Origin of the sequence: Jiella endophytica, assembly GCF_004519335.1 — a bacterium.
Lineage (GTDB): Bacteria > Pseudomonadota > Alphaproteobacteria > Rhizobiales > Rhizobiaceae > Jiella > Jiella endophytica.
Genome location: NZ_SOZD01000002.1, coordinates 850,230 through 907,569 on the forward strand (window position 1 = coordinate 850,230; position 57,340 = coordinate 907,569).

Sequence of the window (57,340 nt, forward strand, 5' to 3'; positions counted from 1 at the left end):
CTCGGCTTCTTCACCCCCACCGAGGCAGCCGCAGTCGGCGTCGTCTATGCGCTGGCCCTGACGGCGATCTTCACCCGGACGCTGACCGCCGGGCTGTTCTGGGCGGCGCTCCGCGACAGCGTGGTGACCAGCGCGATGATCCTGATGCTGATCGCCGGCGCCGGCATCTTCGGCAACACGCTTTCGCTGCTGCAGGTGCCGCAGGCGCTGGCGGGATGGCTCGACAGCCTGCAGCTCGCACCCTGGGAGTTCCTGATCGCCGTCAACCTGCTCTATCTGGTCCTCGGCATGTTCATGGACGCGTCGGCGGCGATCCTCGTCACCGTGCCGATCCTGTTGCCGGCTCTGCAGGCCCTGAATATCGACCTGATCTGGTTCGGCGTGATCCTGGTCATCAACATGGAAATCGGTGCCGTGACCCCGCCGGTCGGCATGAACCTCTTCGTCGTCCAGTCGCTGAGAGACGACTATTCGATCCGGGAGGTGCTGGCAGGGTCGCTGCCCTATGCGCTGATGGGCATACTCGGCCTCATCATCGTGATGCTGTTCCCGCAGCTGGCGCTGTTCCTGCCCAATCTCGTGAACTGAGCCGCCGGTGCAGTCGTGACGCGCGTGCGCCGGCAGGACCGCCGCGCGGTCTTCCGGCCGATGCCGAACTGCCGGGTGAAGTCGCCGAACGAAAAAGGACCGGCGTCATCACTGCCGCCGGTCCCTTTCGCCTTTTAGGCGGTCGCCCGCCTTCAGCTTTTGCCGTGGAACTTCTGGAAGTCGCGGCTCTCGTGATGGGTGCCGTACCAGATCGCGGCGGCGACGACCGCGACCGAGACGAGCAGGCAGAGCGCCGTGCCGAAGCCGGAATGGGCGAAGGTGAAATAGGCCTCCGCGCCTTCCCACGTGCTGATCGGTGATGTGTTCATCGGTGTGTTCCCTGTTCGTGAAATCCGAAGGTCTTACTCGGCCGGCACGGCGGCAGCCGTCCCCGCGCTCGGCCCGGCCGGCGAGATGATCGGCGCCGCCGGACGGACCATGCCCTCCGGATAGGCCTCGATCGGCACCTCGACGAGATCGAGACCCATGATCTCGACGTCGCGGGGGACCCGAAGATAGCCGGTCGCCTTCATCACCGCCGAAATCGCATAGCCGGGGACGAAGCCGAGCAGCCCCATGACGACGAGACCGACCAGCTGGCCCATCAGCGAGACCGGCGGCATTTCGCCCATGTTCGGATAGCCGGCGGCGAAGAGGCCGACCGCAAGGAGACCCATCGCACCGCCGGCGCCATGCACCGCGACGGCACCGACCGCATCGTCGATGCCGGCGCGCTCGACGGCCGTCGCGATCATCGGGGCGACGAAGCCGGCGACGACGGCGATGGTGAAGGCCAGCGGCGGATACCAGACATCGAGGCCGGAGGCTGCCGAGATGATGCCGACGAGGCCGCAGGACATCATCCAGAACGGATCGCGGGTCTTCACCCAGCCGCCGATGATCCCGCCAGCGAAGGCCATGACGGTGTTGAAGGCGAAGGAGGAGAGCGTCGCCGGCTGGCCGAAGATGTTGGTCCACTGGGCGCCGGCATTGTAGATGATGCAGCCGCCGAGGAAGCCGAAGAAGCCGACGATGATCAGCATCAGCCCGACGACGGTGAGCGGCACGCTGTGAGCCTTGAGGGCGTTGGGCGTGCCGTCCGGCTCGAACTTGCCGATGCGGGGCCCGAGATTGATCAGGACGCCGAGGGTGAAGGCGCCGGCGACGAGGTGGACGCAGCCCGCCGCGCCGACATCATGGAAGCCGAACTCGGTGGTCAGCCAGCCGGAGGGGTGCCATCCCCAGGCGGCGGCGAGGATCCAGACCACCGATCCGAGGATGATCGCGAGAACCAGGAAGGCGGTCAGCCGGATGCGCTCGATCACCGCGCCGGACATGATCGAGGCGGTGGTCGCCGCGAAGAGGGCGAAGGCCGCCCAGAACACGCCGGTGGCGTTGTCGGCGAGGTTCGGCCCCATGGCGCTCGACCAGGGCAGCGCCACCTCGGAGCCTTCGGCGATCGTCAGGCCGCCGGGAAAGGCGTTGTAGATCCACCAGCCGAAGAAGAAGAAGGTCGGCACCACGAAGGCGAAGGCGAGGAGATTCTTGGTGCCCGCCGCCAGGACGTTCTTGGCGCGCGAGGCGCCCATTTCATAAGCCAGGAAGCCGGCGTGGATGGTGATCATCAGGGCGGTGCACCACCAGTAGAAGATCTCCATGTTGACGGTATCGGACATCTTGGTACCGGCTTCGAGCGCCGCCACCTTCTGCCCCAGTTCGATGAGCTGCTGGTCCATGTCGTTCTCCTAGGCTCAGACCGGAAGACCGGCTTGATCACGGCACACCGTGACTACTGACAAGAAACAAATTTTATTTATGCGAGAAGCGTGCCAGATCGGCTTGCCGGCGCTTCACGGGTCGTTTTTTCTCAACCGCACCGTGCCGGAGGCGATTTGCGGAACATTCGTTCTCTTCCGGCGGCACCCGGCGAAATCTTCCCCTGCCGCTCCGCCGCCGCGCGCCGACCGGCCGGCCGGCCCGGGTCGGGCGGTGGCTGCACAGTTTTGATCCAACTGACTGCCTTCGCGGCATTCGCTCGGGCAGGCGGCAGAGGCTGAAGCGCACCATCCGTCAGCTCCGCTCGTGCAGCGGGTGGGTGCGCAGGCGCAGCGGGTCGTAGAAGGGTGTGCGCACGACATGGGCCGCGAAGGTTCCTGCGGCGGAACGGACCTCCAGCGCCGTGCCGAGGCCGGACAGCGACGGTTCGACATGGCAGAGCGCCAGCGACTTCATCAGATAACGGCTCCAGGTCGTCGAATTGACCGAGCCCACCTTGCGGCCGCCGTCGAAAATTCCGGCGCCCGGCTCGATCGCGACGGAAGCGTCGATCTCGACGCCGACCTGGGCGCAGCGGACCTCGCCCTTTCGCCGTTCGAGCGCCGCCTTGCCATGAAAGTCCGGCTTGCCGAGATCGACGGTCCAGTCGGCGCCGACTTCCCAGGGAGTCGTGTCGCCTTCCGGCATGTCGAAAGGAAAGAACAGCAGCGCCCCTTCGACCCGGACGATGTCGAGGCAAGCCCAGGAGACCGGGATGGCGCCCGCCGGCGCGCCCGCTTCGAGGATCGCGTCCCACAAAGCGACGGCGTCATTGCGGCTGCAGAACACCTCGTAGCCGAGCTCGGCGGAATAGCCGCCGCGGCCGATCGAGACCGGCGTGCCGAAGAGCTCGGTCGGCCGATGCTCGAAATAGGAGAGCGTCGCGAGATCCATCGGCGTGTGCGGATCGAGGATCGCCAGGGACAGCGGGCCCTGGAGCGAGAGGATGTGGACGTCGTCGTTCTTTGCCCAGCTGGCGTCGCGGCCGGAGAAGAATTCGTCGATGACGCTCTCGAGGTCGCCGCCGCCGTGGGAGAGGCGGAAGCTGTCGAGCCCGTCGCGATAGACGAGGACGTCATCGATCAGCGAGCCATCGGCGTCGACGATGTTGGAGATCGCCGACTGGCCGGGCGCCATGGCGCCGACATTCGAGGTGAGCATGGCATCGAGCGCCGCGGCCGCCTCCGGCCCAGACACGTCGATCATCCGCAGCGCCGAGACGTCGAACAGACCGGCCCTGGTGCGCACGGCCACCACCTCGTCGTCGGGATCGGTGGCGTAGGTCTGCGGCAGCGCCATGCCGTTCCATTCGCCGTCGAGAGACGAGCCGAGGGCGCGGTGGCGCGCTTCAAGCTCCGAATGCCGGGTGATCTCAACCATCGCCAGTGCCTCCTCGAGTTGGTCCCTGCGGACACAGCCCGGCCTGTCGCCGCGGTGCTGCGCGTCGTCGCCATTCTTCTCTGCGGAAAGCATCGCGGCCGGGCGGCGGCAGGCGCCGTCCGGCGCATCGTCAATCCGGGTAGAAACCCGGCGAAGTGGGCGCGCCGTCGTCGTGGCGCGACAGCCAGTCGACGGTCATGCCCCGATAGTTCGTCAGCCCTTTGTAGTCGGCGAGGTCGTCCGGCAGGTCGCGCAGCACGCGGTGCAGCCGCCGCGCCCATTTCGGCACCGTCGCCACCTCGCGCATCTTGATGAGGTAGCAGCGGATCGAGAACACGATGGCGTTCGAGCGTGGCAGCCGCCACAGCGCCTGCAGCTCGACCCTCAGATGCACCTTGTCGCCGACATTGTCGGGCGTCACCGTGGTGCGGTCGATGCCCCAGCGGTGATAATTCTCGGGGCTGGTGTCGAGGCGCGGATTGATCGTCATCGTCCAGTTCAGCCGGCGGATCGGCCGGCCGAGCTGCAGGTTCAGGAGAAACTTCAGCGCCCGCTCGAACACGCCCATGTCGTGGGCCCGCGGCACCGGCGCGTGCCATTCGATGAAATTCATGCCGAGGTCGAAATCGAGCGACCAGTCGGCCTGGCTGGTGACGATGCCGGAATCGAGCCAGAGATTGTCGCCGCGCTGGTCGAGCAGGCAGAAGTCGCCCTGGCACTGGCGGGTGATGTATTCCATCGGCCCGTAGGGCAGCGTCGCGACGTCGCCGAAGGTGAAATGCTCCTCGATGCCCATCGGCCGGTTGATCCAGTGCCAGCGGTCACCCTCGCGGCCGAGCGCGAACCACGCCGGATAATCCCGCGCCATCGAGGTCATCAGCAGCTCGAGGAGATCCCATTCGGCGGTGATCATGTGGGGCAGCGACTGGCATCGCAGCGGATCCTCGGCGAGCACCCTTTCGCGATCAGCCATCTCGGCGACGTAGTGCTCGTCGATGTCGATCGGGAAATGCGTCGCGTGCTTTTCCGGCCCCGGCATGTGCTGCTCGATATTGACCGCATACATGTACTGGTCGCGATCGAAGGGGAACGGGAAGCGTCGGATCGCCTCTTGCGAATTTGCGAAAGTGAAGTCGTCGCGAAACGTTTCCTGTCTGAAGAAGCCGGGGTCGAGGGCGAGTGACATCGGTTCGTCCGCCTTTGGTCAGAGATCGAGGACGAGTTCGCGGCCCTTGAGGCGCGACATGCAGATCATGATCTTCTCGCCGGCCCGCCGCTCCTCCGAAGAGAGGAAGTGGTCGCGATGGTCGATCTCGCCGTCGGCCCCGAGAACCTCGCACAGGCATTCGCCGCAGGCGCCGCCCCGGCAGAGATAAGGCGCTTCGACGCCGATCTGCTCGATCGCCTCGAGCAGGCTCTCGTGCTCGCCGACGGTGGTCGATTTCTTGGAGCGGGCGAGAAACACCTCGAACGGGTCGCCCCCGGCCGGCGCCTGGAAGCGCTCGGCATGGAGGTTTGCCTCGGGCCAGCCGGCGCTCCGGGCATCGGCGAGAACGGCTTCGATCATCCGTTCCGGGCCGCAGACGTAAAGATGCGTGCCGAGCGGCTGATGCGGGATGATCTCCTTCACCCGCAACCGCTCCTGCCTTTCGGTGGAATAAAGCCGCATGCGCGGCCCATGACGCGCGAGAAGGTCGCGGCAGAAGGCACCCTCGGTCTCGCTGCGAACCGCATAGTGCAGTTCGAAGGAGGCGCCCTGACGGGCGAGTTCCTCCGCCATCGCCGCGATCGGGGTGATGCCGATGCCGCCGGCGACGAGCACGTGATGGTGGGCGAGACGATAAAGCGGGAAGAGATTGACCGGCGCCGAGACGGTGAGTTCGTCGCCTTCCCGCAGCCGATCGTGGATGAAGGCCGAGCCGCCGCGCGACGTCGGCGAGCGCTGCACGGCGATCTCCCAGCTTTCGCCGGAAAGGCTGGGGGCCGTCAGCGAATAGGCGTTTCTGACGAGGCGGCCGCCGGTCTCGAAGCTGACCACGGTGTGGGCGCCGGCGGAAACCGGCGGCAGAAGTCCGGCATCGGCTGGCCCGAGGCGCAGGCGCCGCACCCCGGGGGTGACGGCCTCGGCCTCGACGACGCGGACTGTGTAGTGGCTGGCGCTCATCCGCTCAGAAACTCGCTGCCGCGGGGAGGTCCCCCGGTGCTTCGGCATCGACGCAGACGCCCATGAAGGCGCCGAGCCGGCGGGAATAGTGATCGCGGACCATCAGATTGACGCCGCAATGGCGGCACGCGACCGGGCTCGCCGAAACGTCGTCCATCATCCCCTTGCAGTGGACGCACTGCACCCGGCGCGCCGGATCGCCGCAAAGCTCGGTGGTCAGGCCGTCGCCGACGACGCCGCAGCCGTGGGCGAGCGCGCTCGCTTCGTTCAAGAAGGCTTCGCTGCCGGCGAGATGAAGCTGGGTTCCCATCTTCGCCCGGCCGAGATGGGCGCGAAAGGCTGTCAGCGCCGTCGCCCGGCTTGGCAGAGGGTGATAGGCGACGCCTGCAAGGCTCGCCGGTGCGCCGGCATCACCCTCGGCGACGTGGACGAGGATGGTCTTGCCGATGACCTCCGGCCGGCCCGCAAAAGCTCTCGCCACAGCATCGATCGCACCGCGCTCCGCACAGACGAGATGGGCCGAGGCCTGCTTGGCAGGATCGAGCTTGCCCCATTTCGGCCGGCTCTTGATCTCGGGCACGGATACGGTTCCTTCACCTAAAAGAATATTGCTTTCTTCAGAGTACTCAAATCGCTCTGGCTGTCAAAGCGAATCCGACAATTTCGGAGCAATTTTATCACCTGCACAAATTTTGATCGCGAGATGATGCAGGCCGCGGCATTCCCCGAACGCTCGGTCCGCTCACTCCATGGCGATCAGCTTGAGACCGACGATCCCCGCGGCGATCATCGCGATGCAGCCGAGCCGGAGCAGATTGGCTGGCTCGCCGAAGAGCGCGATGCCCATCGCGGCCGTGCCGATCGTCCCGATCCCCGCCCAGACCCCGTAAGCCGTGCCGACCGGCAGGCTCTTCAGCGACCAGTTCAGGAGAGTGAGGCTGACGATGATGAGGAGGACGGTGACGACGCTCGCCAGCGGCCGGGTGAAGCCCTCCGACCACTTCATGGCGAGCGCCCAGGCCACCTCGAGAATGCCTGCCAGAAACAGCGCCACCCAGGCCATTGCGAGAAACCCTTCCGGCGGGAGACGATGATCGACGGGTCAGATGTCGAGGGTCGTCTCGCGCTCCCACTGGGTGAAATGCCGGCAATAGCTGTTCCACTCGTCGTGTTTCAGCCTGGCATAGGCGGCGGAGAATTCCGCGCCGAGGGCGCTTGTCAGCCCCTCATCGGCCTCGAAGGCACGCAGGGCGTCGAGGAGGTTCAGCGGCAGCTTCGGCGCGTCGGTCAGCGCGTGGCCGTCCTTGTACATGTCGATGTCGCTGTGCGGCCCCGGATCGGCCGAGGTCTCGAGCCCGTCGAGGCCTGCGGCGATGATCACCGCCTGGAGGAGATAGGGGTTGGTGGCGCCGTCCGGCAGCCTGAGCTCGAAGCGGCCCGGGCCAGGCACGCGCACCATGTGGGTGCGGTTGTTGCCGGTCCAGGTGATCGAGTTCGGCGCCCAGGTCGCGCCGGAGACGGTGCGCGGCGCGTTGATCCGCTTAAAGGAATTGACCGTCGGGTTGGTGATCGCCGCAAGCGCCGGCCCGTGCTTCATGATGCCGCCGAGAAACGCCTTGCCCTGCCTGGACAGCCCGAAGGGCTGGCCCTCGTCGGCAAAGGCGTTGGTCTTGCCCTCGGCATCCCAGACCGAGACGTGGCAATGGCAGCCATTGCCGGTGAGGCCGGCGAAGGGCTTCGGCATGAAGGTCGCGCGGAGCCCGTGCTTCTCGGCGATCGAGCGGACCATGAACTTGAAGAAGGAGTGCTTGTCGGCGGTGGCGAGAGCATCGTCGAAGGCCCAGTTCATCTCGAACTGGCCATTGGCGTCCTCATGGTCGTTCTGATAGGGGCTCCAGCCGAGCGCCAGCATGTGGTCGCAGATCTCGGCGACGACGTCGTAGCGGCGCATCACCGCCTGCTGGTCGTAGCAGGGCTTTTCCGCCGTATCGAAGACGTCCGAGATCGCCTTGCCGTCCGCTTCGAGCAGGAAGAACTCGGCCTCGACGCCGGTCTTCACCCTGAGGCCCTTCTCAGCCGCCGCCTCGACGAGACTCTTCAGGACGATCCGCGGCGCCTGGGCGACGGGCGCGCCTTCCATCGCAAGATCGGCTGGAACCCAGGCGACCTCGGGCTTCCACGGCAGCTGAATGACAGAATCGGCATCCGGCATGGCGAAGAGGTCGGGATGGGCCGGAGTGAGGTCGAGCCAGGTGGCAAAGCCGGCAAAGCCGGCGCCATCCGCCTGCATCTCGCCGATCGCCTGGGCGGGGACGAGCTTTGCCCGCTGCGCCCCGAACAGGTCGGTGAACGAGATCATGAAATATTTGACGCCGTTCTTCTTGGCGAAAGCGGAAAGATCGCTGGTCATGGTCCCCCAATGGCTCCTCGATGAAAGGTCTCAAGGGCGCCGCCTCCCGGCGGCCCCGCTTATGCTGTGGGGTCCGCCTCGCTGGAACCGCCGCTACGCGGCCCCGGCCGTCTTCCGATCGTCCTGTCCTGCCGTCGTCTTCCTTGCCTGGTCCGGAAGGCGGATCACCGCCTTGCCGGAACGATCGTCAGATCCCGGTCCTGCCGGGAATCCAGCTGGTGCCGGCAAGCGGTACCTGCGCCATCGCGGCCGCCTCGATGGTCAGCGCGACGAGGTCTTCCGGCTCGAGATTGTGGAGATGGTTGTGGCCGCAGGCCCGGGCGATGGTCTGGGCCTCCAGCGTGATCACCTTCAGATAGTTGGCGAGGCGCCGGCCGGCCGCGACCGGATCGAGCCGCGAGGCCAGCGCCGGATCCTGCGTGGTGATGCCGGCCGGGTCCTTGCCCTCGTGCCAGTCGTCATAGGCCCCGGCGGTGGTGCCGAGGGCGGCATAATCCGCCTCCCATTTCGGGTCGTTGTCGCCGAGCGCGACGAGGGCGGCGGTGCCGACCGAGACCGCGTCGGCGCCGAGCGCCAGGGCCTTGGCGACGTCGGCGCCAGAGCGGATGCCGCCCGAGACGACGAGCTGTACCTTGCGATGCAGCCCCAGATCCTGCAGCGCCTGGACCGCCGGGCGGATGCAGGCGAGGATCGGCTGGCCGACATGCTCGATGAAGACGTCCTGTGTCGCCGCGGTGCCGCCCTGCATGCCGTCGATGACGACGACGTCGGCTCCGGCCTTAACCGCCAGCGCGGTGTCGTAATAGGGCCTTGCGCCGCCGACCTTGATGTAGATCGGCTTTTCCCAGTCGGTGATCTCGCGCAGTTCGAGGATCTTGATCTCGAGATCGTCCGGCCCGGTCCAGTCGGGATGCCGGCAGGCCGAACGCTGGTCTATCCCTTTGGGAAGCGTGCGCATCTCGGCGACGCGGTCGGAGATCTTCTGGCCGAGCAGCATGCCGCCGCCGCCGGGCTTGGCGCCCTGGCCGATGACGATCTCGATGGCATCGGCGCGGCGAAGGTCCACCGGGTTCATACCGTAGCGCGACGGCAGATACTGATAGACCAGGAGTTCGGAATGGCCGCGCTCCTCGTCGGTCATGCCGCCGTCGCCGGTGGTCGTCGAGGTGCCGGAAAGCGTCGCGCCGCGGCCGAGCGCCTCCTTGGCGGCGCCGGAGAGCGCGCCGAAGCTCATGCCGGCGATGGTGACGGGGATCTTCAATTCGATCGGCTTCTTCGCATAGCGCGTGCCGAGGGTGACCGAGGTGTCGCAGCGCTCGCGATAGCCTTCGAGCGGGTATCGCGACATCGAGGCGCCGAGAAACAAAAGGTCGTCGAAATGCGGCACATGGCGCTTGGTACCGCCGCCGCGGATGTCGTAGATGCCGGTCGCCGCGGCGCGGCGGATCTCGGCGAGCGAGGCGTCGTCGAAGGTCGCGGACTTTCGCGGCGGGGTCGGCGGGTTGTGATAGGTCATGGCTTGGCGCGAACTCCCGCCTCAATAGGCGTCGGCATTGTCGATGTTGAAGTTGTAGAGCCGGCGGGCCGAGCCGTAGCGGCGAAATTCCTCCGGCCTCGCGCCGCTCATGCCGGCGTCGGAGAGAAGCCGATCGAGTGTCGTCAGATGCTCCGGCCGCATCTCCTTCTCGACGCAGTCGGCACCGAGGCTCTTCACCTTGCCGCGCACGAAGAGCTTCGCCTCGTAGAGCGAATCCCCCAGCGCCTCGCCGGCATCGCCGAAGACGACGAGATGTCCCGACTGGCCCATGAAGGCCGACATGTGGCCGATATTGCCGCCGACGACGATGTCGATCCCCTTCATCGAGATGCCGCAGCGCGACGAGGCATTGCCCTTGATGACCAGGAGGCCGCCGCGACCGGTAGCGCCGGCATATTGCGAGGCGTCGCCTTCGACGATGATCCGGCCCGACATCATGTTCTCGCCGACGCCGGGACCGGCCGAGCCGTGGATGACGATCTCGGCGGCGGCGTTCATCCCGCCGCAATAGTATCCGACCGGGCCGTGCACGGTAACGGTGACCGGTGCGGCGCAGCCGACGGCCACCGCATGGCTGCCGCGAGGATTGCGCACCTCGAAGCTGCGATCGTTGGCGCCCTGCCCGATCGCATGGAGAGCCTGGTTGAGATCGCGGATCGGCGTGGTGGCAAGGTCGAATGCGGGCATCGTCGCGTCTCTTCGTTCAGGCGGCCAGGGCACTGCCTGCGGCCGCCGAGCGGTCCCAGAAATAGACCGAGGCGGGTTCCGGCTCCCATACCCTGGCGTCGTCGATGCCCGGCAGGCCGACGAGGGCGCGATATTCCGAGCCGAAGGCGACATATTGCCGGGTCTCGGCCATCACCGCCGGCTTGCAGGCGATCGGATCGCGCAAGACACCGAAGCCGGTCCTGGTACCGACGACGAAGGTGAAGAAGCCGTCGAGATCGGCGAGCCCCGCCTCCAGAGCCTCGCCGAGATTGCGCCCCTCCTTCATCCTGGCGGTGAGATAGGCGGCGGCGACCTCGGAATCGTTCTCGGTCTCGAAGCGGATGCCGGCGCGGGAAAGCTCGCGACGCAGATTGTTGTGGTTCGACAGCGAACCGTTATGGACAAGGCACTGGTCGGGGCCGGTCGAGAACGGGTGGGCGCCGAGCGTCGTCACCGCCGATTCCGTCGCCATGCGGGTGTGGCCGATGCCGTGGGTGCCGCGCATGGTCCGGATATCGAAGCGCGAGACGACCTCCTTCGGCAGACCGGTCTCCTTGTAGATCTCGATCGTCTCGCCGGTGCTCATGATCCTGAAACCCTGCGGCGCGGCCTGCAGCGCATCGCGCAGGGCGTCGACGGCGCTGGTCGCAAGCTCGACGACGGCATGGGTGTCCTTGATGCGGACGCTCGCGCTCTCGCCGGCGACCTTGCGGGCGAGCGCCTCGAGATCGGCGAATGCGGTGCTGGGTGCGTCGGCTTGGAACGTCACCTTCGAGCGCCCCGCAACGGCATCTCCATAGATCGCGATACCGGCCGAATCCGGCCCGCGGTCGGTCATGGTGACGAGCATGTCGGAGAGCAGCGCGCCGAGCCGATCCTCCAGCGCGCGATCCTTCAGAAACAATCCCACGATGCCGCACATGGCCGCCGCTCCGCCCTCGTCTTCCATCAGACGAGACTATGGCAGACGACGACCCCCGGATCAACTCTCAGGAAACATATTTTCTTGCGAAGGGTGGCGGCCGATCGGATGGGAGGTCAGCCGACCCGCCCCTGCTGTGGATAGCAGATGATCGACAGATAGCGCGCCGGCAGCTTCACCAGCTCTTCCGGCCCGTGCGGCGCGTCGGCATCGAAGAAGAAGCTGTCGCCCGGCCGCATGTGATAGCGGCTGTCGGCATGGCGATAGACCACCTCTCCCTCCAGCATGTAGAGGAACTCCATCCCGTCGTGCTGGAAGGTAGGGAAGACGTCGGAATCGGTGGTCAGAGTGATCAGATAGGGCTCGACCGTCACACCACTGGTGTTGTTGCCGATATGGCCGAGGAGATTGTACTGGTGGCCGGCGCGGGTGCCCCGCCGCTCCAGTTCGACCCCCTCGCCGGCCTTGACGAAGACTGCGTTGCGGGTCTCCTCGAAGCGCCGGAAGAAGGCCGTCAGCGGCACGCCGAGGGCGCGCGACAGCGCCTGCAGCGTCGTCAGCGACGGCGAGATGTTGCCGTTTTCGATCTTCGACAGCATGCCGAGCGAGACCCCCGTCGCCGAAGCGAGATCGCTGACGGTAATGCCGAGCTTCTTGCGGAAAGCGCGAACCTCGTGGCCGATCGCCGCCTCGAGATTGTTCTCCTTGGCTTCGCGAATGGCATGCGGGTCCTGGGTCAGGGCAGAGCTCGTCGTTGTCACCGGCGCCTCGCTCGTCCGCGATTGTCTGGCGCTCGATTCGGACATGGCTGAAACTCCGTCATTTGCTCCCTGCTGCTATCGCCGCGGTGAAGGAATTTCAACTCTGAGGAAAATCTATCCCCCGGCCCTCCGCAGGCCGGATGGCGAAAGCCCCGTCGCCGCCCGGACCGTGCGAGCGAAATGCGACGGGCTGGCAAAGCCGGTGGCGAGAGCGACCTGCGAGATGTCGAGCGGGCTCTGGCGGAGCAGCCGGATGGCGTGGCGCAGGCGGATCTCGCGATAGACGTCGGCGACGCTCCGACCGAGATGGCCGGCAAACAGCCGGTCGAGCTGGCGCGGCGAGACCCCGGCATAGCGGGCGATCTCGGCCCTCGACAGCGGCGCCTCGATGACCGCCTCCATCCGCTCCAGCGCCGCGAGGAGCGGCGGCCGGTGGACGCCATAGCGTTCCGCCAGCGCGGCGCGCTGGGGCGCTGAGGCTTCGCCGATCTCGGTGTGGAGGAACCAGTCGGACACCCGGCGGGCGAAGGCAGAGCCCATCCGCTCGGAAATCAGCGCATGCATCATGTCGAGGGGCGCGACGCCGCCGCCGCAGGTGAGCCTGTCGCGATCGAGGACGTAGCGGGCCTGTCGCGGCGAGAGTTCCGGAAAGGTCTCCTTGAGGGCGGCCGCATGCTCCCAGTGGATGGTGAAATCGCGGTCGAAGAGGACGCCGGCGGCGGCGAGGACGAAGGCGCCGCCGGAAATGCCGCCGAGCCGCGTGCCGCTGCGCGACAGCCGGCGCAGCGCCGAATGGACCTCCGGCGAAGCCCAGCCGGCCGGCCGGCCGCCAGCGCAGACGAACAGCGCCGAAAGCTCAGGCGAGGCGTCGCGGATGGGCTCTGTCTCGATCCCGATACCGGACGAGGAGGCGACGTTGCCGCCTTCCGCGCCGAAATGGCGGATGCGGTAGAGCGCGCGGCCGGCGAGGAGATTGGCCGCCCGCAGCGGCTCGGCCGCGCTCGCAAAGGACATCAGGGCGAAACCCGGCAGGAGCGCGAAGCCGAATTCCCGGGTCGCAAGGGTCGGATGGCCAGCCCGTGGCTCGGGCTCTGCGCTCGATCGCGTCAAATGTCTCTCCAGGACGAGAACACGTCCCTTACAGATTGGCCCGATCGAGCCGCAAAGCCCACCCTTCGGCGAGAAGAAATCCGCTGCGCCAGCAAAATCCTCCGGCGCCGCAGCCAGGCACACGAAACAAAGGCTTCCCCCGACATGCCAGGACCGACACCCGATCCCGTCGAGAGCGACTCCCACCTGCCGAAGGAAGTCGACGTCGTCGTCATCGGCGGCGGCATCATCGGCACATCGACCGCGCTGGAGCTTGCGGAACGCGGCCTTTCGGTGGCTCTCGTCGAAAAGGGCGTCATCGCCGGCGAACAGTCGAGCCGCAACTGGGGCTGGGTGCGCATGTCGCGGCGCGATCCCCGCGAGATCGACCTGATGGCCGCCTCGATCCGCATCTGGGAGACGCTCGGCGAGCGCGTCGGCGCCGATCTCGGCTACCGCCAGTGCGGCCTCGTGGTGCCGTTCCACACCGAAAACTTCAGGACGACCAATCTCGACTGGCTGAAGCATATCGAGGGAAAGCAGATCCGCGTCGGGCCGATCGGGTCGGACGAGGTCCGGGCGATGCTGCCCGAGATGAATCTCGACTATGACGGCGCGCTCTTCTCGCCGACCGACGGGCGCGCCGAGCCGCAGCGCGCCGCCCCCGCCATCGCCCGGGCGGCCCGCGCGAAGGGCGCGGCAGTGCTCACAAATTGCGCGGTTCGCCGGATCGACATGGCCGGCGGGCGTGTCGCCGGCGTCGTCACCGAGAAAGGCCGGATCGCCGCCGAGCGGGTGGTGGTTGCAGGTGGCGCCTGGTCGCGGCTGCTTCTGCGCGACATCGGCATCACCCTGCCGCAGCTGAAGGTCCTGAATTCCGTCTGCCGGACGGAGCCGGTGGCGGACGGCCCGGAATTCAGTGTGCGCGGGCCGAACTTTTCGGTGCGCAAGCGCGTCGATGGCGGCTACACCGTCTCGACCCTGGCTTCCAACGTCTACGACCTGACGCCGGACAGCTTCCGCTTCCTGAAGGAGTTCGGCCCGGCGCTCAAGATGGAATGGTCGTCGCTGAAGCCCCGGATCGGCCGGCGCTTCGTCCAGGAATGGCGGGACATGCGCAGGCGCGGCGGCGACGAGGTCTCGGCCTATGAGGAGACCCGCATCCTCGATCCCGAGCCGAGCCAGGCGATGACCGACGCTGCGATGGCGCGGCTTGCCGAAGCCTTTCCGGCCTTTCGCAATGCCAGGATCGCCCAGCGCTGGGCAGGGCTGATCGACGTGACGCCGGATGCCGTGCCGGTGATTTCCACCGTCGAAGAGTGCCCCGGTCTCGTCGTCGCCACCGGCTTTTCCGGCCATGGCTTCGGCCTCGGGCCTGGCGCCGGGCGGCTCGCCGCCGACATTGCGTCCGGCGCGGCGCCGTTGGTCGATCCGACCCATTTCCGCTTCTCGCGCTTTTCGGACGGCTCGAAGATCGTGCCGCTGACCGGCGTCTGAGCCGCCGGTGCGGCGCTACAGCCCGAAAATCGGTTTCGGTTTTCTCAAACGCAGCATGCGGTGGTTCGACGAGTGAGAGCGTCCTTGGCGCGTCCGAATGGACGCAGGGCGCGAAAGCCGTGACGGATCAGTCCGGGCCGTGCCGGATCAGTCGAAGATCACGCCCTTCTTGAGGATGAAGCAGCCATAGGGGCGGGATTCGCCCGTCCGCACGACGGCGAAGGCCTGTCTCGCCGCGTCATAAAAGGCGAAGCGCTCCACCGCCTCGATTGGAACGCTCCGTCCCTCGGCTGCATCGGCGATCGTCTGCATGTCGCGATGGACCTCGAACTCGGCGCCGGGATCGTCGCTCGGCGCCATTCGCCGCACCGGCGCATCGACGAAGCTGTCGAGGGGCAACAGCGCCAGGATCGCCTCCGCCGCCTCGTTGGTACCGATGCCGGGCAGTTCGATCAATTCGCCGGAGACCGTCTCGGCGGCAACGGAGGCCGCCGGAAAGTTGCGATCGGCAAGAACCAGATCGTCGCCATGGCCCATCGCAGCAAGAATGCGCAAGAGCTCCGGCGTGACGAGCGGCGAAATGGTCTTCAGCATCAGAAAAACGGCTCCCGAACAGGGCCGGCGCGATCGTCACCGGGGATGCCATGCTTACGATCTTGGCGCCGCCCCGGCCAGAGCACCTGCTGGCGCGACGCCGCGGCGAATTCTTTGCCGCGCTTTGGACACGCCGCCCGTCACGCCATGGGAGCGGAACCCGCGCTAAGGCAGTTCCTCTTCCTCCTCGGCGTCCTGCTCCTCGATCGGGATGTCCTTGCCGATCAGTCGCTCGTCGTCCTTCTTGCCAGCATAACCGTTGTCGGTGCGCTCGACGGCGTTGCCGACGACGTCCGGCTGGTCCTTCGGCGGATGCTTTCTGGTGTCGGACATGGCCCTGCCTCCCGTGACATTTCGATGGTCCGGAGAAAGTCGGGAAGACGCCAAGACGTTCCAGGCTGAAAGCGAGCCGTTGCTTTCGGCCTGCCCCGCCCCTCAGCCGGCGAGGCGGCGGCGATAGGCGAAAAACCATTCGGCGAAGGCGGCGATCCCCTCTTCGACCGTGGTGGTCGGGCGGTAGCCGAGTTCGGCCTCGATGGCGCTAACATCGGCAAGGGTGTCCTCGATGTCGCCGATCTGCATCGGCTTCAATTCGATGACGGCCTTCTTGCCGAGAGCTTCCTCCAGCACTTCGACATAGTGCTTCAGCTCCACCGGCCGGCCATTGCCGATATTGAAGATCCGGAACGGCGCGCTGCTCGTCGCCGGATCCGGCCTGACGGGATCAAAGCCGGGATCGGCGGGTGCGATCCGGTCGCTCGCCCGGACCACGCCCTCGACGATGTCGTCGATGAAGGTGAAGTCGCGGCTGTGGCGGCCGTGATTGAAGAGGGCGATCGGCTGGCCGGCGAGGATCTTCTCGGCGAAGGAATAATAGGCCATGTCCGGCCGGCCCCAGGGACCATAGACGGTGAAGAAGCGCAGGCCCGTCACCGGCAGCTGAAAGAGATGGCTGTAGGCATGGGCCATCAGCTCGTTGGAGCGCTTGGTGGCGGCATAGAGCTGGATCGGATGGTCGACGCCGTCATGCTCGGAAAACGGCACCTTGCGGTTGGCGCCATAGACGCTGGAGGAGCTGGCGAAGGTCAGATGCGGGACTTTCGCGTTGCGGCAGACCTCCAGCATGTTGGCAAAGCCGACGAGGTTGCTGGAAACGTAGCTCTCGGGATGGGTCAGCGAGTGGCGAACCCCCGCCTGGGCGGCGAGATGGATCACCCGGTCGAAGCTCGCCTCGGAAAACACCCGGTCGAGCGCAGGCCGGTCGGCGAGATCGGCCTCGACGAAGCGCCAGTCGCAGCCCGACCCGGCGGCGAGGCGATCGAGCTCGGCAAGCCGTGCCCGCTTCAGCCGCGGATCGTAATAGTCGTTGACGCTGTCGAAGCCGACCACCGCGTCGCCGCGGGCGAGAAGCTTCCGGGCAGTCGAAAAACCGATGAAGCCGGCCGCGCCGGTGACGAGAACTCGCTGGGACATGCCGGCCTCTTATCCCCATCGGCAAGAGAAGCAAAGCACGCCATCGCGGCGATCGAGGCGATATCGCCCTACCGACCTTCCGGGCCTTGATGCCGGAAGGCACCGGCAATGCGCCGCACTGCTGGAGCCACGCATTGCCGGGCTTTCCGATCGGGAGTCGTCGCCGGTCCGTCAGTTGGACTTCAGCTTGAGCTTCGCCGAGGAACATTCGACGAATTTCGTCGACGACGAGTGATAGGCCGAATCCCACGAGACCTTCACGCTCTTCGGGCAGCCGCGATAGGACTTGTCGACGAGATTGACGACGCCCTGGGGCGTGTTCGCCTTGATCAGCACCGAGCGCAGACCCTTGGTGCTGGTGATGGTGCAGGAGACGGCGTTCGGAATGGTGCAGCTCATCGCGGTGCTGGCGGAGGCCTTGCTCCGGCTGGCATCGGTCAGCGTCGCGGCAGCAGTCGTTGCAATGGCGGCGGCGACGAGGGCGGCAAGAAGGGACTTGGACATGGTCGTTTCCTTGGGGTTCGAAGGGGGCTTTCGTGAAGCGCGACCCCGTTATGAACTTCCCCAAGGGAATTTGATCTGAACGCCCAGTTCATCTTCAATTCAGGAGGGCAAAATCAGGGATTGCCCACAGTGCGTCGGCAGAAGATCCTTCAAGTCGGGCCACGACACTGCCGAGTGGGAGGCCAGCCGGTCGAACAGGACCTCGATCAGGCTCCAGGCCGCCTTGTCATGCTGGAGATGGTGGGTGAGAACGCCGACCGGCTCGGGGCCGGCGCCGTTATCCAAAGTGACGTCGGCACGGGCTTCGATCAGCTTGGACAACCGCTCGTCGGCTTCCTCTAAGGAAAGACCGCCCATGGCCCGCCAGTCCATGATGTCGAGATGGGTGTTCAGTTCGAACGGCTGCCCTGCCAGTGGCGGCCGGGCCCTGCCGTAGACCGAAAGGACCGGAAGGCCGAGCGTGGGCAGGAGGAAGCGGGCCGTCTCGCCGATCCGGTTCCAGGGCGGCACGAAGACCGGCATGAAGCAGCCGCCGAAGAGGTTTTCGAGCTTCGCCCTGCCGGCGGCGATCTCCGCCGCCATCGCGTCACCGGGCCGATGATCGCCAAATTCGGCCCGCTTTTCGTTGGCCGGCGCATGGTTCGCGTGGGAATGGCCGTGGAGCAGGATCGAGAGACGGCCGTCGCCGGCGAGGTGCTCAGCGAGAGCCGGCCCGGCCCCGTCCGGAATCACGGCGAGGGCGAGCGGCAGATCGTGATGTCGGGCAAGTCCCGTGAGCCGGTCGAGCGCCGGTGTCGGCACCCGGGCATCGTCGTCCCGCCACCAGAAGGCGATGGACCGCCCTTCGGCCGCCAGGCGGTCGAGGGCGCGCGACGACAGCGGAAAATCCGTCGCGCTCATGGCCTTGCGGCCCGGCTCATGCGGCTTTTGCCTGCAGCGCCTGCCCCAGCAGTTCCGCGACGCGGTCGAGCCCCGGCTCCGGCGAGAACTTTGCCCGCACCCGGGACTCCCCCGCCTTTGCCAGACGCATCGCCAGCGCCGGATCGTCCATCAGCCGGGCGATCGCCGCCGCCAGGGCCTTCGGATCGCGCTCCTCGACGAGGAGACCGGTCTCGCCGTCAGTGACGAGTTCGGGGATCGCCGACACCTTCGTCGAGACCACCGGCAGGCAGTGGGCCTGGGCTTCCATCAGGACATTGGGCAGGCCGTCGCGGTCGCCGGATCTGGCGATCCGCGAGGGCAGGACGAAGAGGTCGGCACTGGCAAGAAGGTTGAAGACCTCGCCGCGCTCGCGGCTGCCATGCCAGTTGATGCGGTCGGCAATACCCGCCTTCCCGGCCTGCACCTTCAGCTTTGCCGCCAGCGCGCCGCCGCCAACGTGGTCGAAATGCCAGTTCCGGTCCTTCAGTCTCGCAAGCGCCCGGATGAGGTCGCCATAGCCCTTCTTCTCCACCGCCCGGCCGACCGAGACGATGCGGTAGGGCCGGCTGCCGTCGAAGGCCTGGCGCTCGGGCGGCGTGATGCCGGAAAGATCGAGGCCGTGATAGACGAGCTCGACCGTCGAGGGATGCTTCGCCAGGCGCCGAAGATAGGCAAGGTTTGAGGCCGTGCAGGTGACGCCGAAGGCCGCCGAATCGAGCTTTTCCGACAGCTCCCAGGCCTCCGACGTCCAGATGTCCTTGGCATGGGCGGAGAACGACCAGCCGAGGCCGCGGATCGTCGCGGCATAGCGGGCGACAGAGGCCGGCGTGTGGAGATAATGGGTGTGCAGCCAGGCGATGTCGTCGGGAAGCTCGGCGGCGAGCACGCAGGCCTGGCCGAAGCGGCGATAGCGGTTGGGCGTGTGATCGCGCTTCAGATCCGTTTGGAAGATCCGCTCGGCCTCGGCGAAACCCTTCTGGCGGGCGGCAAATTCCCGGCCGCGCTTCACCCGCGCCGGATCGTCCTTCAGATATTCCGGCAGATAGAGCACCGGCGCGGTGATCTTCCGATGGACCGGGTGGATCTTGGTCTCGCCGGGCTGGCGCAGCGAGACGATCAGCTGGCCGAGGCCGCGATCCTGAAGGCCGGCGATTTCCTGAGCGATGAAGGTTTCAGACAGGCGCGGATAGCCCTTGACCAGAATTGCGACCCGCCCCTGCATTCGTCCGTCCTGCTCAAATCCGCGTACCGGCCCATCAGATGGGCATTACGACGTGCTTATGCGAGGCGGCAGGCGCCCGCAAGAACACGCCTCCCTAGCTCGAGGATCACTGCGGTGCCGGTTCGAGCGGTCCGCCTCTCGCGAACAGTTCTTCGAACAAGCTGTCGCGGGCGGTGAAGCCCGGCGGGACCTTCGGCTTCTCGCTCGCCTGGACGAGCTTGGCGAAAGCGACCCGCCGGCCGTCTTTTTCGGCCCATCCGACGAACCAGCCATAGGGCTTTCCGCGCAACAGCCGGCCGTCCGTGCCGCGCGGCAGGCCGGCGCCGGTCTTGCCGTAAACCTGCCAGCCGTCGCCTTGTTCGCCATAGGAGGCGATCGTCGCGGTCATCGCATAGGCCTTCTGCGAGACACCGAGCTCGCGCCGGACGAGCCGCTGCATGAAGGCGGCCTCCTCCCGTGGCGAAATCGCAATGGAGTTGCTCAGCCAGGCGTGTGTCAGACCGTCGCCTTCTCCCGCGACGCCGCTGATGTCCTGATTGCCGTAGCCGAAACGTGCCAGATAGTCGCTCGCCCGCTTCTCGCCGAGCCGCAGCATCACCTGCTGCGAATACCAGACGACCGAGTCCCGGAGCCATGTCGTGGGCGTCGTCGCCTGCCGCCATTCCGGCCGCCACGCGACATAGCCCTCTTCGAAGGGCAGCTCAGGCTCGCTGGCATTCTGCAGAATTGCGGCATCGAAGCCCATCAGGGCGATCGCCAGCTTGAAGGTCGAGGCAGGCGTCACCCGTTCGTCGCAGCCGGGCCCTATGTCGACCAGCGTCTCGCCGCTCTCCGCGTCGACGGCAAGAAGGCAGAGCGTGCGGGTATCGGCCAGGGCCGGGCCGGCGAGACAGGCGAGGACGATGGCTGCAATGAAGGGTCTCATCGACAGGCTCCGAGTCGGGAAGGCGCGCGCCCATGCGACCATCGCAATGATTGACAAAGCGTCAATGTCGCAGCTTACTGACCGGGATTTCACGGAAAGGGGAGAGGCAATGCCTGATCGGCTGGAGTTCGCCGCGCACCGGATCGGTGGCCTGCGTGCTCCCGCGATCCTCGCCGCTGTGCTCTGCGGTCTGACGGGGCTTGCGGCTGCGCTCCCCTCGCCGGCAAGGGCAGAGGCGGCCGAGCCGAAATATCTCGCCGGCGAGGTCGCGAAGGGCGAACTCCCGCCGATGTCGGAGCGCCTGCCGAGCGCCCCCCGCGTCCTGCCGGTCGACAGCCCCTGCGCCGCGGACGACCTTGGCGGCACGCTCGACATGCTCGCCGCCAGCGCCAAGGACACGCGGATCATGCCGGTTTTCGGCTATGCCCGCCTCGTCGGCTACGACACGAAGTACCGCTTCGTCCCGGACATTCTCGAGAGCTTTCAGGTGGAGGGAGGCCGGATCTTCACCTTCCACCTTCGCCCAGGCATGAAATGGTCGGACGGCGAGCCGTTCACCGCCGAGGACTTCCGCTATTTCTGGGAGGACATGGCGAAGAACCCGAAAATCGCCAAGTTCGGCATTCCGCCGGAGCTTCTGGTCGACGGCGAGGAGCCGGAGGTGACCTTCCCGGACGACTATACCGTCCGCTATGCCTGGCCGAAGCCGAACCCCGGCTTCCTCGCCTCGCTGGCTGCCGCGACGCCCTTCGACATCTATCGGCCGGCCCATTACCTGAAGAAATACAATCCGAACTACACCGACCCGAAGAAAGTCGAGGCAAAGGTCGAAAAGTCCGGCCAACGCAACTGGGTGGCTCTGCACTTCAAGAAGGACCGGGCGCAGCGCAACGACAATCCCGACATGCCGACGCTGCAGCCCTGGATGCTGGTGACCAAGCCGCCCTCGGAGCGGCTGATCTTTGCCCGCAATCCCTATTTCTTCCGTGTCGACGAAGAAGGCCGGCAGCTCCCCTATCTCGACGAGGTCGCTCTGACCATCGCCAATTCGGGCCTCATCCCGGCCAAGGTCGCCAATGGCGAGGCCGATCTCCAGGCCGCCTATCTGTCGTTTCCGAACTATCCGTTCCTGAAGCGCGGCGAGAAACGCTCGCACTACGACGTGCGGCGCTGGAAATCCGGCAAGGGTGCCCATGTCGCGCTCTACCCGAACCTCAACGCCAAGGATCCGGTCTGGCGCAAGCTCCTGCAGACGGCCGACTTCCGGAGAGCCCTGTCGCTCGCCATCAACCGCAAGGACATCAATCAGGCGATCTTCTACGGCCTGGCCGAGACCGGCGGCAACACCGTCCTGCCCGGCTCGCCCTTCTTCGACGAGAAGCTGCGGTCGATGTGGTCGACCTACGAGCCGGATCGCGCCAACGAGATGCTCGACGCCCTCGGCCTGAAGCGCGACAGCCCTGACGGGCTGCGGCACCTGCCGGACGGCCGCGAGATGCGCATCGTCGTCGAGACGGCGGGCGAAAGCCGCGAGCAGTCGGACGTCTTGCAGTTGATCCGCGACGACTGGGAAAAGATCGGCATCGAGCTTCTGATCCGCGAGAGCCAGCGCGAGATCTTCCGCAACCGGATCAAGGCGGGCTCCACCCTGATCTCGGTCTGGACCGGCCTCGACAATGGTCTTGCGACGCCGGATTCCGACCCCGGCGAGATCGTTCCCTCGACGGCCGAGCAGCTCGAATGGCCGGGCTACGGCATGTGGGTCGAGACCCATGGCAGCGGCGGCGAGGAGCCCGGCGAGGCCCATGATCTCGATCCGCTGCGCAAGCTGATCGAGCTGCGCAAGGACTGGCGCCTGTCGCTCGACGAGGCTCAGAAGACGAAGATCTGGCGCGAGGCGCTGGCGATCTTCGCCGACCAGGTGTTCACCATCGGCGTCGTCTCAGGCGTCGACCAGATCGTCGTGGTATCGGACAAGCTCGAAAACGTCCCGCAGCAAGGCGTCTACAACTACGACCCCGGGGCCTTCTTCGGCATCTACAACCCCGACACCTTCTATTTCGCCTGCCCGGCGGTCGATACGGCGGACAGGCGCCCGTGATCCGCTATCTGACGAACCGCCTGATGACCATGGTGCTGACGCTGGTCGCCGTCAGCGTCCTCGTCTTTGCCATCATCCAGCTGCCGCCCGGCGACTATCTCACCAGCTACATCGCCGAGATCCAGGCCCAGGGCGAGCAGGTCACCGCCGACAAGATCCAGTTCCTGCGGGAGGAATACGGCCTCGACAAGCCGCTCTGGCAGCAATACCTCGTCTGGGTGACGGGGCTCGTCCAGGGCGATCTCGGCTATTCCTTCGAGTACAACCAGCCGGTCGCCGACGTCGTCGGCGAGCGAATGCCGCTGACGCTGCTCCTCAATGCGGCGACCGTCCTGTTCATCTATCTGGTCTCGTTTCCGATCGGCATCTATTCGGCGACCCACCAGTACAGCTGGACCGACCACGGCCTGTCCTTCCTCGGCTTCCTCGGGCTGGCGACGCCGAATTTCCTTCTGGCGCTGATCCTTCTTTACCTCGCCAATGTCTGGTTCGGCACCTCGATCGGCGGGCTGATGGCGCCGGAATTCATCGATGCGCCCTGGTCGATGGCAAAACTCGGCTCGGTTCTCGCCCATCTTTGGGTGCCGGTCGTCGTCATCGGCACCGCCGGTACCGCCGGCATGATCCGCCGGCTGAGGGCGAACCTCCTCGACGAACTGCACCGGCAATATGTCACCACCGCGCGGGCCAAGGGCCTGTCGGAGCGACGCCTTCTCCTGAAATATCCCCTGCGCATGGCGCTCAATCCGTTCATCGCCGATCTCGGCTCGATCCTGCCGCAGATCGTATCTGGCTCGGTCATCATCTCCGCGGTGATGAGCCTGCCGACGACCGGGCCGATGCTGCTCTCCTCGCTCAGAAGCCAGGACATGTATCTCGCCGGCTCCTTCCTGATGTTTCTCGCCCTTCTGACGGTGGTCGGCATGTTCGTCTCCGACCTCCTGCTCGCGGCGCTCGACCCGCGCATCCGGCTCGGCGTCAAGGGAGCACGATGAGCCAGATCCCGCATTTCATCTCGACCGAACCCTTCGATGCCGAAGCGACGGTCGCCTCGGGCTCGGTCGTCTCGGAGGGCTATGCCAGGGCCTCGCAGGCGCGGCTGATCTGGTGGCGCTTCCTGCGGCACAGGCTCGCGGTGGTCAGCCTGATCTTTCTCGCCGTCAGCTACATCTCGATCCTCTTCGTCGAGTTCCTGGCACCCTACGAGCTGAATTCCCGGCACACCGACTATATCTTCGCGCCGCCGCAGGGGGTTCATCTCTTCCACGAGGGCAGCTTCGTCGGCCCCTTCGTCTATCCGCTCGACTATTCCCTCGACATGGAGACGCTAAGACGGACCTACGAGCCGGATCGCTCGCGGCCGATGCCGATCCGCTTCTTCTGCGAAGGCGAGCCCTACCGCTTCTGGGGCCTCTTCGACGCCAACACCCATCTCGTCTGCCCGCCGGAGGGCGGCACGCTGTTCCTGCTCGGCACCGACCGGCTCGGCCGGGACATGCTGTCGCGCATCACCTATGGCGCACGGATCTCGCTGACCATCGGCCTCGTCGGGGTGACGCTGTCCTTCATTCTCGGCATCACCATCGGCGGCCTCGCCGGCTATTTCGGCGGCTGGGTCGATGCCACCGTGCAGCGGATCACCGAGATCCTGCGCTCGCTCCCGGAACTGCCGTTGTGGCTGGCGCTGTCGGCGGCATTGCCCCTCACCTGGAGCCCGCTGCTGGTCTATTTCGGCATCACGCTGATCCTCGCGCTGCTCGACTGGCCGGGGCTTGCCCGCGCCGTCCGTTCGAAGCTCTTCGCGCTCAGGGAAGAGGATTTCGTCGTTGCCGCCGAAATGCTCGGTGCCAGCCCGCGGCGGATCATCTTCCGGCATCTTTTGCCGAACTTCATGAGCCACCTGATTGCATCGGCCTCGCTGTCGATCCCGACGATGATCCTGGCCGAGACAGCGCTGTCCTTCCTGGGGCTCGGCCTTCGCCCGCCGATCACCTCATGGGGCGTGCTTCTCTCCGAGGCGCAGAACATCGAGGCGGTGGCGCTCTATCCCTGGCTGCTCCTGCCGATGCTGCCGGTGGTGCTGACCGTCCTCGCCTTCTCCTTCGTCGGCGACGGGCTGCGGGACGCGGTGGATCCCTATCAGCACTGAACGGCACGCCGGATGCGGCACGCCGTTCAGTCATTTCCAGCACTTTCGATGAATGAACGACCGCGCGTCCGCCTCAGGCGGCGCGGCGGTGCTCCATCTGAGGCGCACGCTTGGCCGCGCGTTCACCGACCTTGAACGCGCTCACCAGCTCGTGCAGCATCTGCATGTTGTCCTCGAGCGAACGGGTGGCGGCGCTCGTCTCCTCGACCATGGCGGCGTTCTGCTGGGTCATGCCGTCCATCTGCTGGACGCTGTGGCCGACTTCGGCAACGGTGCTCGCCTGCTGGCGGGCGCCGGCGGCAAGGCCGGTCAGGCCGGTGTCGAGTTCGAGGATGCGCTCGGCGATCTTCTGAAGCTCCGCCGCCGTGCGCCCGACGAGATTGACGCCGCCCTCGACCTGTTCGGAAGACGAGGAGATCAACGACTTGATCTCCTTCGCCGCCTCCGCCGAGCGCTGGGCGAGCGCCCGCACTTCCTGCGCGACGACGGCGAAGCCCTTGCCGGCCTCGCCGGCCCGCGCCGCCTCGACGCCGGCATTCAAGGCCAGGAGGTTGGTCTGGAAGGCGATTTCGTCGATGACGCCGATGATGTTGCTGACCTTTTCCGATGAGGCTTCGATCGCCGCCATGGCGCTGATCGCCTCGGAGACGACCTTTTCCGATTCGGTGGTTGACTTCGCCGTCTCGCGGGCGGCGACCGCCATCCGGTCGGCGGTCTCGGCCGACGCCTTCACCGCCGTGGTGAACTCGCCCATCGAAGCGGATGTCTCTTCCAGCGAGGCCGCCTGCTGCTCGGTCCGGCTCGCCAGATCGGCGGCGGCGCGGCGGATCTCGCCGGTCTCGGCGACCATCGAGTCGATGGTTTCGAGAAGATGCGCGACCATGGTCTGCAGCTTGCCGAGGGCATCGTTGAAGTTGTTGCCGAGGCTCGCCGTCGCGGCCGGAAGCTCCTCGGTGACGCGATAGGTGAGATCGCCTTCGGCCATCGCCGTCAGCGCACGCGAAAGCACCGCCAACGTCCGTTCGCTGTCCCTGGCGGCCTTCTCGGCGCTCTCCCTGAGCAGCATTTCCTCATGAACGTCGGTCAGGGAGCCGCAGGCGAGGATCGTGCGGCCGTCCGACTGGGTGCGGGCGCCGCCGGTGGCGCGGAACCAGCGATAGCTGCCGTCCTTGACCTTCAGCCGGTAGCGGACGTCGTAGCCGGTCTTGCCGCTCTTGTCGGACACGCAGCGGCCGAAGGCCGCGAAGACCTGCTCGACGTCGTCCGGGTGGAGCCGGTCGGACCAGCTGGTCATCAGGTTCGGGAAGGATGCCTCGGTGTCGAAGCCGACCAGGCGGCGGAACTCGGCCGACCACGTCCAGCGGCTCTGCGAATGCGCCGCGTCACCCTCGTGGAGATAGGCGTCCCAGAGGCCGATGCCCGAGGCGTCGTCCAGAAGGTCCGACCGCCGTTTGGCGGAAAGCAGCGCCTCGTTGGAGGCTTCGGCAGTCGACTTGTCCTTGCGCCCGAATGACAGCATCACGATCCAGCTCTGTTCAGTGAAATGAATGGCTCTTCGGGGCGCATTCTGCTGAAAACCTTATACAAATGCGTTAATTGGAACTTCGCTAGCGAAAATGTAAGTCTTCAGAATATTATCGTTACTGCAAATATACTAAGAAATATTCAGATATACAATTGGAGGATGAGGCTGGGGAACGCGACCGGGGCGAAAACCGCCCCGGCCGCTTGGCTTTTGTCGGCCTGATCAGACGGCCGGCCACTGATGGTGGATCGCCCCGTCCTTGTCGAAGCGATGGAAGGTGTGGGCGCCGAAAAGGTCCCGCTGGGCCTGGATGAGATTGGCGGTTCCCCTGGCCCGGCGATAGTCGTCGAAATAGGCGAGCGCAGCCGACAGCGCCGGCACCGGGATGCCGGCCAGCGCGGCTTTCGCGACCACTCGCCGCAGCGCCGACTGGCCCTTCGCGACCCGGCCGACGAAATCCGGCGACTGCAGGATGTTCACCACCGTGTGGCCCTTGTCGTAGGCCTTGGCGATGTCGTCGAGGAAATGCGAACGGATGATGCAGCCGGCTCGCCAGATCTCGGCAATGGTGCCGAGCGGCAGGTTCCAGGAGTTTTCGTCAGAAGCGGCCGCCATTGCCGCATAGCCTTGCGCGTAGGCGATGATCTTGGCGGTCACCAGTGCCGATTCGAGTTCGGCAAGGCCCGCCTCGTCGGCGAAGAACTGCGCCTGACCGGGCTCGACGCCCTCATAGAGCTTCGCCGCATCCGCCCGCTCGCCGCGGCGCGACGACAGTCCGCGCGCGGCGACGGCGGCCTCCAGCGTCGTCGCGCCGACGCCGAGCTTTTCCGCCTCGATCACCGCCCAGCGGCCGGTGCCCTTCTGCCCCGCCTCGTCGACGATTACCTCGACCATCGGCGTCTCGGTCTCGGGATCGATCTCGTCGAGATTCACCGCGGTGATCTCGATCAGGTAGGAGGCGAGCTCGCGGGTGTTCCAGTCGCGGAAGACCTCGGCCATCCTCTTGGGCTCGAGCTTCAGCCCGTCGCGCATGATGCCGTAGATCTCGGCGATCATCTGCATGTCGGCATATTCGATGCCGTTGTGGATGGTCTTGACGAAATGGCCGGCGCCGTCCGGTCCGAGCCAGGCGACGCAGGGCTCGTCCTGATATTTCGCGGCGATCTTGGTCAGCACCGGCTCGATCAGCGGATAGGTGTCCTTGGCGCCGCCGACCATGATCGAGGGGCCGTGGCGGGCGCCGAGCTCGCCGCCGGAAACGCCCATGCCGACAAATTTCAGCCCGCTGCCCTCGACCTCCTTTGAGCGGCGGACGGTGTCGTTGAAGTCGGCATTGCCGGCATCGACCATCACGTCGCCCTCTTGAAGGAGCGGCCGGATCTTCGCCATCTCGTCGTCGACAGGCTGGCCAGCCGGCACCATGAAGACCACCCGGCGCGGCGTCTTCAGGCTCTTTACGAAGTCTTCCAGCGTCTCGGCCGGCAGGACGTTGTCGGCAAGGTCCGGATTGTCGTCGCGCACGGCGAAGGCCTTTGCCGGCGTGCGGTTCTGCACTGCGACCCTGAAGCCCTTCTCGGCCATGTTGAGGGCGAGATTGGCGCCCATCGTGCCCATTCCGATGACGCCGATGTCGGCGGTGCCGTTTGCCATGATCCGTCTCCTCAGCCGTCGCGGGCTCTCTCTTGAAGGCCTTGGCGCCGGCGCGGCGCGAAGGTCGAATTGCAGGTTCGGCGCCCGGCCTCAGCTCTTCAACCGCCAGCCGGTCCGGAAGATATAGGTCACGGCCGCGAGCGTCGCCGCCAGGAACACCAGCGTCATGCCGAGGCTGACGGCGATCGAGACGTCGGACGAGCCATAGAACGCCCAGCGGAAGCCGGAGATCAGATAGACCACCGGGTTGACGAGGCTGACCTCCTGCCAGAACGGCGGCAGCATCTTGATCGAATAGAAGCTGCCGCCGAGAAAGGCGAGCGGCGTGACGATCAGGAGCGGCACGATCTGCAGCTTCTCGAAGCCGTCGGCCCAGATGCCGATGATGAAGCCGAACATCGCGAAGGTGACGGCCGTCAGCACCAGGAACAGGAGCATCCACACCGGGTGTTCGATGTGGAGGTCGACGAAGAGCGAGGCGGTGACGAGGATGATCAGGCCGAGGGCGATCGACTTCGTCGCCGCCGCCCCGACATAGCCGAGGACGATCTCGATCGGCGAGATCGGCGCGGAAAGGATCTCGTAGATCGTGCCGGTGAATTTCGGGAAGTAGATGCCGAAGGCCGCGTTGGTCAGGCTCTGCTGCAAGAGCGACAGCATGATCAGCCCGGGCACGATGAAGGCGCCGTAGGAGACGCCGTCGACCTCCTGGATGCGCGAGCCGATCGCCGCGCCGAAGACGACGAAATAGAGCGAGGTCGAGATCACCGGCGAGATGATACTCTGCATGATGGTGCGGAAGGTGCGGGCCATCTCGAAGCGGTAGATGGCGGCGACGGCGGTGTAGTTCATACCCGCTCCTCGACGAGATTGACGAAGATCTCCTCGAGCGTCGACTGCTTGGTGGAAAGGTCGCGCAGGCGGATCCCCTCCTCGGCGAGCCGGCGCATCAGGCTGGCGATGCCGGTCCGCTCGGCGTTGGTGTCGTAGGAATAGGTCAGGCTGCGTCCATCGGGCGAAAGCGCCAGATCGAACTCGGTGAAGCCCGCCGGCATTCGCTCGAGCGGCTCCATCAGCTGCAGCGTCAGCTCCTTGTGGCCGAGCTTGCGCATCAGCTCGGCCTTTTCCTCGACGAGGATCAGCTCGCCCCGCGAGATCACGCCGATGCGGTCGGCCATCATCTCGGCTTCCTCGATATAATGGGTGGTCAGGATGATGGTGACGCCGGCCTCGCGCAGCTTGCGCACCACCTCCCACATCTCCCGGCGCAGCGCCACGTCGACGCCGGCCGTCGGCTCGTCGAGGAAGAGCAGTTCCGGCTCGTGGGACAGCGCCTTGGCGATCAGCACCCGCCGCTTCATGCCCCCCGACAGGGTCATGATCTTGTTGTCGCGCTTTTCCCAGAGCGAGAGGTCGCGCAGCACCTTCTCGACATGGGCCGGGTCCTTTTTCTTGCCGAAAAGCCCGCGGGAAAACGACACCGTGTCCCAGACGCTCTCGAAGGCGTCGGTGGTGAGCTCCTGCGGCACGAGGCCGATCTTCGAGCGGGCGAGGCGAAAGTCCCGGCCGATGTCATGGCCATCGACGGTGACTTTGCCGGAGGACAGATTGACGATGCCGCAGATGATCGAGATCAGCGTCGTCTTGCCGGCGCCGTTCGGGCCGAGCAGCGCGAAGATCTCGCCGCGGGCGATTTCGAGGTCGATGGCTTTCAGCGCCTGAAATCCGCCCTCATAGGTCTTCGAGACATTGGCGACGGACAGGATCGGCGGAGCTGGTGGCGAGACGGGCATGAAGAGACCGGCGGGTGTTCGCGCCGGATCGCCCGGCAATGGCCAACCGCCACATAGGCGGCGGGCCTCGCCCGGAAAGTGGAGGGACCCTCCTTCGCAGCGCAAGCGGCTCGCTTGTGCCGCCAAGGCGAACGCCCAATGTCGGGGCCGGGCCGGCGATCGGCCTGAGCTCTCGCCGTGCGGGATAGATGCCGGGAGGCAGAGAGGGCGACGTCGCGCGAAACTGCTGGGAGATGGCGCGGCACCCCCTCCGGGCTGCCACCCGGCTCGCCCGCAACACGGGAGATCGAAGCGTTGCCGATGGCACCCGTCTTCCAGCGATCGCCCCTGCGGTCTCTCCGCCCCACCCCTCGCCATGACCATGCCCGCGCCTCTCGAGCTATGGCCGACGATCTTTTTCCGGCAACGGTGCCGCGAGGCGGGCAGCGCTCTAGTTTCGCACCGGAAGAGACGGCTCTGCCGCGGACGCCATGGCGCGACGCGGCCCAACTTTCGGGATCGATCAGGATGCGGTGGCAGGGAAGACGGCAGTCGAGCAATGTCGAGGATCGCCGCGGCGGCGGCTTTGGCGGCGGCATGGGCGGCGGCGGCATGCGCATTCCGGTGCGCGCGGGCGGCGGCGGCATCGGCATCATCGTGATCGCCCTCGTCCTGTGGCTCGGTTTCGGCATCAACCCGCTGGCGCTTCTCGGCGGTCTCGACGGCGGCGGCAGCGCACCCCAGACCAGCCAGCAGGGGCCGGGGGTCGAAGGCACCGCCGACCAGACCGACGATTTCGTCGCCACCGTCCTTGCCGATACCGAGGACGTCTGGGGCAAGCGCTTCCAGGCGGCCGGCGAGACCTATCCGAAACCGACGCTGGTGCTCTTCGACGACCAGGTGCGGTCGGCCTGCGGCATCGCCGGCTCGGCGACCGGGCCGTTCTACTGCCCGAACGACCAGAAGCTCTATCTCGACCTCACCTTCTTCCGGCAGCTGAAGAGCCAGCTCGGCGCCCCCGGCGACTTCGCCCAGGCCTATGTCATCGCCCACGAGGTCGGCCACCACGTGCAGAACCTCACCGGGGTTCTGAAGCAGACCAACCAGCTGCGGCAGAACGCGTCCGACAGCCAGGGCAACGCCATCTCGGTGCGCGTCGAGCTGCAGGCGGACTGCTATGCCGGCATCTGGGCGCACGACACCCAGGCGGCCGGCTATATCGAGGCAGGGGATATCGACGAGGCGATGAACGCTGCCGAGCAGATCGGCGACGACACGCTGCAGCGCAAGAGCCAGGGGGTCGTCGTGCCGGACTCCTTCACCCACGGCACCTCGGAGCAACGGCAGAAATGGTTCCACCGCGGCTACGAAAGCGGCGAGATCGGCCAGTGCGACACGTTCAAGGGCGGGATCTAAGGCGAGGCCCGTCGCGCTTCCGTCCGCCACGGAGGGCGACGGCGACCGACCGCCTCGCCACCGGAGGCGCTGATGCGGGCAACTTGGCACGAGGTGATGGGCTTGTAGCGCACGAGGACGGGTATCGAAGAATTCAAGCGTCGCCGAGCCGGCCAATTGCGGGCCGGTCAGACGGACTGGGAGCGCAGACTCTGGCGGCATCTTGAAAAAATACCGGTCGACGGGACGCATTTCCGGCGTCAGGTCCCCCTCGGCCATACATCGTGGATTTTGCCTCCCATCGTTTGAAACTGGTCATCGAGATCGACGGTGCGCAGCATGGGCAGCCTGCTCACGCGAAGGCGGACTTCGACAGAGACCGGTGGCTCGAATCCGAGGGCTACCGCGTCCTGCGCTTCTGGAACGACGATGTACGTTTCGAACTGAACGCAGTCTTGGACACGATCTTCGCCGCGGTCGAGGAACGGCGAAGCATGGTTCGCGGAGGCTGACGCCTCCTCAACCGAAGCATTGCCGCATCCTTGACACGATCCTTGGCCTGTCCGAAGAGCGGTGGCACATGATGCACGGCGGCCGACGCTCCGCCCCACCTCCCCCTGCGCGGGGAGGTCGCTGCGAAGCAGCGGGTGGGGGGCGGCGGCGCCGTTTCACCCCACCCCGGCGCTGACGCGCCGACCCTCCCCCTCGAGGGGAGGGTGAGGACCGCCGAGACCATGCCCGACCTTCTGCTCGAACTCCGCTCCGAAGAGATCCCTGCCCGCATGCAGCGCAAGGCGGCGGGGGACCTGAAAAAGCTCGTCACCGACGCGCTGGTCGAGGCTGGCCTGACCTATGAAGGCGCGCGCGAATACTGGACGCCGCGGCGGCTGACCCTCGACGTCAGGGGCGTCGACGCCCGTTCGAAGGACGTCGTCGAGGAGCGCAAGGGCCCGCGCACCGACGCACCACAAAAGGCCATCGAAGGGTTTTTGCGCGGCGCGGGGCTTGCCTCGATCGAAGAGGCGGGCGTCCAGACCGATCCGAAGAAGGGCGATTTTTACGTCGCCACCATCAGGAAGCCCGGCCGGCCGGCGGAAGAGATCGTCGCCGAGGCGATGCCGAAGATCATCCGCGATTTTCCCTGGCCGAAGTCGATGCGCTGGGGCGCCGCCTCCGCGGCGCCCGGGTCGCTCCGCTGGGTGCGCCCCTTGCAGTCGATTCTCTGCACCTTCGGCCCGGAGACCGAGGAGCCGATCGTCGTCGACTTCGAGGTCGACGGCATCAGGGCCGGCAACCTCACCGCCGGCCATCGCTTCCACGCGCCTGAGCCGATCAAGGTGCGCCGCTTCGATGATTATGCGGCGAGCCTCGAAAAGGCTTTCGTCGTCCTCGACGCCGAGCGCCGCAAGGACATCATCCGCCACGACGCCGAGAATCTGGCCTTCGCCAAGGGGCTCGAAGTGGTGCCCGACGAGGGGCTGCTCGAGGAGGTCTCGGGCCTCGTCGAATGGCCGGTGACCCTGATGGGTGCCTTCGAGGAGGAGTTTCTTCAGATTCCCCCCGAGGTGATCCAGCTCACCATCAAGGCCAACCAGAAGTGCTTCGTGGCCCGGCCGCAGGGCGGCGATCAGACCTCCACCCTCTCCAACGACTTTCTCCTCGTCTCCAACATCGCGGCGAGCGACGGCGGCACCGAGATCGCCCGCGGCAACGGCAAGGTGGTGCGGGCCCGGCTCTCGGACGCCCTCTATTTCTGGCAGACCGACCAGGCAGACCTGCCGGATCTCGCCAGCCTGAAGCCGTCCGCCGACAAGTTCGGGCTCGATCTCGCGAAGCCTCTCGACCAGCGGATGGCCAAGCTCGACGCCCTCGGGATGACCTTCCATGCCAAGCTCGGAACGCAAGGCGAGCGGGTGGAGAGGATCGCGGCGCTGGCGGAAACGATCGCCGCAACCGTCTTCCCTGATGGGGCCGAGCTCGGCGGCGCAAAGGTCACCGGCGGCGAGATGAAGGCGCTCGTCCGGCGCGCCGCGCTGCTCGCGAAGGCCGACCTCACCACCGAGGCGGTCGGCGAGTTCCCGGAGCTGCAGGGTCTGATGGGCCGCTATTATGCGGCGCTGCAGGGCGAGCATCCAAGCGTTCAGGCGGCGATCGAGGAGCACTACAAGCCCCTCGGACCCGGTGATCAGGTGCCGAGCGATCCGGTCGCGATATCGGTGGCCCTCGCCGACAAGCTCGACATGCTGGTCGGTTTCTGGGCCATCGACGAGAAGCCGACGGGGAGTAAGGACCCTTATGCCCTGCGTCGGGCGGCGCTGGGGGTGATCCGCGCGGTACTGGAAAACCGCCTGACGCTGCGGCTCGGCACACTGACGCCTGCCGGCGACCTCGTCGCCTTCTTCCACGACCGGCTGAAGGTGCAGCTGCGCGATTCCGGTGCGCGGCACGATCTGGTCGATGCGGTGCTTTCAGGGGGCGCCGACGCTGCGATCTCCCCCCTTGAGGGGGAGATCCACCAGTCTCAGAACGACGATCTCCTCGATGTCACACGCAGGGTCGAGGCGCTCGACTCGTTCCTTTCCACCGAGGACGGCGCCAACCTCCTCGCCGGCTACCGTCGTGCGGCGAACATCCTTGCCGCAGAGGAGAAGAAGGGCACCGCGATTGCCGCGGCCGTCGAGCCCGCCCTCCTCACCGAAGCGGAAGAAAAGCTGCTCGCCGCCGCCATCGACCGCGCCGAGATCGAGCTCGCCGGGGCGCTTGAGACGGCCGACTACGAACAGGCGATGGCCGCGCTCGCCAAGCTTCGCCTGCCGGTCGACGCCTTTTTCGACAAGGTGCTGGTCAACGCCGAGGACGAAAGCGTGCGGGCGAACCGCCTGGCACTGCTGGCGCGTATCCGCGCCGCATGCGGCCGGGTGGCGGATTTCTCGCGCATCGCCGGCTGAGCGGCGCGGCGCCGCTCGCATCCTTGAAGAGCCTGGATTTGAAGGGTGCGCCGGCGCCGGCCGAAGGTTTCGGCCCGCGCCGCGTCGGGCGATCGCATCGGCGAATTCTTCGCATGGCCAATCGTCGCATCCGGGACGAAACTGACCCGAAGCTTGCAGCGGCGGGAGCCGCTGCGACCCCGCGCCAAGATCCGAGCGCAACACACCATCAACTGCGCAAAGCGACCGCGCTGCGCCCGTTAACCCTCTGAAGAGACTCGTCTGTCAGATTTGCATCAAATTTGGCATAGTCCGCGTTCTTCGAGCAGGATTCGCGCAACACGACTCACGAAACGGCGTTTTGTAACAATTCGTGAAGTGACGCGCCCGGAACCTGCCTAATTTGCAGGGGATAGAGGCAGGCAGGCACATGGGGTGTGAGGCGAAAGCCTCGGGGAACCACCCCAAAATTGTAATACTCGCCGAGCGACTTCGAGGGGGCTTCGAAGACATGACGAACCGGAGCGCTGCTCTTGCAGCCGCGATGAGTCTCGCGCTGTTCCTGGCATACGGTGCCGTATTTGCCGGCGCCACGCCGGCCGCCGCCGCCTGGAACGAGCCCTGGAAGAAGTCGGACAAGGCGCTGGTGATCGACGCCTACGAGTTCAATCCGATCGACTGGCAGCAGCTCACCTCCGACAAGCGCATCGCAGGCTTCATCAACAAGGCCTCGGACGGCATGCCGCCGGAGTGGAACTGCAACAAGTACAAGGACGACGAGTACCAGCTCTGTAAGAACCGCTGGTGGAAGTACTCGGTCACCAAGGAACTCTATCTCACCCGACGCCAGATGGCGAAGATGAAGGGGCTGCTCTGGGGCGCCTATCATCTCGGCCGGCCGGGCAATCCCCGCGCCCAGGCCGACCATTTCGTCGATTTCGCCGAGCCCGCCGACGACGATCTCATCGCCCTCGACATCGAGGACAATTCCGACGAGTGGATGAGCCTTTCCGACGCCGAGATCTTCGCCGACCAGATCAAGATCCGCACCGGCCGCTATCCCGTCCTCTACACCAACGGCTCGACCGCCAAGTTCATCTCCGACAACCGCGCCGACTATCCGCTCCTGTCGCGCCTGCCGCTCTGGTATGCCCGCTATCGCGGCAACATCGCCGGCAAGTTCCCGGAAGAGACCTGGCCGTCCTATGCGCTGTGGCAGTTCTCCTCGATGCACAACTGCAACAAGCGATCCTGCCCCTACCGGGTGAAGGGTGCCTCGACCAATATCGACGTCAACGTCTCGACCTTTGACGTCGCCGGTCTCGCCAAGGCCTGGCCCTTCGACGAGCTGATCAAGAAGCCCGAGGACGGCGCTGCCGGCGATCTGATCGCCGCGGTCTCGGACAAGACCAAACAGGCCGTCGCCATGGCCAACGAGATCGGCAAGACGGCGACCCCGTCCGAGCCGGGCGACACGCTGGTCGCCGCCTACGGCCCGGCCGAGCATCACGCCGCCATCGACCCGTTGAAGATGCTGACCTCGATCGCCAGGGGCGAGAAGAAGGACGTCGCCGGCGCGACCCTCGCCGACGCATCGCCGGCAAAAGCCTCGGTCCTTTCTGGCGAGGCCGCGAGCGCCATCGCCAAGCATGTCAGCGCCTTCCACGAGACGATCTCGCTCGCCGCGAAAAGCCTCGACCGGCTGATCGTTCCGCCTGCGGAGGCCGCGATCCGGCTTCCGGACGAGACCAGACCCAAAGGCCGCGACGAGCGCGCCGGCCTTCAGCATTCCCATGTGATGAAGGTGATCGCCGCCGCCGAGGCGGAGCGCCGCGCCAATGCTCTGCCGATGCCGGCGCGGATCCTCTCGCAGCTCGGTCCGGACCGGTCCGACCGCGGCGCCCGGGTGCGCCGGATGAGTGCCGAGCATCTCGCTGCCCTCGACACGGCCGACCGCCGCATCTTCGGCGCCTTCGAGACCACCCGCTGAGCCGGCCGGCGACGCGCCGCACCTAACCGGCCTCCCGCCAAGCCCTCTGCTCTCGGCCCCGATCGCCATGGAGGCGGCCGGCACCGTGCCGACGATATCGGCAAGTCCCTTCCGCCGGGGCTTTCCTTCCGGCGCAGGGTCTGCAATCGAGACGTCCATGCAGACCGTCACACTCCCGATCGCCGATCCCGAGGCCGAGCCGCGCGCCGAGGCGCTGCTTGCCGCCGGCGAACTCGTCGCCCTCCCGACCGAGACCGTCTACGGGCTTGCCGGCGATTCCGCCTCCGGCGAGGCGGTGGCCAAGATCTTCGCGGCGAAGGGCCGGCCGCGTTTCAATCCGCTGATCTGTCACGTCGATTCGCTTCAGATGGCGCGCCGCGTCGCGGTGTTCGACGAAACCGCGCTTGGCCTTGCCGAACGGTTCTGGCCCGGCCCGCTCACCCTCGTCCTGCCGCTTGCCGAGGGCGCCCCGGTGCATCCGCTGGCGACGGCGGGGCTTTCGACGGTCGCGGTGCGCCAGCCGAAGGGCGTCGCAGCACGGCTCGCGGGCCGGCTCGACCGGCCGATCGTCGCGCCGAGCGCCAATCTCTCCGGCCGGGTGACCGGCACCAGCGCCGAGGCGGTGGCCCGCAGTCTCGAGGGCCGCATCCCGCTGATCCTCGACGACGGCCCCTCCCCGGTCGGCGTCGAATCGACCATCGTCCGGCCCGAGGCGGGCCGCCTGGTGCTGCTGCGGGCCGGCGCGATTGCCCGCGAGACGCTGAAAGAGGCGCTCGGGGTAAGGATCGAGACGCCTGAGGCCGGCGCTGCCATCGCCGCGCCTGGCGGCCTTGCCTCGCACTATGCGCCGCAGGGCGCGGTGCGGCTCGATGCCATGCGGGTCGAGCCCGGCGATTACGTCATCGCCTTCGGCCCCGACCGGCCGGAAGGGCTGGAACATGCGATGGCGATCATCAACCTCAGCCCGTCGGGCGATCTGGCGGAAGCGGCGGCAAACCTCTTTGCCGCGCTGTCAGCGCTCGATTCCCCTGATGTCACGCAGATCGCCGTGACACCGATCCCGATGACCGGCCTCGGCGAGGCGATCAACGACCGCCTGCGGCGGGCCGCCGCGCCGCGATAGAACTGCCGGCGGCCGCCTGCGACGTTTGCGAGGGCGGGTCGGCGCTCAGTGCCGGAAGTGGCGCATGCCGGTCATCACCATGGCGATGCCGTGCTCGTCGGCCGCGGCGATGACCTCGTCGTCGCGCATCGAGCCGCCCGGCTGGATGACGGCGGTCGCCCCGGCCTCGACGGCCGAAAGCAGCCCGTCGGCGAAGGGGAAGAAGGCATCGGAAGCCACCACAGAGCCGATCGTCGCCGGCTTCTCCGCGCCTGCCGCCTTGGCTGCGTCCTCGGCCTTGCGCGCGGCGATCCGCGCCGAATCGACCCGGCTCATCTGGCCGGCGCCGATGCCGACCGTCGCGCCGTCCCTGGCATAGACGATGGTGTTCGACTTCACATGCTTGGCGACCCGGAAAGCGAAGCGCAGGTCCGCAAGCTCCGCCGCGCTCGGCGCCCGCTTCGTCACCACCTTGAGATCGAGATCGTCGACGACGCCGTTGTCGCGGGACTGGACGAGCAGGCCGCCGGCGACGGATTTGACAAAACGCCCCGGCGCCCGCGGATCCGGCAGGCCGCCGGTCAAGAGCAGCCTGAGGTTCTTCTTGGCCGCGACGATGGCGATCGCCTCGTCGTCCGCTTCCGGCGCGATGATCACTTCGGTGAAGACCTTGACGATCTCCTCGGCGCTGGCGGCGTCGAGCCGGCGGTTGAGGGCGACGATGCCGCCGAAGGCAGAGACCGGGTCGCAGGCGAGCGCCGCCCTGTAGGCGGTGACGAGGTCGACGCCTTCCGCGACACCGCAGGGATTGGCGTGCTTGATGATCGCGACGGCGGCACTGCGGGCCGGATCGAACTCGCCGACCAGCTCGAAGGCAGCGTCGGTGTCGTTGATGTTGTTGTAGGAGAGCGCCTTGCCCTGCAGCTGCCGCGCTGTGGCGACGCCCGGCCGAGCCTCGCCGTTGCGATAGAAGCCCGCCCATTGATGCGGGTTCTCGCCGTAGCGAAGGGCTTCGGCGAGTTCGCCGGCGACGGCAAAGCGCTTCGGCGTCGTCTCGCCGAGGGTTTCGGCGAACCAGGAGGAGACCGCCGCGTCATAGGCGGCGGTGCGGCCATAGGCTCGCGCGGCGAGTTCGCGGCGGAAGGCGAGCGTCGTCTCCCCGCCGGTCCCGGTGAGGGCGGCGAGCACGGCGGCATAGTCGGCCGGATCGACGACGACGGCGACATAACCATGGTTCTTGGCACCGGCGCGGATCATCGCCGGGCCGCCGATGTCGATATTCTCGACGATGGTCTCCTGCGACGCGCCGGAAGCGCGGGTCGCCTCGAAGGGATAGAGATTGACGACGAGGAGATCGATCCCGGCAATGCCGTGCTCCTCCATCGCCTTCGCATGGGCGGCATCGTCGCGGATGCCGAGAAGGCCGCCATGGACGCCGGGATGCAGCGTCTTCACCCGCCCGTCCATGATCTCCGGAAAGCCCGTCAGCTCGGAGACGTCACGCACGGCAAGCCCCGCCGAGGAGAGCGACTTCGCCGTGCCGCCGGTGGAGACCAATTCGACGCCGAGCCCGGCGAGGCCTTTGGCGAATTCCTCGAGCCCGGTCTTGTCGGAAACCGAGATCAGCGCGCGGCGAACCTTCACCCGGTCGGGCAGCGGCGAGGCATTGGCTTTGACGGACATGGCGGGTCTTCCTCGGCTTGCCGGCCGCCGTCAGCTCGCAAGGCGAGGCGGCAGGGCGCTCCTTAGCGGCAGAAAGCTTCCGCCACAGCTACTGGGGCTCCTGATAGTCGGCTTGCCGCGCCACGACAATGACCCTTCGGGCGCGAAGGCTTTCTCGCAAACGCTTTCCCCGCCCTCAGAGATAGCGCGGCATGCCGAGCTCGAGGGTTCTTGTCGGCGGCAGGTTGAAGCGGTCCGCCGGCCTCAGCGCCAATCGCGCCATCGCCGCATAGGCGAAGTAGAACAGGCCGAGCCAGCGCGAGAAGATCGACGGCGGGATCGGCCGTTCGAGCCCGACGATATAGACGGTGTTGTCGGGGTCGACGCCGAGCTCCTGCAGTTCCCCGGCGATCAGCGAAGGCAGGTTGATCCGCTGCAGATAGCCGACATTGACGACGATGCGGACGAGGTCCGGCCGGATGTCGGTGCGCTGGATCCGCTCCTCCTGGGCCACCCTCGGTACCGCCCGGGTGCGCACCGAGACGAGGATCGTATGGGCGAAGCGGGTCTCGGCGAGGTCGGTGAGTTCGACCAGCGTGTGGGGGATCTTGGCGCCTCGCCGGACGAGGAACACCGCCGCCCGGCGCGTCGTCGGCGGGCGATTGGCGCAGGCCTTCAGATAGTCGCGCAGCCCCGGCTCCTCGCCCTCCTGCAACGCGCCGACCCGCATCTGGCCGATCCGCCAGCAGGCCGCGAGGAACACCACCGCCGAGGCGAGCCCGATCGGCAGCAGGCCACCGGCTTCGAGCTTGCCGAGATTGGCCGCGACGAAGGCGAGGTCGAGGCCGAGAAACAGGACGGTGACGGCAATGGAGACGGCCCGCCAGGGACCGGCGCCGGGCTCGGTCAGCCGGTAGGCGAGATAGAGCATGGTCGTGCTCAGCATCGCCCCGGCCACCGCGATGCCATAGGCGCTGGAGAGCGCGTCGGAGGAGCGGAAGGCGAGGATCACCAGCGCCGTCGAGACCCCGACGAGGGTGTTGACGAAGGGCGCGAGAAGATCGTGCGGGTTGGTCGGCGAGAAATAGCGGATGCGCATCGAGGGCAGGAAGTCGAGCCGCATCGACTGGCTGGCGAGGCTGGCGATGCCGGTGATCACCGCCTGCGAGGCGATAATCGAGGCAAGCGTCGCGAGGATCACCGCGAAGGGCAGGAGCACGCCGGAGAACAGGCTGTAAAAGGGGCTGTCGGTGACCCCGCCGGACAGCACCAGCGCCCCCTGGCCGAAATAGTTGAGGACCAGCGCCGGGAAGGCGACGAAGAGCCATGCGGCGGTGATCGCCCGCCGGCCGAACTGGCCGAGATCGGCATAGAGCGCCTCGCCGCCCGTCACAGCGAGAAAGACGGCGCCGGAGATCGCCGCTGCGATCGCCGGGTGGCCGGTGAGGAAGACCACGGCGTGGTGCGGCGACACCGCTTCCAGGACCTGCGGCACCCGGACGATCTGGATTACGCCGGAGATCGCCAGCATCGCGAACCAGCCGAGCATGATCGGACCGAAGGCTTTGCCGATCCGCCCGGCGCCGAGGAACTGCGCGGCGAAGAGGCCGATGACGATGGCGAGCGCCACCGGCACGATCAGATGATCGAGCCGCGAGGTAATCTCGCCGAGGCCCTCGACGGCGGAAAGCACCGAGATCGCCGGCGTCAGCACCGCATCACCGAAGAGCAGCGCGCCGCCGGCAAGAGCGACGGCGAGCAGGAACACGCTGTAGGCGGTGAGCTCGTGACGCCGGTCGAGACGCAGCAGCGCCGCGAGCGCCAGGATGCCGCCCTCGCCGGCATTGTCGACGCGCAGGATCCAGAAGAGATATTTGACGGTGACGACGAGGATCAGCGCCCAGAGGATCAGCGACAGGACGCCGAACACCGCGTCCTCGCCGGCACTGCCGCTGGCGGCGAGTGCGACCTTGAAGGCATAGAGCGGGCTCGTGCCGATGTCGCCGAAGACGACGCCGAGCGCGCCGACGGTCAGCGCGACATTCGGGCCATGGCCGAGCTTGTGAAGCGCTCCGGCTTCGGATGCGTCGATGGGGGTGTCGATCATGATCGAACGGCGAGACGCCGTACTCCGTTACCTTGCCTCTCGCACTGCCAGCGCGCGCCGCCGGACGGGGTGTCCGGAGGCATGTTGCGGCAGATTGTGCGGGGGTATTCTCGGAACGCCGTACTTTGCCGCGTGGCAGCGTCGACCTGGCGCAGCGTCCGAACTCCTCGAGGCCGACCTTTATCTGGGGACGTGAACAGGCATTTGCGAGGCCCGTAACGAGCGGCGGGCGATCCGGTTCAGCCGGGAGCGAGAAACTTCTCCCGGCCCGCGCGATGTCCGCACCCAATCAGCTGCACGGCCCGAAAATCGAAGCCGCGATCCTTTTACCCTGACTGGTCCGAAGCGTCTTCCCTTGCTTCCCGACCGGCCCTGAAGGGCGCGCTCTTTTGTCCGAGGTCGTCGAAGGTCTTCGGCACCGTGGTGACCGCCCGGTTCATGCCGCCACAGCCGGCGAGCGTCGCGGCAAGGAGGAGAAGCGCAGGGCGGAGAAGACGAGACGTGTTTGCCATGGGCGGCAAACTGGGCGGCCGGCCCGAAACGTCCAGCACCGCGACGCGCACGACCGCGTCAGCCGGACGATCTGCCGAAACCTCAGCTGAGCCGTTCGAACACCCAGGTGACATGCGGCGTCAGCAGCGGATCGACGGTGACGACGAGCTGCAGCGTCCGGCGGGAGCCGGAATGGTCGGCAAAGAGGATCGAATCCTCGACGCTCACGGCCTGGTCCGCGGCAAACCGCCAGACCTGCCCGCGCAGCGACAGGCGCACGGTCTCTCCCAGCGTCTCGACGCTGACCTGCGGATGAAGGTGAAAGCGCAGCGCCGCGGTTTCCGGCTCGCTCCGCCCGCGCGGCCTGCGGGTGACATCCAGGCGATCCTCGCCGAACAGCCGCTCGCCATCCGTCGAAAGCTCGAGCCGCCGCGAGTGCCGGATTCCGAATTCTCGCTCGTAGCCGTCATGGGTCGCCTGGAAGCCGATCGGCCGGCCGGGACTGTCGGTGGCGATGCCGTCGACGCGAACTGCGCTCGGCCCGGGCACGAGCGGCGAGCCGAGAAAGCGGTCGAGATGCGGCTGGCCGGCAAAGCGCGAGGAGGAACGATCCGCCAAAGTGACGGTCGAATGGGCGGCGGTGGAGCGCGACAGGCGCCGCAGCGCCGGCTGGCCGGGGGGCGGTGCGCCGCAATTGACGACGATGCGTGCCATCCCGGAGGAAAATTCGAAGGCGAGCGTGCCGGCATGGGCCTCGCGAGACAGCGCCACCGGTGGCGGGCAGCCGGTATCGGCGATGACCACCGACCCGCCGGCCGTCAGCCGGTGGTAGCCGGAATGGCGGGCATGCGACAAAGGCTCGCCGAGGGTCTCGTCGAAGCGCATCAGCGCCGCCATCAGCTGCATGTCGGACGGACCGGTGCCGTTGAACTGGGCGAGCGTCCCGTCGGCATGGCGGAAGAAGCGCAGCGCCGGCAGCATCCGGTCGATCGCCGAATAGATCCCCTTCGGCACCGGCTGGCCCTGGCCGATCAGCGTTTCGCGGATCGGCAGAAGCTCGGCGAGGATCGCCGCCAGCGCCGCCGGGTTGCGGCTGGCATGACCGCCATCGGCGAGGATCTGGCGGTCGAGCTCGTCGGCGAGCGCCTGCACCGCGGCGCGGGTGCGGCCCGCCGGCATCGGCAGGCAAAGGCTGGCGAGCGCGATCGCCATGCGCACCATCAGCCGCGGCATGCCGGCCGGCGCTTCCTGGGCGACAGAACGCAGATAGCGCGACTGGCTCGTCAGGCTTTTGAGGCAGCGCCGGTAGAACTCGTAGTCGGCCGAGCCGAGTAGGAGATCGGCGTGCTTCAGCCAGGAGATCAGCCGGCGGGCGGCGACCTCCGGCTCGAAGGCCGGCCCGCTGACCCGGCCCGAAGACAGCCGCAGCCAGTCCGACACCAGCGCCCGGGCGTTCTTGCCGGCCAGCGCATCGCCGGCGGCGGCGTGATGGCGCAGCCAGGCAAAGCCATGGAGCTCGGCGGCGAACTCCTCGGACGGCGGTTCGGCCTGGAAGATCGAGCCGCGCACCGCCTCGACCAGACGACCGGCGAGATGGAAGCGGCCGGCATAGATCGCCTCGGCGATGAAGGGGTCGCCATGCTGCAGCGTCGGCGGGATCACCGCCAGCCGGTCCGGCGCGACGCCGACGAAGCGCAGCCGGTGGAGCGGGCCGACGCGCAGCCGCCGGCGCAGCCGCCGCCAGGCCTCCTGCACCGTCATCACCGCGATCTGCGGACTTTCCGCCAAAGCCGTCGGCACTCCCGATCACCCCATGCCAGCCCTGCCGGGCACCTGCGTCATCATCTGGAGCTGCGTCCGCCGCCCTCAGGCGGGCCCGTCACCTCCGTTCGAGCGCCAAGTTTCTGCCAACAGGGTAAACAATTCCTTAGCAGAGCCCACATATGACCAAAGGGAATGTGACGGCGTATTTGTCAGAAAATCAAGGCCCTTCGCGACGGAACCTCGCGGCGAAAAATCCATCCATGCCGCTCCCTGCCCCCGCGACCGGCATTTCAGGCGTCGTCCGCAGCGTGCCATCCGGCGAAACCGCGATGGCGAATTCGCCGAGTTCGTTCGCCGCGACACGCTCCAGCGCATAGTCCTGCCGCGCCGACAGGAAGGCAGCGGCCACCGCCTCGCCCTCGCGCGCATCGATCGAACAATTGGCAAAGACGAGCCGCCCGCCCGGCGCGACCATGTCGGCCGCCCTGGCGAGGAGCCGCAGTTGCAGCGCCGCCAGCTTGTCGACCTCGGCGTCGTCCTTGGTATAGGCGACGTCGGGATGGCGGCGGATGGTGCCTGTGGAGGAACAGGGCGCGTCGAGCAGCACCGCATCGAACGGCGTCTCGGGGGCATAGGCGGCAAGATCGCCGGTGACCGTTTCTGCGGTATAGCCGAGCCGGCCGAGATTTTCCGTCAGCCGCCTCATTCTTGCCGCCGACTGGTCGAGCGCGGTGACGCTCGCCCCGGCGCGGCAAAGCTGGGCGGTCTTGCCGCCCGGCGCGGCGCAAAGGTCGGCGACGGAAAGCCCCTGAACGTCGCCGATGAGGCGGACGGGAAGCGCCGCCGCGACATCCTGCACCCACCATTCGCCCTCGGCAAAGCCGGCCAGCGCCGAGACCGGGCCTTCGACGGCGTCGAGGCGCACCGCATATTCGCCGATCGCCCGGCCGCCGAGCCGATCGGCCCAGCCCGCGGCATCGGATTTCACCGAAAGATCGATCGGCGCGCGGGCAAGGTGGGCCGCAGCGATCGCCTGGGCGCGCGCCTCGCCATATTGCTCGACCATCCGCTTCCAGAGCCAATCCGGGCAGTTCTGCCGCGGGTCGGCCGTGGCCGCGTCGATGCGCGCGGCCTCGCGGGCGATCCGCCGCAGCACCGCATTGACGAGACCGGCAAAACGCTGGGCGCGCGGATCGTCGGCGGCGCTGGCGACGGCAAGGTCGACGGCGGCCGAATCCGGCACGTCGAGGCAGAGGATCTGCGCCGCGCCGACATGCAGGACATGGCGCAGCGACGCGGCGTTCGGCGGCAGCGGCCGGTCGAGACGCGCGGCGATCTCGGCCTCGATCGTGCCGCGATAGCGCAGCCCCGATGTCAGGATCGCTTTGACCAGAGCCTGGTCGCGCGGCTCGAGCTGGCGGAAATGCGGATGGCCGGTCGCAGCGTCGGTCAGCCCGTCGAGGGAGGTCTGCTTGTCGACGACGGCCGCAAGAAGCCGCGCGGCCACCTGCCTTGCGGCAAGGCCGGGGCGTGCCGCTTCGGTTGCCGCCTGCCCCTTCGGTCCGCGACGGCCGCCGGGCCTTGCCGCCTTTGCCGATTTCCTGCCATCCGGTCCCGGCCCGTTGCCGGCGCTCAACCCCACGGTCCCCGACGGCCGCCGCCGCGCGGCGCGCTGCCGCGGCCGGAAAAGCCGCGACCCCAGGGCGCCGGCTGCTCGCCCGCATCCTCTTCGGCGGAGGCGTCGTAGGGCCGGCCGTCCCAGGGCCCGGCCCTGCCACGATGCTGCTCGCCGCTTTGCCGGGACCAGGGTTCGGCCCGGCGGGGCTCGGGCGACAAGCCAGCGTCGCCGCCGAGGCGGGCGCGTTCCTCGAAGCCGAGCGAGCCGCCGTCCATTTCGGCGGCAAGTTCGCGCAGGGCGGCGATGCGGTTTTCGGTGGCCGGATGGGTCGAGAACAGACTGTCCATCCGCTGGCCGTTGAGCGGATTGATGATGAACATGTGAGCCGTGGCTGGATTGCGTTCGGCGCCCCAGTTGGGAATCCGGTGGGACGCACCGGCGATCTTGCCGAGAGCGGAGGCAAGCCACAAGGGCTGGCCGCAGATTTCGCCGCCGCGCCTGTCCGCCTCGTATTCCCGCGTCCGGCTGACGGCCATCTGCACCATCATCGCGGCGAGCGGCGCGACGATGATCGCGAGAAGCACGCCGACAAAGCCGAGCGGATTGTTGTTGTCGCGGCTGCCGCCGAAGAAGAAGCCGAAATTGGCGAGCATCGAGATCGCACCGGCAAGCGTCGCGGTGATCGTCATGGTCAGCGTGTCGCGATGTTCGACATGGGCAAGCTCATGGGCCATGACGCCGGCGACTTCTTCCTGGGAGAGCGTCCGCAGGAGGCCGGTGCTCGCCGCGACGGCGGCGTTTTCCGGATTGCGGCCGGTGGCAAAGGCGTTGGGCTGCTCGCTGTCGATGACGAAGACGCGCGGCATCGGCAGGCCGGCGCGGGCGGCGAGACCCTCGACGATGGCGTAGTATTCCGGCGCGCTGCGGGCGTCGACTTCCCGCGCGCCGTACATTCTGAGAACCATCTTGTCGCCGTTCCAATAGGCGAAGAGGTTCATGCCGAGGGCGAAGATCAGCGCGATCATCATGCCGCCACGCCCGCCGATCAACAGGCCGACGCCCATGAAGAGAGCGGTGAGGAAAGCGATCAGCATCGCCGTCTTGATCATATTCATGGATGCCTCACAGCAAGTGAAACCGGTCAGGCGACGAAACGCGCCCGATCGCCGCAAATCTGGGAGTTTCACCGCTCCGCTTCAAGTTTGTGGGCAAGGCTGCCACCTGCCGGCAGCCTGCCGCGCTCGACGCGCCGGGCGCCCGGTTCGATGCCGGGCGCGGACGGCAGCTTTGGCTTCGGCGTCATCACAACCTATGTGCAGGCAAAGAACACGATTTCCCGGCGGGCGGAGACAGGACCACCATGGTCGACGAGAACAGCACGGACGAGACGGGCGAAGACGCCGTGTTGGCGCGGATGAAGCTCTCCTCAACGCAGGAGGCGAGCGGCCGCCGCAAGCTGACGCCGGCCGCCAGGCGGGCCCTTGCCGAAGCCGAGGAGCGGCGAAAGGCGCAGGCAGCCGAAACGGCGGCGCTTCCCAAGGAGGTCAATGGCCGCGACGGGCCGGAGCCGGTGCGCTATGGCGACTGGGAGAAGAACGGCATCATTTCGGATTTCTGACGCCGGCGATTTCCTTTGCAAACCTATGCGAGTAGGCTGCCCGTCCTATTGCAGGGCTTGAAGGTCCATTGCGTCGGTCGTTGCGCCCTCCATCTCAGCGCCAGCGCAACGTCGCAACGTTCCTGCGCTCCGCATTGTCAAGTTGGCCGCTCGCCTCGAGCCGGCGTTCCGCCTTGTCGAATCAGCCAAAGCCGCGTAGATAGGAAGATGTTCATATTCGGAGCATCGCCCGCATGCGCGCTCTCGCGTGCCTCACCCTCATAGGCTGCATTCTCGGAGCGGGCGCGGCCCGCGCCGGGGACGAGGACTATCGCCGGGAGATCGCGGGGCCGGTGGCGGCAAGCGTCGTCAAGGTGCGCGACGGCGACACGGTGGAGGTCGAGGCCTTCGTCTGGCCGATGCAGAGCGTCCATGTCGCGGTGCGCCTGCGCGGCATCGACGCGCCGGAAAAACGCGGCAAGTGCGACGGCGAAAAGGCTGCGGCGGCGCGGGCCACCGCCCGGCTGAAGCAGCTCCTCGCCACCGACCGGGTCTATCTCACAGAGATTTCCGGCGACAAATATTTCGGGCGGGTGCTCGCCAGGCTTTCGGTAAAGGGCAATGCCGATCTTGGCCGGACGCTCCTGAAGGAGGGCCTCGTCGCGCCCTATGAGGGCGGCAAGCGCCGCGACTGGTGTTCCGAAGCGAGCCTTCGCGGTGGCACCGAGCGGGACGTCGCGGCGGTCGCGGGCCGCTGAGCGGCGGACCGGGCGCATGCAGCCTCAGGCCTTCTTGACCCAGCGGCCTTCCTCTGTCTGCTGCCAGTAGGTCACCGCATGGCCGGCGGCCTTTTCGACCTTCCAGCGCCCCCGTGCCGTGTCGAGCTGGTCGGTGTCGTGGCCGTCGAAGAGATAGACCGCCCGGACATAGCCCGACAGCGTGTCGGGCACCGCGCCATCGACGAGGAAGCGCACATGCGGCTCGTTCGCCCGCTGCGCCGGATCGGTGGTGAGGAGGACCGGCTGCAGCTGTCCGGAGCTTTCCTTGTCGCTGCCATGAGGCAGAAAACTGTCCTCGCGGTAGGTCCACAGATGATTGTCGAGCGCCTCCAGCCGCTCGTCGCTGGAACATTGCACGACGACGCGCCAGCCGCGCCCGAGGGAGCGCTCGAGCAGGTCCGGCAGCGCCTGTTCCAGCCGGCTCTCGGTGAGGTGATAGAACAGGACTTCCGTCATCTGCGGTTCGATCCATGGACCCGGCGGGCGGCGTCGCCCGATCATCGTCGATCCGGCGGGAAAGGGGAAGGCCGGCAAGACCTCCCCGGCCGGCTTCGGCCACCGCTGGCCCGGCAGGACGTCAGGACGTCAGGACGACTGATAGTGATCGGCGACCAGCCGGTCGAGCAGCCTGACGCCGAAACCCGAGGCCCAGGACTGGTTGTACTCGTTGGCGGGCGAGCCCATCGCCGTGCCGGCGATGTCGAGATGCGCCCAGGGCACGTCGTTGACGAAGCGCTGCAGGAACTGCGCAGCGGTGATCGAACCGGCCGCCCGGCCGCCGCCGATATTCTTGATATCGGCGAACTTGCCCTCGATCATCTTGTCGTATTCGCGCCCGAGCGGCAGCCGCCAGACCTTCTCGCCGCTGACCTTGCCCGCCGCGGCGAGCCGCTCTGCAAGCTCGTCGTTGTTGGAGAACAGCCCGGCATGATGATTGCCGAGGGCGACTATGATCGCGCCGGTCAGCGTTGCCAGATTGACCATGAATTTCGGCTTGAAGCGGTCCTGGCAGTACCAGAGCGCATCGGCAAGGACGAGCCGGCCCTCGGCGTCGGTGTTGAGCACCTCGATGGTGGTGCCGGACATCGCGGTGACAATGTCGCCCGGCCGCTGGGCGTTGCCGTCGACGGCGTTCTCGACGAGGCCGACGATCCCCACCGCATTGACCTTCGCCTTGCGGCCTGCGAGCGCCCGCATCAGCCCAACGACGGCCGCCGAACCGCCCATGTCGCCCTTCATCTCGTCCATCGAACCGGCCGGCTTGATCGAGATGCCGCCGGTATCGAAGACGACGCCCTTGCCGACGAAGGCGACAGGCGCCTCGCCCTCCGGGCCGCCGTTCCAGCGCATGACGACGAGCCGCGGCGGACGGGGCGAGCCCTGCGCGACGCCGAGCATCGCGTGCATCTTCAGGGCCTCGAGCTCGCTCTCGCCGAGCACCTCGACGTCGATCCCTTCCTTCGTGAGCGCCTCGATCCGTTCGGCATATTCGACCGGGCCGAGGATGTTGGCAGGCTCGTTGACGAGGTCGCGCGCCAGCATCGTGCCGGCGGCGATCGCCTCCTCTGCCGCGAATGCGGCGCGGGCGCCGTCCGGATCGGCAACGGCGAAGGTCAGCGCCGCCGGCTCGGCGGTTTCCTTCTCGTCCTCTTCGCCGGGCTTGGCCTTCTTCGACTTGTAGAGGTCGAAGTCGTAGGCCCTCAGCAGCGCCCCGCTCGCCATGCGCGCCGCGTCGGCCGCCGAGACGGCGCCTTCCGGCGTCTCGCAGCGGATGGTGACGCTCGAGGCACCCTTGGTCTTGGCAAGCGCAGTGCCGCCGAGCTTCAGGAAATCCTCCTCCGTCCGCGGGTCCTTGGCGTCAGTCCCGATCACCAGCAGGCGGTCGGCGGCAACGCCCGCCGGAGCGATGAGATCGACGGTGGTAAGGCTCTTGCCCTTGAACTTCGCGATGCGGGCGGCCTTGCCGACGGTCTCACGCATCTCGCCAGGCAGCCCCTCCGGCACCGCCCCGCCCTCTCCGGCGAGGATGACGAGAACGTCGCCCGCCGCCGCATCGAGCGGGGCGAATTCGATCTTGGGAAGCTTGGCCATGATGTCTCCTGGAAATCGGCTGAAGGCGGCAGGAAAGGCTGTCGATGCCCCCGCCGCCTGCCGCGGCGCGAACCGGCGGACCCTCCATGTCCGGCCGGCCCGGCGGCGGACCTCGCCCAGATTTGAGCGCCGGGTCGCGTTTTGCAAGGGCGCGAAGATGCGTGATTGCGTTAACCATGCCTCTTCGGGCTTCCTTAGCCAGACTGTCGCAGGATTTTCATCGAGCGCCCTGGCGACGAAGCGCCCAGGCACCGGACCGTGATCGCCGCATCCGGACCGGCTTCTCGACAAGCCCGATCAGGGCAGCTATTGCGGCGACGACATTCGAAGAGCCATCTATGAGCCGGCAACGAAGGCCGCCGGCTGGCGCCCCCGCAACGGGACATCCTCCCCGGCGACGGGACACCCTTCAAGGAACCGCTTCTTGACCGCTGGGCGCCGACCCTCATGACGCTTCTGGAACGCTACGTCTTCAAGCGCGCCCTGATGAATTCGCTCGGCGCGCTCGCCGCGCTGGTGCTGATCGTTTGGATCGTCCAGGCGCTCTCGCGGGTCGACGTCGTGAAGTCGACGGCATCGGCGGCGGGCAACGTCTTCTGGATCGCGCTGATGCTTTTGCCGGACCTGGCCGCCGGCATCGTCCCCTTCGCCATCCTGATCGGCTCCGTCCAGGCGCTGAACGGCCTCAATGCCGATTCGGAGCGGGCGGTGATGGCCGCCTCCGGCGCCTCGCCGAAGGTAGTGGCAAAGCCCGTCGTCATGCTCGGGCTCCTCGGCGGCATCGCCATCCTCCTCGTCGCCCATGTCGTCGGACCGATGTCCTCGCGGGCCTTTCGCGACGGTATCCGGGCGATCAATGCCGACACCATCACGCTCTTCCTGCAGCCCGGCCGTTTCGAGAAGGTGCAGGACGGGCTGGAACTGTCGATCGGCGCGGCGCGGGGCTCCAACATCAAGAGCCTGTTCATCGCCGACACCCGCGATCCGAAGACCGAGCTCATCTATTTCGCCCGCGAGGCGCGGATCGCCGAGGAGGACGGGCGCTCGCTGCTGCTGCTCAGCGACGGTCAGCTGCATCGCCGCGACATCAAGGATGGCTCGGTGGCGGTCGTCCAGTTCCAGTCCTATGCCTTCGATCTCGCCGATCTGAAGCCGGCGAGCCAGGGCGACTGGATCCGGACGTCCGAGCGCTCGACGGGCGACCTCATCTCGCCCAATCCCGCCGACAAGCTCTACCGCGAAAATCCCGGCTCGCTGACCGGCGAACTGACCGACCGGATGACCAACTGGCTCTACGCCGTCGCCTTCGCGCTCTGGGCGGTGGTGGTCGCGGCCCAGCCGCGCACCAACCGCCAGGCAAGCTCGGCGGCGATGACCCTCGGCCTTGCCGGCGGGCTTGGCCTCAAGGCGCTCGGCTTTCTGGTGATCGCGCAGATCGAGACGAGTTCGGCTTTCGTCTATCTCGCCTATCTCCTGCCGCTCAGCGCGATCGCGCTCGATGCCTGGCTGATCTACGCCAATGTCGACCTCAACGAATGGGTGGTGCTGCGCCGGACGATCGAGGCGATCCAGGCGGCCTGGCGCGCCGTCCTGCGGCCCTTCGAGACGCGCAAGGGCCAGGCCACGGGGGTCGGCCGATGAGGAACTTCACCCTCAACCGCTACTTCCTGCGGCTCTATCTCACCTCCTTCTTCTCGACGCTGATCGCCATCTTCGCGCTGATCTACCTCGTCGACATGATCGAGCTCAGCCGCCGCGGCCGCACCGAGGTCCTCGGCTTTCTCGGCGCCGCGAGCTATTCGGCGCTGCGCGTGCCCTCCTTCATGGAGCAGGCGCTTCCCTTCATCATCCTGTTCGCCTCGATCTTCACCCTCCTCAACCTCAACCGGCGGCTCGAACTCGTCGTCGCGCGCAGCGCCGGCGTGTCGATCTGGCAGATCCTGTTGCCATTCGCCTTCGGCTCTGTGCTGCTCGGCCTCGCCGCCACTTTCGCCTACAACCCCCTCGCCGCCTGGACGAAGGCGCGCGCCTCCAGCATCGAGGCCACGGTCTTCGGCGGTTCGCCGGACGAGCCCGGCGAGGAGATCTGGCTGCGACAGTCGGCCGGGGGGACGCGTTCGATCATCGGCGGCGCTGCGGTGACGCGGGGCGGCAGCGAGCTCAGGCATGTCAGCGCCTTCCTGTTCGGCGACGACGGCTCGATCACCCAGCGCATCGACGCCGACCAGGCGACGCTGGAGAACGGCCAGTGGGTGCTGGCAAGGCCGCGGGTGACGCGGATCGGCTATCCGCCGTCCTATCCCCAGCAGTTCCGCCTGCCGACCTCCCTCAAGCCGGAATATATCGAGCAGCGGGTGGCCGACCCCGAGGCGACGTCGGTGTGGAGGCTGCCGGGCGAGATCAAGGTCGCCGGCAGTCTCGGCCTCAATCCGATGGCCTTCGACATGCAGTACCAGACGCTGCTCGCCCGCCCGGCCCTGTTTCTCGCCATGACGTTGGTCGCTGCGACAGTTGGGACACGGTTCTCGAGAACCGCACAGGCGGGCAGCGCCATCGCCGCCGGAGTGCTGGCGGGCTTCACTCTCTACGTGGTAACGTTCCTCGCAAAGGCGCTGGGGAGCAACGACATCATTCCGCCAGTCGTCGCAGCATGGTTTCCGGTGTTGGCCGCAGGATCGTTGGGGGTAACGATGCTGCTCCATCAGGAGGATGGGTAGGCATGAAATCGAGGGGGACGTTCACCGCCGCGCCAGGCATGGCCTGGCTCCGGTCGTGGGCCATTCTTCTTGTCGGAACAATGCTTTGCGTGTTCGGCGGAGTAGCGGATGGTCGTGCCCAGCCGGCGCTGCCGACGGCTGCTTCGCTGCAGCAGAAGGACGCCAAGCTGTTTCTGGCCGCGGACACCGTCACCTATGACACCAAGGGCGACGTCGTCACTGCGACGGGTGGCGTGCAGATCGATTACGGCACTTACAAACTCGTCGCACGCAGGCTGATCTACAATCAGAAGACGCGGCGACTGCTCGCAATCGGCGATGTCGAGCTGCAACAGCCGGACGGGAATCGGATCTACGCCGACCAGATCGACGTCACCGACGACTTCCGCGACGGCTTCGTCGAGGCGCTGCGGCTGGAGACCCCCGAGGACACCCGCTTCGCCGCCGCCCAGGCGGTGCGCGAGAACGGTGACAAGACGATCTTCGATCGCGGCGTCTACACCGCCTGCAAGCCCTGCCGCGAACATCCCGAGCGGGCGCCGCTCTGGCAGATCAAGGCGCGCCAGATCATCTGGGACGAGAAGGAAAAGGTGATCCGCTATTACGGCGCGCATTTCGAACTGTTCGGCGCGCCGATCGCCTACCTGCCCTACTTCCAGTCGCCCGATCCGACGGTGAAGCGCCAGTCCGGCTTCCTCGCTCCGAGCTTCAAGAGTTCCGGCGATCTCGGCGTCGGCGTCCGGGTGCCGTATTTCATGGTGCTGAACGACAGCGCCGACGTCACCGTCGCCGGCACCTACTACACCAAGCAGGGCTTCCTCGGTGAGGCGGAATACCGCCAGGCCTTCGACAACGGCATGTTCACCCTGAAGACCGCCGGGATCATCCAGCAGGATCGCGGCGAGTTCATCAGCGACAACACCTATCGAAACGGCGTCCTGGTCGACGAATCGCCGGACTATTCGAAGGCGCGCGGCATGATCGGCTCGACGGGCAAGTTCGCCCTGTCCGATCGCTGGACCTTCGGCTGGGACATTCTCGCCCAGAGCGACGACAACTTCTCCAACACCTACGGGATCGACGGCTATTCGGATTCGCGGAGGGCCTCGGAGGTCTACCTCACCGGCCTCGGCGACCAGAGCTTCTTCGATCTCAGGGCCCAGAAGTTCGACTACCAGACCAACGATCGGGACCTGCCGGAGCAGCAGCCCTACGTGCTGCCGTCCTTCGACTACGAGCGGATCGAGCAGACGCCGGGCATCGGCGGCGAGTTGAAGTTCACCGGCAATCTCGCCTCGATCTACCGCAAGGACGACAGCTTCACCAAGATCTGCAACACTCATCTTTCGGGCGGCACCGACCCGCAGGACGACTGCGTCGATCCGTTCAACGGCAACAAGTTCAACCCGGACTATCTGCGCTACAGCGGCCTCGAAGGCGACTACACCCGCGGCACCGCCGAACTCGAATGGCGCAACAGCTACATCCTGCCGGTCGGCCTGGTGCTGACGCCGATCGCCTCGGTGCGCGGCGATCTCTACACCGCGGACATGTCGAGCGACGGCTCCAACCTGCCCTTCTATGCCGCCGGCACCAAGATCAGCGAAGATCCTTACGGCGCCGTCTCGATCGACGACAGCGGTGCCCGCGGCATGGCGACCGCCGCCCTCGAGGCGCGCTATCCCTATCTGATCGAAACGGCCCACAGCAGCCACGTCATCGAGCCGATCGCCCAGATCATCGCCCGGCCGAACGAGACCTCGATCGGCCAGCTGCCGAACGAGGACGCCCAGACCCTTGTCTTCAACACCGCCAACCTCTTCTCGCTCGACAAGTTCTCCGGCTACGACCGGATCGAGGGCGGCACCCGAGCGAATGTCGGGCTGAAATATGCCGGCAATTTCGAGGGCGGCTATTCGATCGACGCGGTGGTCGGCCAGTCCTACCAGCTTGCCGGCGTCAACTCCTATGCCCAGCGCGATCTCAGCCTCGTCGGCTACGATTCCGGCCTCGAGACCACCCGTTCGGACTATGTCGGCTCGGTGTCCTTCGGCATGCCGACGGGCGTTACCGTGGGAACGCAGGGTCGCTTCGACGAAGAGGACTTCTCGCTGCGCCGGGCCGACCTCTTCGGCTCCTATGAAGGACCGGTGACCAGCGGCTTCGTCGCCTATTCCTTCATCGCCGCCCAGCCGCTCTACGGGTCGATCGAGGATCAGAACCAGATCAGCACCGGCGCCTCGCTGAAGTTCGACCAGAACTGGACCGCCTACGGCACCCTCGCCTACGACATCAAGAACAGCAGCGTCATCCGCAGCGGCGTCGCCATCGGCTGGGCCAACGACTGCTATTCGATGCTGCTGTCCTACGAGGACGAGAATTCGAGCTATTCCTCCGACAGCGGCTCCTCGACGGTGATGTTCAAGGTCGGCCTCAGAACCCTGACGAGCTACAACGAGCCCTTCGACATCGGCCTCTGAGGTCTCGGAGGTCGGCCGGCATGGGGCGGCGGCGTGGACGCGCACGGCCGTCCGCACGCCGGCTCGCGCCTCAGCGGATCGCGGTGATCACGCTTTCGCCAAAGCTTTGGTGTTGATGCGTTTCATGCATCGCCGAAACGCCGCCGACCGGCCAAAATGCCCGAATTCACTTCTCATCAGGCTTGAACTCGCCTACACGGAGGCGGCCCCGGCTCGGTTTGCGACAGGCAAGGCGAGGTGGGCCGACGTTACGGCAGGAAGAATGACCTCGAAGGGGAGTTGAGAGCCTCGATGACGTTCAAGAAATTGGTTTCGGGACTGGCTGCCCTTGCGGCCCTCGTCGTCTTCGCACCGACCGGAAATTTCCTCGGCCCGCGACCGGCCATGGCAGCATCCGAAATTGCCGTCGTCGTCAACGGCATGCCGGTCACGACCTTCCAGATCCGGCAGCGGGCGGCATTCCTGAAGCTTCGCCGCGAAGGCGGCAATCTGACCTCGAAGGCGACCGACGAGCTGATCGACGAGGCGCTGAAGCAGCAGGAAATCCGGCGGCGTGGCATCAAGATCCCCGACGAGGCGGTCGAGCAGGCGTTCGAGAACTTCGCCAAGCAGAACAAGCTGACCGTCGCGCAGCTCACCGAGGTCCTGTCGCGATCCGGTTTTTCGGCCCAGGGCTTCAAGGACTACATCCGCGTCCAGATGGGCTGGGGCCAGGCGGTGCAGGCGAGCCTTCGCTCCAGCGACAGGATGAGCGAGCAGGACGCCGTGCAGCAGATGCTGGCACAGGGCGGCAAGAAGCCGAAGACGACGGAATACACCCTTCAGCAGGTGATCTTCGTGGTGCCGCCGGACGAGCGCGGTTCACAGATGTCCCGCCGCAAGCGGGAGGCGGAGGGCATGCGCGGCCGCTTCAACTCCTGCGACCGGACCTACGACATCGCCAAGGAACTGCGGGACGTAACCGTCCGCGATCTCGGCCGCGTCATGCAGCCGGAGCTTCCGCCCCGCTGGAAGGACGCGATCGAGCGGACCAGCGTCGGCAAGGCGACCCCGATCCAGGAGACCGAGCGCGGCGTCGAATTCATCGCCGTCTGCAACAGTCGTCAGGTGTCGGACGACAAGGCCGCGGCGATGGTGCTGCAGAATCAGGAGCTCGAGAAGCTCGGCAAGGGCGAATCCGGCCCCGACAAGGCGCTGCTCGAGAAGGTCAAGAAGAACGCGCAGATCATCCGCAAATGACGAGGCAGGGCCGGGCCGCGGCGCCACTCGCCGTGACGCTGGGCGAGCCCTCCGGCGTCGGCCCGGACATCGTCCTGGCGCTGCAGGCGGCCGGGTCTGGCAGCCTGCCGCCGCTCTTCGTCCTCGCCGATCCGGCAATGCTGACGGCGCGGGCCGAGCGCCTTGGCCTGACCTTGGGCATGTCCCCGATTGCCGGGCCCGAGGAGGTCGCGGACGTCGAACCGGGTACCCTCGCGGTGCTGCCGCTCTCGAACACCCAAGCGGAGACGCCGCGAACGCCGGATAGCCGCAATGGCGCTGGCACCATCGAGGCGATCGACCGGGCGACCGCGTTCGCCCTCGACGGCCGGGCCGCCGGCATCGTCACCGGGCCGATCGACAAGAAGGCGCTCTACGACGTCGGCTTCCGCCATCCCGGCCACACCGAATATCTTGCCGAGCTCTGCTCGCGGCGGACCGGAGCGCCGCTGACGCCGGTCATGCTGTTGACCGGGCCGGAGCTTTCCTGCGTGCCCGTCACCATCCACATCCCCCTCGCCGAGGTGCCGAAGCAGCTGACGACGGAGCTGATCGTTTCGACATGCCGGATCACCGCCGCGGACTACCGTCGCCGGCTCGGCGTCGCCAGCCCGCGTCTGGCAATTTCCGGCCTCAACCCGCATGCCGGCGAAAAGGGCGCGATCGGGAACGAGGACGAGCGCATCGTCCGCCCGGCCGTGGAGATCCTCAGGGCGGAAGGGATCGACGCCGTCGGTCCCCTGCCCGCCGACACGATGTTCCACCGCGAGGCCCGGGCGCTCTACGACGTTGCCATCTGCATGTATCACGACCAGGCGCTGATCCCGGCAAAGACCCTCGCCTTCGACAAGACCGTCAACGTCACGCTCGGCCTGCCGATTATCCGGACCTCGCCCGACCACGGCACCGCCGCCGACATCGCCGGCACCGGCAGGGCACGCCCGGACAGCTTCCGCGCCGCGATCGCCCTCGCCTGGCGGATGGCCGAGGCGGAAGCCACCACCCCCTCCGCCTGATGGCCGCGCCCGACGGCCTGCCGCCGCTGCGCGAGGTGATCGCCGCGCACGGTCTCAACCCGAAAAAGAGCCTCGGCCAGAACTTCCTGCTCGATCTCAACCTGACAGGCCGGATCGCAAGGCAGGCGCTGCCGCTCGACGCGGCGACCGTCGTCGAGGTCGGCCCCGGGCCCGGCGGGCTGACCCGAGCGCTGCTCGCCGAGGGCGCCCGGCGCGTCGTCGCCATCGAGAAGGATCCGCGCTGCATCGCGGCTCTTGAAGAAATTGCCGGGCACTATCCCGACCGCCTGGAGATCGTCTCGGCCGACGCGCTGGGCATCGATCTTGCCGGCCTTGCCGGGGACGGCCCGCTGAAGGTCGTCGCCAATCTCCCGTACAATGTCGGCACCCAGCTTCTGCTCAACTGGCTGACCGCCGAGTCCTGGCCGCCGGTCTGGGAGAGCCTGACGCTGATGTTCCAGAAGGAAGTCGCCGAGCGCATCGTCGCCGCGCCGGGAAGCCGGCATTACGGCCGGCTCGGCGTGCTCGCGGGCTGGCGCAGCCGCTCGCGGATCCTTTTCGACGTCTCGCCGGCGGCCTTCACGCCGCCGCCGAAGGTGACCTCGGCGGTGGTGCGGGTCGTTCCGAACGACAGCCCCG

Annotated in this window: 48 protein-coding genes and 1 pseudogene (2 of these 49 only partly in view); 18 read left to right on the plus strand and 31 right to left on the minus strand. The window is 67.0% G+C overall.

Features of this window, described 5'->3' with window-relative positions; genetic code table 11:
* On the plus strand, positions 1–588 hold the final stretch of the coding sequence (locus E3C22_RS09015; RefSeq protein WP_167591698.1) for a TRAP transporter large permease. The gene continues 699 nt to the left of window position 1, outside the view; the window shows 588 of its 1,287 coding nt (coding positions 700–1,287); its start codon lies beyond the left edge, outside the window; its stop codon occupies positions 586–588.
* 152 nt (positions 589–740) lie between these two features.
* Here E3C22_RS09015 and E3C22_RS24455 read toward each other — a convergent pair whose 3' ends face one another.
* From E3C22_RS24455 to E3C22_RS09075, 13 genes are all read right to left on the minus strand, one after another.
* Positions 741–917, minus strand: coding sequence for a hypothetical protein (locus E3C22_RS24455; protein ID WP_167591699.1), 177 nt, complete (start codon positions 915–917; stop codon positions 741–743).
* Between the two features lie 33 nt (positions 918–950).
* A complete protein-coding gene (locus E3C22_RS09020) occupies positions 951–2,324 on the minus strand; it encodes an ammonium transporter (RefSeq protein ID WP_134761649.1) in 1,374 nt (457 codons plus the stop codon).
* A gap of 334 nt (positions 2,325–2,658) precedes the next feature.
* Complete coding sequence (locus E3C22_RS09025; protein ID WP_134761650.1) at positions 2,659–3,783, minus strand: aminomethyl transferase family protein; 1,125 nt, start codon at positions 3,781–3,783, stop codon at positions 2,659–2,661.
* A gap of 130 nt (positions 3,784–3,913) precedes the next feature.
* Positions 3,914–4,969, minus strand: a complete 1,056-nt coding sequence (locus E3C22_RS09030; protein ID WP_134761651.1) for a heme-dependent oxidative N-demethylase family protein — start codon at positions 4,967–4,969, stop codon at positions 3,914–3,916.
* Positions 4,970–4,987: 18 nt separating this feature from the next.
* The gene (locus E3C22_RS09035; protein ID WP_134761652.1) at positions 4,988–5,947 is read right to left on the minus strand and encodes a PDR/VanB family oxidoreductase; all 960 of its coding nucleotides are present in this window, start codon (positions 5,945–5,947) and stop codon (positions 4,988–4,990) included.
* Positions 5,948–5,951: 4 nt separating this feature from the next.
* On the minus strand, positions 5,952–6,527 hold the full coding sequence (locus tag E3C22_RS09040) for a dimethylamine monooxygenase subunit DmmA family protein (protein ID WP_134761653.1): 576 nt from the start codon (positions 6,525–6,527) through the stop codon (positions 5,952–5,954).
* Between the two features lie 162 nt (positions 6,528–6,689).
* The gene (locus E3C22_RS09045) at positions 6,690–7,010 is read right to left on the minus strand and encodes a DMT family transporter (protein ID WP_134761654.1); all 321 of its coding nucleotides are present in this window, start codon (positions 7,008–7,010) and stop codon (positions 6,690–6,692) included.
* Between the two features lie 39 nt (positions 7,011–7,049).
* A complete protein-coding gene (glnT, locus tag E3C22_RS09050; RefSeq protein WP_134761655.1) occupies positions 7,050–8,357 on the minus strand; it encodes a type III glutamate--ammonia ligase in 1,308 nt (435 codons plus the stop codon).
* A 187-nt stretch (positions 8,358–8,544) separates the two neighbouring features.
* Positions 8,545–9,873, minus strand: a complete 1,329-nt coding sequence (locus E3C22_RS09055; protein ID WP_134761656.1) for an FMN-binding glutamate synthase family protein — start codon at positions 9,871–9,873, stop codon at positions 8,545–8,547.
* 21 nt (positions 9,874–9,894) lie between these two features.
* Complete coding sequence (locus E3C22_RS09060; protein ID WP_134761657.1) at positions 9,895–10,581, minus strand: GltB/FmdC/FwdC-like GXGXG domain-containing protein; 687 nt, start codon at positions 10,579–10,581, stop codon at positions 9,895–9,897.
* 16 nt (positions 10,582–10,597) lie between these two features.
* On the minus strand, positions 10,598–11,524 hold the full coding sequence (locus tag E3C22_RS09065) for a class II glutamine amidotransferase (protein WP_134761658.1): 927 nt from the start codon (positions 11,522–11,524) through the stop codon (positions 10,598–10,600).
* Between the two features lie 116 nt (positions 11,525–11,640).
* Positions 11,641–12,330, minus strand: a complete 690-nt coding sequence (locus tag E3C22_RS09070) for a helix-turn-helix domain-containing protein (protein ID WP_134761659.1) — start codon at positions 12,328–12,330, stop codon at positions 11,641–11,643.
* Between the two features lie 69 nt (positions 12,331–12,399).
* Complete coding sequence (locus E3C22_RS09075; RefSeq protein WP_134761875.1) at positions 12,400–13,299, minus strand: GlxA family transcriptional regulator; 900 nt, start codon at positions 13,297–13,299, stop codon at positions 12,400–12,402.
* A 240-nt stretch (positions 13,300–13,539) separates the two neighbouring features.
* On the opposite strand from E3C22_RS09075, the gene E3C22_RS09080 reads away from it, so the two are divergent.
* The gene (locus E3C22_RS09080) at positions 13,540–14,871 is read left to right on the plus strand and encodes an NAD(P)/FAD-dependent oxidoreductase (protein WP_134761660.1); all 1,332 of its coding nucleotides are present in this window, start codon (positions 13,540–13,542) and stop codon (positions 14,869–14,871) included.
* 147 nt (positions 14,872–15,018) lie between these two features.
* Here the strand turns inward: E3C22_RS09080 and E3C22_RS09085 are convergent, their stop codons facing one another.
* The 7 genes from E3C22_RS09085 to blaOXA all read right to left on the minus strand — a co-directional run bounded on the left by E3C22_RS09085 (position 15,019) and on the right by blaOXA (position 20,510).
* Complete coding sequence (locus tag E3C22_RS09085; RefSeq protein ID WP_134761661.1) at positions 15,019–15,465, minus strand: RbsD/FucU family protein; 447 nt, start codon at positions 15,463–15,465, stop codon at positions 15,019–15,021.
* A 165-nt stretch (positions 15,466–15,630) separates the two neighbouring features.
* The gene (locus tag E3C22_RS24460; RefSeq protein ID WP_167591700.1) at positions 15,631–15,798 is read right to left on the minus strand and encodes a hypothetical protein; all 168 of its coding nucleotides are present in this window, start codon (positions 15,796–15,798) and stop codon (positions 15,631–15,633) included.
* A 102-nt stretch (positions 15,799–15,900) separates the two neighbouring features.
* Positions 15,901–16,938, minus strand: coding sequence for an NAD-dependent epimerase (locus E3C22_RS09090; RefSeq protein WP_134761662.1), 1,038 nt, complete (start codon positions 16,936–16,938; stop codon positions 15,901–15,903).
* 171 nt (positions 16,939–17,109) lie between these two features.
* A complete protein-coding gene (locus E3C22_RS09095; protein WP_134761663.1) occupies positions 17,110–17,442 on the minus strand; it encodes a hypothetical protein in 333 nt (110 codons plus the stop codon).
* 99 nt (positions 17,443–17,541) lie between these two features.
* A complete protein-coding gene (locus tag E3C22_RS09100; protein WP_134761664.1) occupies positions 17,542–18,342 on the minus strand; it encodes a polysaccharide deacetylase family protein in 801 nt (266 codons plus the stop codon).
* Between the two features lie 16 nt (positions 18,343–18,358).
* Entirely contained in the window at positions 18,359–19,585 is a 1,227-nt protein-coding gene (locus tag E3C22_RS09105; protein ID WP_134761665.1) for a glycosyltransferase family 4 protein, read from the minus strand.
* 106 nt (positions 19,586–19,691) lie between these two features.
* Positions 19,692–20,510 (minus strand): class D beta-lactamase, encoded by an 819-nt coding sequence (gene blaOXA / locus E3C22_RS09110; protein WP_167591701.1) that lies wholly within the window; start codon positions 20,508–20,510, stop codon positions 19,692–19,694.
* 109 nt (positions 20,511–20,619) lie between these two features.
* On the opposite strand from blaOXA, the gene E3C22_RS09115 reads away from it, so the two are divergent.
* The 3 genes from E3C22_RS09115 to E3C22_RS09125 are packed head-to-tail and all read left to right on the plus strand — an operon-like array spanning position 20,620 to position 24,760.
* Positions 20,620–22,611: an ABC transporter substrate-binding protein gene (locus tag E3C22_RS09115; protein ID WP_134761667.1), complete on the plus strand. Its 1,992-nt coding sequence runs from the start codon at positions 20,620–20,622 to the stop codon at positions 22,609–22,611.
* The gene (locus E3C22_RS09120; protein ID WP_134761668.1) at positions 22,608–23,606 is read left to right on the plus strand and encodes an ABC transporter permease; all 999 of its coding nucleotides are present in this window, start codon (positions 22,608–22,610) and stop codon (positions 23,604–23,606) included. The genes E3C22_RS09115 and E3C22_RS09120 overlap by 4 nt, the downstream gene beginning before the upstream one ends.
* Positions 23,603–24,760: an ABC transporter permease gene (locus E3C22_RS09125; RefSeq protein ID WP_134761669.1), complete on the plus strand. Its 1,158-nt coding sequence runs from the start codon at positions 23,603–23,605 to the stop codon at positions 24,758–24,760. Before E3C22_RS09120 ends, E3C22_RS09125 begins: the two co-directional genes overlap by 4 nt.
* A 73-nt stretch (positions 24,761–24,833) precedes the next feature.
* On the opposite strand, the gene E3C22_RS09130 is transcribed toward E3C22_RS09125, so the two are convergent.
* From E3C22_RS09130 to E3C22_RS09145, 4 genes are all read right to left on the minus strand, one after another.
* Entirely contained in the window at positions 24,834–26,279 is a 1,446-nt protein-coding gene (locus E3C22_RS09130) for a methyl-accepting chemotaxis protein (RefSeq protein ID WP_245514892.1), read from the minus strand.
* A gap of 228 nt (positions 26,280–26,507) precedes the next feature.
* On the minus strand, positions 26,508–27,935 hold the full coding sequence (gndA, locus tag E3C22_RS09135) for an NADP-dependent phosphogluconate dehydrogenase (protein WP_134761671.1): 1,428 nt from the start codon (positions 27,933–27,935) through the stop codon (positions 26,508–26,510).
* 90 nt (positions 27,936–28,025) lie between these two features.
* Positions 28,026–28,787 (minus strand): ABC transporter permease, encoded by a 762-nt coding sequence (locus E3C22_RS09140; RefSeq protein ID WP_134761672.1) that lies wholly within the window; start codon positions 28,785–28,787, stop codon positions 28,026–28,028.
* Positions 28,784–29,728, minus strand: a complete 945-nt coding sequence (locus E3C22_RS09145; RefSeq protein ID WP_134761673.1) for an ABC transporter ATP-binding protein — start codon at positions 29,726–29,728, stop codon at positions 28,784–28,786. The genes E3C22_RS09140 and E3C22_RS09145 overlap by 4 nt, the downstream gene beginning before the upstream one ends.
* Before the next feature lie 507 nt (positions 29,729–30,235).
* Here E3C22_RS09145 and ypfJ point away from each other — a divergent pair.
* The 5 genes and pseudogenes from ypfJ to E3C22_RS09170 all read left to right on the plus strand — a co-directional run bounded on the left by ypfJ (position 30,236) and on the right by E3C22_RS09170 (position 37,142).
* Positions 30,236–31,123 carry a KPN_02809 family neutral zinc metallopeptidase gene (ypfJ, locus tag E3C22_RS09150; protein WP_134761674.1) on the plus strand — a complete coding sequence of 296 codons (888 nt, stop codon included), beginning with the start codon at positions 30,236–30,238 and terminating at the stop codon, positions 31,121–31,123.
* 156 nt (positions 31,124–31,279) lie between these two features.
* Positions 31,280–31,614: pseudogene (locus tag E3C22_RS09155) on the plus strand (endonuclease domain-containing protein).
* 222 nt (positions 31,615–31,836) lie between these two features.
* Complete coding sequence (gene glyS, locus E3C22_RS09160; RefSeq protein ID WP_134761675.1) at positions 31,837–34,050, plus strand: glycine--tRNA ligase subunit beta; 2,214 nt, start codon at positions 31,837–31,839, stop codon at positions 34,048–34,050.
* Between the two features lie 490 nt (positions 34,051–34,540).
* Entirely contained in the window at positions 34,541–36,019 is a 1,479-nt protein-coding gene (locus tag E3C22_RS24650) for a glycoside hydrolase family 25 protein (RefSeq protein ID WP_245514860.1), read from the plus strand.
* 157 nt (positions 36,020–36,176) lie between these two features.
* Positions 36,177–37,142: an L-threonylcarbamoyladenylate synthase gene (locus E3C22_RS09170; protein ID WP_134761676.1), complete on the plus strand. Its 966-nt coding sequence runs from the start codon at positions 36,177–36,179 to the stop codon at positions 37,140–37,142.
* A gap of 45 nt (positions 37,143–37,187) precedes the next feature.
* Here E3C22_RS09170 and purH read toward each other — a convergent pair whose 3' ends face one another.
* The 5 genes from purH to htpX form a co-directional block, all read right to left on the minus strand.
* Positions 37,188–38,804, minus strand: a complete 1,617-nt coding sequence (gene purH, locus E3C22_RS09175) for a bifunctional phosphoribosylaminoimidazolecarboxamide formyltransferase/IMP cyclohydrolase (protein WP_134761677.1) — start codon at positions 38,802–38,804, stop codon at positions 37,188–37,190.
* A gap of 175 nt (positions 38,805–38,979) precedes the next feature.
* Positions 38,980–40,890, minus strand: a complete 1,911-nt coding sequence (locus tag E3C22_RS09180) for a KUP/HAK/KT family potassium transporter (RefSeq protein WP_134761678.1) — start codon at positions 40,888–40,890, stop codon at positions 38,980–38,982.
* Between the two features lie 594 nt (positions 40,891–41,484).
* A complete protein-coding gene (locus E3C22_RS09185; RefSeq protein ID WP_134761679.1) occupies positions 41,485–43,170 on the minus strand; it encodes a heparinase II/III family protein in 1,686 nt (561 codons plus the stop codon).
* A gap of 193 nt (positions 43,171–43,363) precedes the next feature.
* Positions 43,364–44,782 (minus strand): RsmB/NOP family class I SAM-dependent RNA methyltransferase, encoded by a 1,419-nt coding sequence (locus tag E3C22_RS09190; protein WP_134761680.1) that lies wholly within the window; start codon positions 44,780–44,782, stop codon positions 43,364–43,366.
* Entirely contained in the window at positions 44,779–45,879 is a 1,101-nt protein-coding gene (htpX, locus tag E3C22_RS09195) for a zinc metalloprotease HtpX (protein ID WP_134761681.1), read from the minus strand. Before htpX ends, E3C22_RS09190 begins: the two co-directional genes overlap by 4 nt.
* A gap of 299 nt (positions 45,880–46,178) precedes the next feature.
* On the opposite strand from htpX, the gene E3C22_RS09200 reads away from it, so the two are divergent.
* Both E3C22_RS09200 and E3C22_RS09205 read left to right on the plus strand, forming a co-directional pair.
* Positions 46,179–46,382, plus strand: coding sequence for a DUF1674 domain-containing protein (locus E3C22_RS09200; RefSeq protein ID WP_245514893.1), 204 nt, complete (start codon positions 46,179–46,181; stop codon positions 46,380–46,382).
* Between the two features lie 233 nt (positions 46,383–46,615).
* Complete coding sequence (locus E3C22_RS09205; RefSeq protein WP_134761683.1) at positions 46,616–47,119, plus strand: thermonuclease family protein; 504 nt, start codon at positions 46,616–46,618, stop codon at positions 47,117–47,119.
* 24 nt (positions 47,120–47,143) lie between these two features.
* Here the strand turns inward: E3C22_RS09205 and E3C22_RS09210 are convergent, their stop codons facing one another.
* Entirely contained in the window at positions 47,144–47,596 is a 453-nt protein-coding gene (locus tag E3C22_RS09210) for a DNA polymerase III subunit chi (RefSeq protein ID WP_134761684.1), read from the minus strand.
* A 129-nt stretch (positions 47,597–47,725) separates the two neighbouring features.
* Complete coding sequence (locus tag E3C22_RS09215) at positions 47,726–49,231, minus strand: leucyl aminopeptidase (protein WP_134761685.1); 1,506 nt, start codon at positions 49,229–49,231, stop codon at positions 47,726–47,728.
* Positions 49,232–49,678: 447 nt separating this feature from the next.
* Between E3C22_RS09215 and E3C22_RS09220 the strand changes: the two genes are divergently transcribed.
* The 6 genes from E3C22_RS09220 to rsmA form a co-directional block, all read left to right on the plus strand.
* Complete coding sequence (locus tag E3C22_RS09220; RefSeq protein WP_134761686.1) at positions 49,679–50,872, plus strand: LptF/LptG family permease; 1,194 nt, start codon at positions 49,679–49,681, stop codon at positions 50,870–50,872.
* Complete coding sequence (gene lptG, locus E3C22_RS09225; RefSeq protein ID WP_134761687.1) at positions 50,869–51,948, plus strand: LPS export ABC transporter permease LptG; 1,080 nt, start codon at positions 50,869–50,871, stop codon at positions 51,946–51,948. The genes E3C22_RS09220 and lptG overlap by 4 nt, the downstream gene beginning before the upstream one ends.
* Before the next feature lie 80 nt (positions 51,949–52,028).
* Positions 52,029–54,428, plus strand: coding sequence for an LPS-assembly protein LptD (locus E3C22_RS09230; protein WP_245514862.1), 2,400 nt, complete (start codon positions 52,029–52,031; stop codon positions 54,426–54,428).
* 291 nt (positions 54,429–54,719) lie between these two features.
* Entirely contained in the window at positions 54,720–55,667 is a 948-nt protein-coding gene (locus E3C22_RS09235; protein WP_134761688.1) for a SurA N-terminal domain-containing protein, read from the plus strand.
* Complete coding sequence (pdxA, locus tag E3C22_RS09240) at positions 55,664–56,701, plus strand: 4-hydroxythreonine-4-phosphate dehydrogenase PdxA (protein ID WP_134761689.1); 1,038 nt, start codon at positions 55,664–55,666, stop codon at positions 56,699–56,701. Before E3C22_RS09235 ends, pdxA begins: the two co-directional genes overlap by 4 nt.
* Positions 56,701–57,340, plus strand: the 5' portion of a protein-coding gene (gene rsmA / locus E3C22_RS09245) for a 16S rRNA (adenine(1518)-N(6)/adenine(1519)-N(6))-dimethyltransferase RsmA (protein WP_134761690.1). 188 nt of this gene lie beyond the right edge of the window; 640 of the gene's 828 nt are visible here — the first part of the coding sequence; the start codon lies at positions 56,701–56,703; its stop codon lies off the right edge, out of view. The genes pdxA and rsmA overlap by 1 nt, the downstream gene beginning before the upstream one ends.

Coding starts and splice junctions, on each gene's coding strand:
- E3C22_RS09230 (WP_245514862.1), top strand. CDS start 52,029: ATGCTTTGCGTGTTCGGCGGAGTAGCGGATGGTCGTGCCCAGCCGGCG.
- E3C22_RS09025 (WP_134761650.1), bottom strand. CDS start 3,783: ATGGTTGAGATCACCCGGCATTCGGAGCTTGAAGCGCGCCACCGCGCC.
- E3C22_RS09045 (WP_134761654.1), bottom strand. CDS start 7,010: ATGGCCTGGGTGGCGCTGTTTCTGGCAGGCATTCTCGAGGTGGCCTGG.
- E3C22_RS09075 (WP_134761875.1), bottom strand. CDS start 13,299: ATGTCCTTTGCGAGCGCGGCCGAGCCGCTGCGGGCGGCCAATCTCCTC.
- E3C22_RS09140 (WP_134761672.1), bottom strand. CDS start 28,787: ATGAACTACACCGCCGTCGCCGCCATCTACCGCTTCGAGATGGCCCGC.
- E3C22_RS09105 (WP_134761665.1), bottom strand. CDS start 19,585: ATGCAGGGGCGGGTCGCAATTCTGGTCAAGGGCTATCCGCGCCTGTCT.
- glyS (WP_134761675.1), top strand. CDS start 31,837: ATGCCCGACCTTCTGCTCGAACTCCGCTCCGAAGAGATCCCTGCCCGC.
- E3C22_RS09070 (WP_134761659.1), bottom strand. CDS start 12,330: ATGTCCGAATCGAGCGCCAGACAATCGCGGACGAGCGAGGCGCCGGTG.
- E3C22_RS09125 (WP_134761669.1), top strand. CDS start 23,603: ATGAGCCAGATCCCGCATTTCATCTCGACCGAACCCTTCGATGCCGAA.
- E3C22_RS09210 (WP_134761684.1), bottom strand. CDS start 47,596: ATGACGGAAGTCCTGTTCTATCACCTCACCGAGAGCCGGCTGGAACAG.
- E3C22_RS09220 (WP_134761686.1), top strand. CDS start 49,679: ATGACGCTTCTGGAACGCTACGTCTTCAAGCGCGCCCTGATGAATTCG.
- E3C22_RS09055 (WP_134761656.1), bottom strand. CDS start 9,873: ATGACCTATCACAACCCGCCGACCCCGCCGCGAAAGTCCGCGACCTTC.
- gndA (WP_134761671.1), bottom strand. CDS start 27,935: ATGGCAAACGGCACCGCCGACATCGGCGTCATCGGAATGGGCACGATG.
- E3C22_RS09080 (WP_134761660.1), top strand. CDS start 13,540: ATGCCAGGACCGACACCCGATCCCGTCGAGAGCGACTCCCACCTGCCG.
- E3C22_RS09115 (WP_134761667.1), top strand. CDS start 20,620: ATGCCTGATCGGCTGGAGTTCGCCGCGCACCGGATCGGTGGCCTGCGT.
- E3C22_RS09215 (WP_134761685.1), bottom strand. CDS start 49,231: ATGGCCAAGCTTCCCAAGATCGAATTCGCCCCGCTCGATGCGGCGGCG.
- E3C22_RS09020 (WP_134761649.1), bottom strand. CDS start 2,324: ATGGACCAGCAGCTCATCGAACTGGGGCAGAAGGTGGCGGCGCTCGAA.
- E3C22_RS09145 (WP_134761673.1), bottom strand. CDS start 29,728: ATGCCCGTCTCGCCACCAGCTCCGCCGATCCTGTCCGTCGCCAATGTC.
- E3C22_RS09170 (WP_134761676.1), top strand. CDS start 36,177: ATGCAGACCGTCACACTCCCGATCGCCGATCCCGAGGCCGAGCCGCGC.
- pdxA (WP_134761689.1), top strand. CDS start 55,664: ATGACGAGGCAGGGCCGGGCCGCGGCGCCACTCGCCGTGACGCTGGGC.
- E3C22_RS09130 (WP_245514892.1), bottom strand. CDS start 26,279: ATGCTGTCATTCGGGCGCAAGGACAAGTCGACTGCCGAAGCCTCCAAC.
- htpX (WP_134761681.1), bottom strand. CDS start 45,879: ATGAATATGATCAAGACGGCGATGCTGATCGCTTTCCTCACCGCTCTC.
- E3C22_RS09035 (WP_134761652.1), bottom strand. CDS start 5,947: ATGAGCGCCAGCCACTACACAGTCCGCGTCGTCGAGGCCGAGGCCGTC.
- E3C22_RS09065 (WP_134761658.1), bottom strand. CDS start 11,524: ATGTGCGGCATCGTGGGATTGTTTCTGAAGGATCGCGCGCTGGAGGAT.
- E3C22_RS09085 (WP_134761661.1), bottom strand. CDS start 15,465: ATGCTGAAGACCATTTCGCCGCTCGTCACGCCGGAGCTCTTGCGCATT.
- E3C22_RS09180 (WP_134761678.1), bottom strand. CDS start 40,890: ATGATCGACACCCCCATCGACGCATCCGAAGCCGGAGCGCTTCACAAG.
- E3C22_RS09090 (WP_134761662.1), bottom strand. CDS start 16,938: ATGTCCCAGCGAGTTCTCGTCACCGGCGCGGCCGGCTTCATCGGTTTT.
- E3C22_RS09235 (WP_134761688.1), top strand. CDS start 54,720: ATGACGTTCAAGAAATTGGTTTCGGGACTGGCTGCCCTTGCGGCCCTC.
- E3C22_RS09200 (WP_245514893.1), top strand. CDS start 46,179: ATGAAGCTCTCCTCAACGCAGGAGGCGAGCGGCCGCCGCAAGCTGACG.
- E3C22_RS09205 (WP_134761683.1), top strand. CDS start 46,616: ATGCGCGCTCTCGCGTGCCTCACCCTCATAGGCTGCATTCTCGGAGCG.
- E3C22_RS09095 (WP_134761663.1), bottom strand. CDS start 17,442: ATGTCCAAGTCCCTTCTTGCCGCCCTCGTCGCCGCCGCCATTGCAACG.
- purH (WP_134761677.1), bottom strand. CDS start 38,804: ATGTCCGTCAAAGCCAATGCCTCGCCGCTGCCCGACCGGGTGAAGGTT.
- E3C22_RS24455 (WP_167591699.1), bottom strand. CDS start 917: ATGAACACATCACCGATCAGCACGTGGGAAGGCGCGGAGGCCTATTTC.
- E3C22_RS09030 (WP_134761651.1), bottom strand. CDS start 4,969: ATGTCACTCGCCCTCGACCCCGGCTTCTTCAGACAGGAAACGTTTCGC.
- lptG (WP_134761687.1), top strand. CDS start 50,869: ATGAGGAACTTCACCCTCAACCGCTACTTCCTGCGGCTCTATCTCACC.
- glnT (WP_134761655.1), bottom strand. CDS start 8,357: ATGACCAGCGATCTTTCCGCTTTCGCCAAGAAGAACGGCGTCAAATAT.
- E3C22_RS24460 (WP_167591700.1), bottom strand. CDS start 15,798: ATGTCCGACACCAGAAAGCATCCGCCGAAGGACCAGCCGGACGTCGTC.
- E3C22_RS24650 (WP_245514860.1), top strand. CDS start 34,541: ATGACGAACCGGAGCGCTGCTCTTGCAGCCGCGATGAGTCTCGCGCTG.
- E3C22_RS09060 (WP_134761657.1), bottom strand. CDS start 10,581: ATGCCCGCATTCGACCTTGCCACCACGCCGATCCGCGATCTCAACCAG.
- blaOXA (WP_167591701.1), bottom strand. CDS start 20,510: ATGAGACCCTTCATTGCAGCCATCGTCCTCGCCTGTCTCGCCGGCCCG.
- E3C22_RS09100 (WP_134761664.1), bottom strand. CDS start 18,342: ATGAGCGCGACGGATTTTCCGCTGTCGTCGCGCGCCCTCGACCGCCTG.
- ypfJ (WP_134761674.1), top strand. CDS start 30,236: ATGCGGTGGCAGGGAAGACGGCAGTCGAGCAATGTCGAGGATCGCCGC.